Genomic DNA, 56,305 nt, shown 5'->3' on the forward strand with positions numbered 1-56,305 from the left:
CAGCGGCGGCGGAGCAAGAATCGTGGACAAATTTGTTGAGCGTAAAACCACGCTCAAAACTGGGGCAGCGCCGGTCAGCTGCGCGACCGGGCACCACCTTAAACTCGACGGTTTATTGTCTTGACTATAGGGTCCACTCAAGGGAGAGGCTACGAGGTTCTGACCAAACCGGAAAAGATTTTTCTGGAGAACAGCAACCTGATGTATGCCATTTCCGAAGAGGTAAATATAGGTTCACTCCGGGAACTGTTCTTCGTTAATCAGGTTCGCAATGCCACAACTGTTCATCCTCATCTGGTGGAGAGTGCCATCGAGGTGTCCGCACGAGGAGATTTCATAGTTAAGGGGCGTCATACCTTCGAGATCGGTGGCAGGATTCCGAGCAGATAAGCGGCATTGAAAACGGTTATGTGGTGGCTGACGATATCGAGGTAGGCTTCAAAAACAAGCTGCCGTTGTGGTTAATTGGATTCATTTATTGATGCGACATAACTATTGCGAAGTTATGAGCTTCTAACCCCCGTCCATTACAGGTGAAACTGGACCAAATGATCCAGGAGCGGGAGTTTTCTCACCCGAAAATCCTCGGAGTGCCTCTTGGTGAGAAGATGCGCTTGGGCGCCAGGCGGATTAAATCGGGCCAATCTTCTGTGCTCCGACAATATTGTCAAGAACGAACTGGTGGCCCGCTCTTGACAAGACCACAATATGTTACAATTGCGCACACTCGCTCTGTCTGTTCGGCAGCAGCGGTAACTCGGCCTGGTTGGTCATCGAAGGAGTGGATCGCATGGGTCACCTCGTTGGAAAAGACATCTTTCGCGAGCTTGGCAGGAAGATCGACGGAATGGAGATGCGGACACCGTGGAATGAGCGGCTCCACGCGATCCTGAAGAAACTGTATACTGGCGAGGAAGCCGATGTGGTCATCAGGATGCCCTACGGGCTATCCACCTTCGAGCAGCTGGAAAGGGCCACCGGATATGAAAAGGGCAGCTTGCAGCGGGTTCTCGATGGGTTGACGGGGAAAGGCCTGGTTGTGGATTTGTGGCTACACGGAGCATATCACTACGCCCCAGCTCCCCTCGTGGTTGGCATCTTCGAGTTCACCATGATGAGGATGGGGCCGAATGCCAGCAGTAAGGAATGGGCACGGCTCTTCCATGACTACATATCTGTGGATGATTCTTTCCTAGCGGCAAACTTCGGCCATGGCGAACAGATATCTTTCGTGCGGACCTTGCCGTACAGCGACGCGGTGAATGCCTCTGACTATGTGGAAATCCTCGACTATGAAAAGGCATCGTCACTGATTGCACAATCGGACAGATTCGCCATCGGAATCTGAAGCTGCCGTCACGAGAAGATGCATCTTGGTGAGAAGTCCTGCGATGTGCCCCTGGAAAGTTGCACCCAGTTCGGATATGCGGCAGATTTCATGATCAGGCACAACCTGGCCCGTGAAGTGAGCAGGTCCGAAATGGAAGATCATTTTGCACGGTCAAGGGAGTTGGGTCTGGTGATGGCCGCGGACAATGTCCAGAAGAACATGAAGTTCGTCTGCCACTGCTGCAGCTGCTGTTGCAACGTCCTGCGGGGGATCAGCGTGCACGGCTATCCGAATTCCCTGGTCACCTCCACCTACCTGGCCGAGATCGACGCTGAGAGCTGTGTCGGTTGCGGGAAATGCGCCAAGGCTTGCCCAATCGAGGCAATTTCAGTGGTTGCCCTGGAACATACTGAAGCGAGGAGAACAAGGGATGTACGAGTCGATTCGTCCATCTGCATTGGCTGCGGCGTCTGCGCCCTTGGATGTCCGATCAGGGCCTGCCGGCTCGGGAAACGCGGGTAAACACCGCCAGCCCATACAGAACAATGGACACCCCCAGCAGGATGGTGCCAAGCTTCAGGACGGCAAGGAGATACGCGGCGGTCTGCACTGCAAAGACCAGCGCCAAGCCCCCTTACCTGGCGGGCGGCAGTTTTGTGATAATCGGCCATCGGACATCAATATCCAGGTAAAGCCACACACATACTTACCTACTGCCAAAGACTAGCCGGAGAAACGCCGCCCCTTGGGACAGAATCCTCCGACAGGGATGCCGACCTCCATCGCCGCATCCAGACCGGCCCGGTCGACCCCATCTGCCCGCCTGAGATGATTTTGTCGAGAATGGGATGCATCTACTCGGCCCCGGTCAGTGCAATCTCCTGGCTGCATTCGCCAGTAGAAATAGTGATCCAGCCATGCAACAGCATATTCCCTCACGCGAAAAAAGCCTTGAGCGAATTCTTTCGGGAGGATTTGCCTTCCTCCGTGAGAAGCACTCAAGGCTTTCCCGAGCCTTGAACGGTCTAAGCGGTGATGTCCAGAATCCTGGAGTGACCGTTCAAAGCTCTTTTCAAGCCCTGCGTGGTTTCATCCTTTTTGACGTGTACTGACCAAAAAGGGAACCTCGCAGGGCTTGCCAGCCTTGTTCATTCATGGTCATAGAAGGTTTTTTACGCCTTTGATGAACTACGAATTTTTCAAGGCTGGAAAAGCTTCGCTGACTTTCTTATCGATGACTTTTATTGTCATCGGCAAGTGGTCATTGAGGCTTTGACTTAAGTGTACCCTCCAGTTTGGGGGTGTCAATCGGCTTCAGAAAAAAAATCCCCTTCCTCTTCAGCCGCCCGCCCCCGTCACTCGGGGAGGAAGCGGTCGCTCTCGTCCTTCAGATTGACCCCGGAGAAGCCGAGCTGGCGCGCCATCGTCAGGAGATAGGCGAGCCGGCGGGCCGCCTCGTCGTAGCTGAGCCCCCCGGGCCGCACGTTGGAGATGCAGTTGCGCTCGGCGTCGGTGCGTCCCACCCGTGGCGCGTGGGTGAGGTAGATGCCGAGGCTGTCCGGGGAGCTCAGGCCGGGGCGCTCGCCGATCAGCACCACCACTTGACCGGCGCCGAGGATCTCCCCCACTTCGTCGCCGAGGGCGACCCGCCCCTGTTCGGCGATGACGACGGGGGCCAGGCGCCACCCCGGCAGGTGGGGGATGACCGCCAGCAGGAGCGGCACCGCGTGGGATGCGACCGCGCACGAGGAGAGCCCGTCGGCCACGACAAAGACGAGGTCCGGGTCGGGGCCGGTCAGCCCCTGCAGGCGTTCGCGGCTCGCGTCGTCGAGTCTTCGCCCCAGGTCGGGGCGGCGGAGATAGGTCGAACGGTCCACGGCCGCGCTGTGGACGGTGACGTTTGCGATGCCGGCCACCGCAAGCCCCGCCGCCATCTCCCCGCAGGCGAGCGGCAGGTGGACGGCATCGCGGGCCTGGGCGTAGGCGAGCCCGAACTCCAGCGCCGCCCCGGTCGGGAGGCTCACCCCTGCCCGCCCGAGGGCGATGCGGGCCCGGGTGAAGCGGCGCAGTTGCAGCCACGGATCGTGCTCTATCACCGGTTTCATGCTCCCTCCGCCAGGGTCCGGACGTGGGCCAGGAGCGGCTGGCCGGGAGACGGCGCCCTGAGCCTTCCCCGCTCGTCGGCGATCTCCATCCGCTCCAGCCACGCCTCGAACTCGGGGGCCCGCCGGAGCCCGAGCACGGAGCTGACGTAGTGGAGGTCGTGGTACGAGGTGCTCTGGTAGTTGAGCATGATGTCGTCGGCCCCCGGGACCCCCATGACGAAGGCAACCCCGGCCACGCCGAGGAGGGTGAGGAGGGTGTCCATGTCGTCCTGGTCGGCCTCGGCGTGGTTGGTGTAGCAGACGTCGCACCCCATGGGGAGCCCAAGGAGCTTGCCGCAGAAATGGTCTTCCAGCCCGGCCCGGATGATCTGCTTGCCGTCGTAGAGGTACTCCGGGCCAATGAAGCCGACCACGGTGTTCACGAGGAGCGGTTCGAACCGGCGGGCGACGGCATAGGCGCGGGCCTCGCAGGTCTGCTGGTCCACGCCGTGGTGGGCGTCCGCCGACAGGGCGCTCCCCTGCCCGGTCTCGAAGTACATCACGTTGTCGCCCACCGTCCCGCGCCGGAGCGCCCGCCCCGCGTCCCACGCCTCCCGCAGGAGCGCCAGGTCGATGCCGAAGCCAGCGTTCGCCTTCTCCGTCCCGGCGATGGACTGGAAGACGAGATCGACCGGCGCCCCCTGTTCGATCGCCCTGATGGTGTTGGTGGCGTGGGTCAGCACGCACGACTGGGTGGGGATGTCGAAGCGGCGGCGCAGTTCGTCGACCATGGTGAGGAGGGTGATGATGGTGGGGAGGGAGTCGCCGGCCGGGTTGATCCCGATCACCGCGTCACCGCTGCCGTAGAAGAGGCCGTCGAGGATGGAGGCGGCGATCCCCTGCGGGTCGTCGGTGGGGTGGTTGGGCTGGAGCCGGGCCGAGAGGCGCCCGGGAAGGCCGATGGTGTTGCGGAAGCTGGTGACGACCCGGCACTTGCGCGCCGCCAGGATCAGGTCCTGGTTGCGCATGAGCTTGGAAACCGCCGCTGCCATCTCGGGGGTAACCCCCGGCGCGATCCGGGTAAGGGCCTCGCTGTCCGCCCCGTCGCCCAGGAGCCAGTCGCGGAAGCCCCCCACCGTCAGCGAGCCAATCTCCCGGAACGACCCGGCGTCGTGGCCGTCGACGATGAGCCGCGTCACCTCGTCCTCCTCGTAGGGGATCACCGGCTCTTCGAGAAAGCGGGCGAGCGGCACCTCGGCCAGGCAGAACCGGGCGGCCATCCGCTCCTCGTCGGTCGCTGCCGCAACGCCGGCGAGGAAGTCGCCCGACCGGCCCGGGGACGCCTTGGCGAGGAGGTCCCTCAGGTCGGAGAACGTGTACGTCCGTATCCCTATGGTCTGTGAATAGCGCATGGTTCCGGGCTCCGGCTCCTCTGCCGTCAGACCTTCTCCTCGATCCGCATCGTCGTGCACCCGGCATCCACCGTGGTTTCGAACTTCGAGTGGTGGGTCCCGCCGGGCTTGTCATAGGCCTGGACTGCGTCCAGCCACTTGTCCACGAATTTGCTGGCAGCCTCGGCATCCTTCTTCCCCACCTGCGTGAAGAGGTTGTCCACGCACTCTTTCTCGCTCTTTCCCGTGCTGGTGAGCCCGACGAGGAAATCATGGTACGGCTTGAGCTCGCTGTTGACAAGGTTCTTGAGATCGGTCACGTGTTCCTGCTCGTGGCTTCGCACTTTCTTGCACAGGGCGGCACTGTCGGGTTTTCCCTTCATTTCCACCGCGATGTCCTCTCTCTTCCCGGCGCAGACCGTGGGGGGACTTCCGAGGGTGGCCGGAGGGTACGAGCCGGCCCACTTGCCATGATCCGGTTCCGTGATCGCCCTCACCTCGGCGGAAACGGTGATCGTGAGGTTGTCCGGGGTGACCTTGCACGTCTTCCCGTCCTTGGTGTCGGAAAACGTGAAGGTCTGGGGCTGGAGCGCGTTGAAAACCGCCTCCTTGTAATCCTTCTTGATGGCGTGGCCGGGGAGGACCGTCCCGTTCAGGCTGGGAAGGGTGCTCCCCAGGATGCTCCTGCCCCCCAGGACCAGGGGGATGGGGTCGGCCAGGATCGGAGTCGGCTGGGTGAATTCGATCTTGCGCTGCAGCACGTTGTCTTCACGCTGCAGCGTATGGACCAGCTCGTGCGCCAAGAGGCGCCTCCCCTCCTCGGTGGCCGGACGGTACTGTCCCGCGCCGAAGACGATGTCGTTGCCGCTCGTGTAGGCGAGGGCGTTGATCGACCGCGCCGATTCGGCGGCCATTCCTCCGTCATGGACCCGGATCCGTCCGAAATCCTGCCCGAAGCGCTCCTCCATGGAAGCACGGACCGCCGGGTCGAGGGGGCGGCCGGGGGAGCGGAGCACCTCCCGGACGAGCGGCGTCACTCTGGCCTCTCCCTCGCCTCCGGCCCGGGAGCCCACGCGCCCGATGCCGACTCCGACGACTTCCGGCCGCCACGGAGCACACTCCTCCCCGCGGGCGTCCGCGGGCGGGAGCTGCGGCTCCGGCATCCGCATCACCTGTTCGGCGATCCGCTCCGCCTCCAGCTCGCACGGGTCTCCCGGAACGCTGACCGCCACTCCGCTCAGCCCGGGAGCGGCAGGCCCACCCCCGGCATCTCCCCTCAGGATCTCCTGCACGGCACGGTTCCCGGTCGTCCGCTGCAGGGTGAGGAGCGGGTTCGGATCGCGGCTCTGCCCGGCCCAGCTCGTGCGGGGCAACAATGACCGGATGGACTCTGGTTTCGGTACGAAGGTGCGCATGCCTTGCCCCTTTCGTTCGAGTGCCTCCTTCCCCTTTTTCAGGGAATGAGGGCGTTCACCTTGGCGGCGCAGATAAAGTCGTTCTCCGACAGGCCGCCGATGGCGTGGGTCGTGTAGCGGACCCGGCAGGAGCGGTACGACACCTCCAGGTTCGGGTGGTGGTTCTCGCAGTGGGCGACCCAGGCGACGGCGTTCACGAAGGCCATGGTCTGGCACCAGTTCTTGAACTCGAACCGCCTTGCGATAGAGCCGTCCGCGTGCTCCCATCCCGGCACCCCGGCCAGGAGCCGCCCGACCTCCTCGTCGCCGAGGGAGGGCGTTCCCTCTTCGCACGGCGTGCAGCGCTTTGCAGCCAGATCGATGACATTCCCGGCCATGGTCAACCTCCCGTTCGTGGTGGATGCTTAAAGTTTACCCGATCGGCAGGAGTCTGCCCGCACGAAAAAAGCCCATAGAGGAAAGCAGTTGACAACCCCCAGATTTTTTCGATTTTGATGTATGCTGTCTGCCATGAAGCTCATCACCATCCCCCTGCGCGACTTTGCACTCCCCTCTCCACGCACCGGAAGCATCGAAGCCCATTCAGGTTACGGACGCTCGGCCGCCGATGGGCAGGAGATTCACCGCCGCGTACAGAAGAAAAGGGCCAAGGCCGATCCCCTGTACCAGGCCGAAGTGCCGGTTAGCGCGTTGTTCGACCGGGAGGGGCCTTCGTGGTCGGCCCACCGCTCCCCAACTACGATCTCGAACGGGAGGAGATGAGAGAGTATTACCAGCGGCGGTACGGCGCCGGTTTCGCCTATGCCTACACGATTCCCTCCATGGCCAAGGCGGTACAGGCCGCCGGGAGAGTCATCCGCTCCGAGACCGACCGCGGACTTATCATCCTGATGGACAGCAGATTCACGGAATCGAGCTACAGTCAGTCGATGCCGACCGACTGGTTCGACTCCGATGTAACGGAACTGGTTTCAGAGAGCATCCTAAAGGAGGTTGCGGCGTTCTGGGAGCAATAAACAATAAAGGGTATGCAGCTAACCCTTTTGGCACTGGCATCGTCAGTCGCAGCAGGGTTGCCCTCTCCGTAAAGTGTTTGATGTATGAAGTGAGATCGGTCATTGCTTTACATTGATATCTGCCAGTCAGCTTGGCAACTTGGAAAGGCTGACCCGTTATCCGCCTGACCCTGCATCCGCCTCTTTTCGCTTAATTGATAAATTGAATTGTGAACCCGTCAATTGTCGGTCAATTCATTCGATAATTGACGGGGAATTGATGTAAAGCTGTCAATTCATGCAATGAATTCCAGCGAGCGCCAGCCCCCAGCTGCTCGTCGATCTCCTCCATGCTTTGGAAGACGATCTCAGGCGGGCGCTCCCGGTAGCGCTCCACCTTGGCGGCCGGGTTCCTGTCCCCGGGCATCCGGATCCCATACTGGTTCATTGCCCAGTTGTAGAGGCGGATCAGTAGCTCGCGATAGCGGTTGGCGGTCTTGGGCACGATCCCCGTATCGCGGACCTTGGCAGCGATGTAGTCGGCGATGTCGCGGGTTATGATCTGTTCGAAATGGAGCGTCTCGATGTGCTTCTCGGGACGGCTCGAGGGGCACTTGCGGGCCTTGGCGCTGATTCGCGCGTTTTATATGTGGAGTTCGGGGGCGATGGGACCGAAGATGGCCCGCAGGTACGAGACGATCTTGTCGGCGTTTTTCGGCTGCTTGGTGGCATATAGGTGATTGGTGAAGGCGGAGAGGACCGTCGGCAGCGGGTTCCTCGTGGGGAGGGGGATGTCGTCGCCGCGCAACAGGGACGATTCCAGCTGGCGCAGCTTCTCCTTGGCGATCTGGGGGATGGAGGTGTGGAGATTTACCCGTTTCTGCTTGCCCAAGTAGTACTGGGCGTAGTAGGTCTTGCCGCGCTTGATGAGACGTGCCATGGGATTGCGACCTCAGGCAGGCCCCTTCGGGGGTCAAAAAAAACCGTAGTGTACAAAATAGTGTACAAATGGCTCTTTTGGACACAAAAAAGGGACTTGCCGGTTACGCAAGTCCCTGAAATGATTTGGTTGCGGGGAGAGGATTTGAACCTCTGACCTTCGGGTTATGAGCCCGACGAGCTACCAGACTGCTCCACCCCGCGTCACAAGAGATTCTGTTTATACTACGACATACCACTTGAGTCAACAAAAAATTTTACTATTCAGGAATAATTATTGCTCCCTTGCCGATTTGGTTCACTAGGTTGCCGGCTGCGGCCTGATCCATCTGTTTTCCCACCCTTATGCGATACCATGTTCCTTTGCCAGCGACGGGAAACTCAACAACATAGGCGGCAAAACCCTTTTCCTGAAGCGCAGCCTTGATGGCCTCTGCCTCCTTGCGCTCCTTTGCTGAAGCAACCTGAACTGAAAATTTACCCTTGGCTGCGGTGGGATTTTTCGTCGAAACCACTTTAGCAGCATCTCCAGTCCCTTTTTGACGTTCAGCGGTATCCGAAACCATACTTCTGTTCTGGGATGAAACTGGCGATGCAGGACTCTCGGCCTTTTGTACGGGCCTGACATCTACCTTCTGTGGTTGTGCCTGATCCTTTCTGGACGGCGCATCAACTGGAGGTTTTGGCGGAGTGGCGCTGTGTATCTCCGGTCGTTTTGGATTAATGCCACTTCCGAGGATGCCTTTCCCCCCTTTGGGGAGCGTCTCGTAAAAAGTCAGGGATGGTTCCACCGGCAAAGGTGGCGCATTCTGCTGGGCAGGCACAGCATCCTTACCGTCCGCTGCCTGCGATGCAGGATTATTGGTTCCCTGGGCTGCCGACTGAGGCATTGGCGCGCTGTTCGATTTGAGGTTGCGAGGAGGGAGCAGAAAACGGTCTGTCAGTATCCCCAAGGCAAAGGAAAAACACGCAACAGCTCCAAAGGCGACCACAAAAAGGCCGACTGGTTTCGATTTTGGCCGGTTTTTGTTAACCGGTTTCCGTTCACGATAGTCAATAGCCATAATACGTATCCTGCTACATCTTCTCCGGAGCCGACACTCCAAGGAGCGCAAGGCCATTCTTTAGGACCTGAGCGACACATTTGAGGAGGAAGAGCCTCGCTGCACTGAGATCCTTTTCCTCGGTAATGACGCGGTTCCTGTTGTAGAAGGAGTGGAAAGCTCCCGCCAGTTCCTGAAGGCAGTAAGTGATCCGGTGGGGTTCAAAGGCGAGGGCGCTCCCCTCCACCACCTCGGGGAATGAGCCGAGCAGCTTGACCAGTGCAATCTCTTCAGGAGTGCCAAGCAATTCAACGTGGGCATCGGCATAGACGGGGACGGTGAATCCCCGCTCGGCAGCCGTGTCGAAGATGCTGCAGATCCGAGCGTGGGCGTACTGGACGTAATAGACCGGGTTTTCGAGGGATTGCTGTTTGGCAAGATCAATGTCGAAGACAAGTTGAGAATCGGGCTTGCGCATAAGGAAGAAGAATCTGGTGGCGTCACGCCCCACCTCATCAATCAGATCACGCAAGGTAACATAGCTGCCGGCTCGCTTGGATATTTTAACCTCTTCGCCGCCACGCATGACCGTAACCATCTGATGGAGCACATATTCCGGCCACCCCTGTGGAATGCCCGCATTAAGGGCCTGCAGGCCAGCCCGCACCCTGGTGATTGTACTGTGGTGATCGGCCCCCTGCTCGTTGATGACCCGGGTGAATCCCCGCTCCCACTTGGCCAGGTGGTAGGCGACATCGGGGACGAAATAGGTGTAACTCCCCTCCGACTTGCGCATGACCCGGTCCTTGTCGTCGCCAAAGTCGGTGGTTCGCAGCCAGAGGGCACCGTCCTGTTCGAAGGTATGGCCGTTCTCGATGAGGCGACGGACCACTTCTTCGACACGCCCCTCAGTATAAAGGCTCGATTCGAGCGAATAGACGTCAAAGTGGACATCAAAGGCCAAGAGATCCTGATCCTGTTCGCGTCGCAGATAGGCAACGGCGAAGCGGCGGATCGCATCGAGATCGTTGGGGTCGCCGGCGGCGGTAACGTGCTGGTCGCCGGAGTCGACGGTTTCACGATCGAGGTAGGAGCGGGCCACGTCCCTGATGTAGTCACCCTGGTAACCGTCGGTCGGCCATCGGGGATCCCCCGGCTCGATGCCAAGGCAACGGGCCTGAACCGAGAGAGCCAGACTGGCGATCTGGGCGCCGGCATCGTTGTAATAGAATTCGCGGGTTACATCCCAACCGGTGGCTGCCAGCAGACGACAGATGGTGTCGCCGATGGCCGCACCACGCCCGTGGCCAATATGGAGAGGACCCGTCGGGTTGGCGCTCACAAACTCCACCTGCACCTTCCGCCCTTCCCCAATGGTACTCAGACCGAAACTCTTCCCCTTCGCCTCGACGGCAGCGAGTGTCCGGCTCCAGGCGTCGTTTTTGATTCTGAAATTGATGAAACCGGGGCCCGCAATCTCGATTCCCCCGATGATCCCTTCAGCACTATCATTGATATGCGCGACGATCGTCTCCGCGATCACGCGCGGCGCCTTTCGCTCGGCCTTTGCCAGGGACATGGCGACGGTGCAGGCGAAATCGCCATGTTCGGCATGGGCCGGTTTTTCTATGACGATGGCCGGCATCTGGTGCGAGGTAAGGGAACCGTCGGCAAAGCACCGCTCGATACCCTCAGCCACCAGAGAACGAACCCTATCCTTCATTGATCCCTCCAGTTGGTTCATTGCTCGCTGTCAGTTTCTTCGTCCGGGACTTTGATGGAAACGTCACGGCTGAAATCGGGACAGCGCGCGCCACCATCGGTGACGCAGAATTTCTTGGCGCAGGTTTCGCGCCAGGCGCAGACGGCACATGCCTGTCTCTTGGAACTGCTCATGGTCACATCTCCTGAGTACAAAAACGGAAAGAGCGGATTCTCTCCGCTCCACCCTAGCGCTTCTTTTCGCCCGCCGATGAAACCGGCTGATGGGGTTTTGGTTGTGCCTTGTCCCCCGCAGGGAACTGATAGACAACCTCGTTGGGGCGGACGAGGCCGAAATCCTTACGGGCAATGCTTTCCAGGTACCTCCGGTCGGTCTTGAGCGCCTCGATCTCCCGCTTGAGATTCTCGTTCTCTCCCCTGGTCTGGGTCACCTTCTCCGCGATCTCTTCCTTTTCTCTGCTCAGATGATAGATGCGCAGAAGTCCCCGTTCACCGAAAACAGTGAAGAAGAGTATGAAAAGTATGCAGCCGGCGGGGACGAAGTACATCCGCTTCCGCATGCTTCCTCCAGGGGTTACGATGCGGCACCGAGGCCGGAAAAGTAGTCGACGGTCTTTTTTAGTCCCGCCTCCAGCGGCACCAGTGGCTCCCATCCGAGCGTAGTCCGCGCGAGGGTAATATCGGGCTGGCGCTGTTGAGGGTCATCGGAAGGGAGCGGCTTGTAAACAATCTGCGAATGGGATCCGGTGAGCGCGATAATTCGCCGGGCAAACTCGATAATGGTTGTTTCGACGGGGTTACCGAGGTTGACCGGCCCTATGAACCCGTTGCAAGACATCACCCGGACGAGCCCTTCAACCAGGTCGCTCACGTAGCAGAAGGAACGGGTCTGACTACCGTCGCCGTAGACCGTTATGTCTTCTCCCTTGAGCGCCTGAACGATGAAGTTCGATACCACCCGGCCGTCATGCTCCGCCATGCGGGGGCCGAAGGTATTGAATATCCGGACGATACGGATGTCGACTCCGTTCTGGCGATGATAGTCCATCATAAGGGTTTCAGCGACCCGCTTCCCCTCGTCGTAACAGCTCCGGATCCCGATGGGGTTCACGTTCCCCCAGTAGGTCTCGGGCTGCGGGTGTACCTGGGGATCGCCGTAGACCTCCGAAGTGGATGCCAAAAGAATCGGCGCCCGCACCCGCTTGGCAAGGCCAAGCATGTTGATGGTCCCCATGACGCTCGTCTTGATGGTCTTTACCGGATTGTACTGGTAGTGGACCGGCGAGGCAGGACAGGCGAGGTGATAGATCTGGTCCACCTCCAGGAGAATCGGTTCGGTTATGTCGTGACGAATCAGCTCGAAACGGGGGTTGCCCAAAAGCGCCAAGATGTTGTTCTTGCTCCCCGTAAAAAAGTTGTCGAGACAGAGAACCTCATGGCCATCGTTCATCAACCGTGCACAGAGATGGGAGCCGATAAATCCCGCACCGCCGGTTACCAGGACGCGCATTGCTCTCCCCTACTTACTGCTGAAGCCTGAACCGTTGCGACCGATGGAATGGTATGTGAAACCGATCTCCCGCATCCGCCGGGGATTGTAGAGGTTCCTGCCGTCAAAGATGACCGGCGCGGCAAGGCTCGCGCTGATACGCTCGAAGTCGGGATTGCGATACTCGTTCCACTCGGTGATGATGGCCAGGGCATCGGCATCCTTAAGAATCTCGTACTGGTTGGTGCTGCTGTAGGATATCCGGTCGCCGAAGATCTTCTTCGCTTCCTTGACCGCTTCGGGGTCGTGGGCGCGAACCGTGGCTCCCATTTCGAGGAGCCTGCTGATGATGACGATGGAGGGAGCCTCGCGCATGTCGTCGGTGCGGGGTTTGAAAGAGAGTCCCCAGACAGCGATGGTCTTCCCTTCGAGGGAAGTTGCTTCGTTCTCCCGAGAGAAATGAGCAATCATCTTGTCAATGAGAATCCCCTTCTGCCGCTCATTGACTTCCTCCACCGCCTTCAGTAGAACAAAGTCGTAGTCGCATTCATCGGCAGTCTTGATGAGGGCCTTTACGTCCTTGGGAAAGCACGAGCCCCCGTAACCGACGCCGGGGAAGAGGAAATCGTAGCCGATCCGGGAGTCCGAGCCGATCCCCTCGCGCACGGCCGCCACATCTGCACCCATCCGCTCGCAGAGGTTGGCCATCTGGTTCATGAACGAGATACGGGTGGCGAGCATGGCATTGGCGGCGTATTTGGTCATCTCGGCGCTCTGGACGTCCATAATGATCAAGCGATTGGTCTTCCTCATGAAGGGTGAGTAGAGTTCCTTCATGATCTCGGCGGTACGGACGTTGTCGGCACCAATGACGACCCGGTCAGGCTTCATGAAGTCGTCGATGGCGGCGCCTTCCTTGAGAAACTCCGGGTTCGAAACCACATCGAACTCGTAGGAAACGCCGCGACGGTCGAGCTCTTCCTGTGTCGCCTGCCTCACCTTGTCAGCGGTGCCGACCGGTACCGTCGACTTGTCGACGATGATCTTGAAGCCTTCCATGGTGCGGCCGATCTCCCGGGCAACGGCCAGGACGTGCTGGAGGTCGGCCGAGCCATCCTCGCCCGGCGGGGTGCCCACGGCAATAAAGCAGACAAGGGATTCTTTTACCGCTGAATCCAGGTTGGTGGTGAAGGAGAGGCGTCCATCGGCGCTGTTGCGGAGCACCAGCTCCTTGAGCCCCGGTTCGTAGATGGGAAGAATTCCCTGCTTGAGTCCTTCAATCTTCTCTTCGTTCACATCAACACAAATGACCCTATTGCCGCTTTCGGCGAAACAGGTCCCCGCCACAAGGCCAACGTAGCCAGTCCCGATGACACAAATTTTCACTAATACAGTCCTCCATTCAAGTTTCAGCTGCTAAATATAGCATGGAAAGAGTCGCAATTTCCAGAGTTTTTCCTCCACAAAACCCCTTGATTACATCACGTCTGACGCATGTTTGACTTTCCCTGGCCCGGAGATACTCTTTGTTTCAGGAAGTGGACCGGACACCAGACATCACATACAGTCAGAGCGGTTAGCCACAGTCAGCCAAGCCGGCCCCAAATACAGGTATCTGGCGGTGCTCCTAAGGAGGTGCTCCATGAAGAAACAGGGAATACTTGCCCTCATGGCATTACTTATGGCTCTTTCGGGCTGTACCCATGTCATCAGCGATCAATCACGCATACTGGTGGATCCCGCCGTTACCTACACCATGCTGAAGAATAACCCTGATTCACTTGTCGGGAAGTATGTTCTGCTGGGAGGCGTGATCGCCGGCGTCAAAAACACCAGTGAGGGAAGCCAGTTGGAAGTGATGCAGGTCGGTCTCGATGCAACCGGCATGCCTGAGGACACGTTTCGGACCGAGGGAAGGTTTCTCGCTATCACGGACTCCTTCCTCGACAGCATGATCTTCAAGCAGGACCGTCTCGTTACCCTGGTCGGAGAGGTGAAAGGGAAAAAGATCATGCCCCTCGACGATGTCGACTATACCTATCCGCTCGTAGCCATCAAGGAAATTCACGTCTGGAAAAGTTACGACTACGAGAAAGGCTACCCTTACCCTACTCCGCCACCCTACTACTATTATGATCCCTACTACTACGGCTACTGGCCAGGGCCTTACTGGTACCGCCCCCTGGGGCCCGTTTACCGACGCTGGTAAATCCGTCTTCCAAGCAAAACAGGACGGGTCCCACGACCCGCCCTGCTCTTTTCTCAACACCTACGTTCCTGCCGTCTCACTTTCCCAGCAGAAGCTCCATGAGCCTGAACCCTTCCTCCACCACGAAACCACAGGCCCTGGCCGTATCTTCGTCATACCCCGAAACCGCACCGTTTTCCGATTCCCCACCTTCGTAGAGGATGAAAGGGACCGGTGCGTCCGTATGGGTTTTGAGCCTGATGGGCGTGGGATGATCGGGGGTACAGAGGATGCGGTAGGAGCCGAAGCGCCTGATCCCGTCCATGATCGGTCCCACGACCCGGGCATCGAAGTCTTCGATGGCCTGGAGTTTGTGGGCAAGATTCCCCGAGTGTGAAGCCTCGTCGGGTGCCTCCACATGAAGGTAGACGTAGTCGTGGGTTTCCAGGGCCTCCAGGGCGGCCTGCACCTTCCCCTCATAGTTGGTGTCGATGTAGCCGGTGGCCCCGGTGACCCGGATCACGTCGAGCCCTGCGCCAATGCCGATTCCGTTGATGAGGTCCACCGCAGAGATGACCGCGCCGGTGAGGCCGAACTTTTCCCGGAACGACTCGATCCGGGGAGCTTTGCCGTGCCCCCACAGCCAGATGGAGTTTGCCGGCACCTTGTCTGCCTCCAGGCGCTTGCGGTACTGGGGGTGATTATTGAGGATCATCTGGGAAGAATTCATCAGGTTGATTAGTCGCTCGGCCCCCTCCCCCTTCGGGAGATAGTCGAGGATGCTCTGCCCGGAAATGTCGTGGGGGGGGGTGGCGGTGATATCGCACTTGCCATTGCGCCAGACCATGAGGTGCCGGTACCCCACACCGGGGTAGAACTGGAATTCGTCGCCGCCGATCTCCCGCTGGATTGCCTCAATGAGCTCCCGCCCCTCCTCTGTGGATATGTGGCCAGCCGAGTAGTCGCGCATCACGAGGGTACCCCGGGTCGGCTGCAGATTCACGAGATTAACCCGAAACGCCACGTCATCAGGGCCCAGGTGAACCCCCATGCTTGCCGCTTCGAGAGGTGAGCGCCCCGTGTAGCAGGTGCGCGGGTCATAGCCGAACACCGAGAGGTTGGCCACATCGCTTCCCGGGGGAAGCCCCTTCGGCACGGTATGGGCGAGCCCGATCCTTCCCCGCCGGGCCATGGCATCCATGTTCGGCGTCTTCGCAGCCTGCAGGGGTGTTTTTCCGTCCAGTTCCTTCACGGCCTCGTCCGACATCCCGTCGCCGAGCAGCACGATATACTTCATTACCCTGTCCTTTCGTGGTGAGTTATTCATGTATTCCTGTCCCAGCCTCTGCCCTATCCCCGCGGATGGAATTCCTCATGGACCCGCTTCAACCGCTCGCGGGTCACGTGGGTATATATCTGGGTCGTCGAGAGATCCGCATGGCCGAGCATGGTCTGCACGCTCCGGAGATCCGCACCGTTCTCCAGAAGATGGGTCGCAAACGAATGGCGGAGCGTGTGGGGGGAGATCGTTTTCCTGATTCCCGCCTCCAGAGCCCGTTTTTTGATTATATTCCAGAACGCCTGCCGCGTCATCCGGTCTCCGAGCCTGGTGAGGAAAAGATAGGAATTGCCTCCGCTCCGATCCATGGCGGGCCGCGCGTCGGACAGATACCGGGAAACTGCGGCACAGGCCGATTCTCCCATGGGAACGAGCCGCTCCTTCCCCCCCTTGCCGAAGGCCATGAGATACCCGGCGGTCACGTTCACGTCACGCATTCCGAGGCTCACAAGCTCGGACACCCGAAGCCCCGTTGCGTACAGAAGTTCCAGCATGGCCCGGTCCCGCACATCCTGGCTGCCGTCACTGCCGGGGGCGGCCAGAAGCGCCTCCACCTCCCGGCCGGTGAGAACCTGGGGAAGCTTCGCAACGCTCTTTGGCGCCTCGATGATGGTGGTGGGGTTAGCCTCGGCATATCCCTCCACGAGAAGAAACCGGTGGAACATCCGCACACAGGAAAGGGCACGGGCCCGGCTTCGGGGTGCGAGTCCCCGTTCCTTGAGAAGGGCCAGGAAGTCGGCCACGTCCACGGCGCGGACCGCCGCCGGTTCGCTGCTGCCGCGCTCCTCAAGGAAGTCCAGGTACCGGGCCATGTCACGGCCATAGGAATCGAGGGAGTTCTTCGCCAGTCCCTTCTCAACCAGAAGGTAGTTCAGAAAGAGATCAAGGAACTGGTTCACGTTCTCCTCACTCCACGGCCTTCACGAGGCGGTTCTTGATCTCTTCAAGACGCTCAGCGTTTGTGATCTTGTGGCCGAAGATATCCTTCACGTAGAAGACGTCGGCCACCTGATCCACCTTGGTGGATATCTTGGATACCCCGATGTAAAGGCCCAGTTCCGTCAGGGTGCTCGTGATCTGGTAGAGGACCCCCACCTTGTCGTGGGTATAGATGTCGATGACCGTATAGTCGGATGACACGTCGTTGTCGATCTCCACCCGGGAGGAGAAGCGGGGCTTCGCCCGCTCCGTGAGCAGCGTGGGCCGCTGCCGCTTGGCCACGAGATCCGCCACCTGGACCTTGCCCGCAAGGACCTGCCGCAGGTCCTCTTCGACCCGCTTCCAACGGCTCTCTTCGGTAATGACAAACCCCTGAGGGGAATTCACCTGGAGAATATCGAGGACCTTGCCATTGGTGTTTGTGTGGATCTGGGCCCCGAGGATGTTGATGCCGTTGGCGGCCATGACGCCGGTAATCATGGAAAAGAGCCCGGGAACGTCAAAGGTGCAGATGGTAAGGTTGGAGTATCCCCCCTCCGTTTCGTGAGCGACCCGCGTCACAATCTTGTTCTGGTCGAGTGCCAGCAGAATCTTCACATGTTCGGCAATCACCTGCGGAGGATTGGAGAGGAGATGGCGGGTGGTCATCGCCTTGAGCTCCTCCTTGACGGCGGCAACCGGATACTCTTCGCCGAGTATCTCAAGGGCCTTCCTTTTGACGCTTTTGACCCGCTCGCTGTGCGCTTCGAGCTTGAAGTCGCCCCGCTCCAGAACATTGAAGCTCTTTTCGTACAACTCCTGAAGGAGCATCGCCTTCCACTCGGTCCAGACATCGGTTCCCACCGCCCTGATGTCGGCGTAGCTGAGGAGATACAGCATCTTCAGGTTCTCGCTCTTCTCCATCTGCCGAACGAACTGGATGATCATCTTCTCGTCGTGGAGATCCCGCCGCTGGGCAATGTGGGCCATGAGGAGATGGTTTCTCACCAGGAATTCGAGCCGCTCGCCGTCCTCCCTGGAAAGTCCCATCCGCCTGGCGATGGTCGGAATCAAGTCCGCGCCCTTTTCGGCGTGGCTTCCTCCCTCACCCTTGCCGATGTCGTGGAAGAGGACTGCCAGAAGCAGCAACTCCCGCTTGTCCACTTCGCGGGCAAGCCTGGTGAGTAGCGGCAGTTCCTGTTCGCGCTCGCCCCGCAGGAGTTTCAGGGTCTCGTCGACGGCAAAGAGCGAATGGATGTCGACGGTGTAGATGTGGTAGAGGTCGTGCTGGACCTTGCAATGAATGTGGCTGAACTCGGGGATGAAACGGTTCAGGAATTCCAGGTGGTGCATAAGACGGAGAGTTTCGGATACATCCTTGTCGCTGCGGAGGATGGCGAAAAACGACTGATTCACATCTTTGTTTCGGCGAAACTTATCGTTCACCAGATGGAGACTTCTGCGGATGAGCGACTTGACGGCGACACTGATGACGACGCCATGCTTCTGGGCATACTCGAAGATCTTCATGAGCCGGGCCGGCTCCTTCTCGATCATCGACTCGTCGGGAATCACCAGCTCGCCCTTAATGATGTAGAACCCTTCCCCCACGTGGCGCCGGATGAAGTAGCCGAGGATCTTCAGTGCCCCCTCCTCGCGGCGGGTACATGCAGCGATGAGGGATGAGGAGATGTGTTCCACCTTTGTGGCATGGAGGTAGTAGTCCCGCATGAACTCCTCCACCGCCAGGGTCCGGCCGTTGTCCTGGTAGCCGAAGAATACTGCCAGCCTGGCTTGGGCCTCGAAAGTAAGTTGGTCGTTCTTGCGCCCGGATAGGAAGTGGAGCTCGTTGCGGATCCGCCAGAGATACGACAGTGCCTCATGGTAGGCGGCAAGTTCCTCCTCGGTCATCACCCCCTTGACGATCAGCTCCCGGGGATTGGCGACCTTATACTTGATCTTCGCCACCCAGAGGGCAGCATGGAGATCCCGCAGCCCCCCTTCACTCTCCTTCACGTTGGGCTCCAGAAGGTAGACTGACGAACCATACTTCTCACGCCGTTTCCGAAGCTCCGCCACCTTTTCCTTGATGAAGTTGTCGCTGCGCTTCGTCAGTATCTGGGTCAGCATGACCTTCTCGAAATCCCGGAAGAGGATCCTGCTCCCAGCCAGAACCCGGGCGTCGAGAAGCGCCGTCCGAACCGTGAGGTCGGCGGCCGCCATTTCCACACAATCCTGCAGGGTGCGGACCGAGTACCCCACGTCAAGCTTCATGTCCCAGAGAAAATAGAGGAGCTTCTGGGCAATGTCCTCCACCCGCGCCTGATCCTTGCCGCTATAGAGGAACATGAGGTCGATGTCCGAGTAGGGGTTGAGCTCACCCCGTCCGTAGCCGCCGATGGCTATCAGTGTCAGGCGCTCTCTCCCCCGTCCCGAGTGGACCACGTCCCTCACGATGCTCCGAAAGAGCTTCCGGATGAGGGTATCGACCATGGCAGTGAGATTTCGAACCACCGTCTCCCCGCTGGCTCCGGCCCGGTGAATCGCCTTGATCTCCTCCCGGTAATGGTTCAGAAAGTGCTTGCTGCCTGCCAGGTAGAGGGGACGCTTCTCCTCGAAGGAGGCCCGGCCGGCGTCGCCTGCCTCCTGGGAAGAATCGGGAAAGTAGCGGTCGATGTTGAATTCCATAAAACCCCTTGCCTATCGCCCAGTGCCTAACGTCTGGATATACACCCTGATCCCGTCCACGATTCCGTCCGCGGTCCGGTCCAGGAACGTCTGATCCCTCAGCCGCGCCTCCTCGGCTTCGTTGCTGATAAAGGCCACTTCCACAAGAATACTCGGCATGGTGGCGCCCACGAGAACGTAGAACGGCCCCTGCTTGACCCCCAGATTCCTCGTCCCGGAATAGTGGCCATGGATCTTTTTGTAGAGAGCCTTCTGGACTTCATCCGCCAAGTGAGCCGAGTCGTTGAGTTTGTAGTTTGCCATGAGGTCGAAGAGAATCGCCTGCAACAGGCTCACCTTCTCAAGGGACGTGCCATTCTCCCGGGCTGCGAGTTGTGCCGCTTTCTCGGTTTTGGCCAGATTGAGGTAGTAGGTTTCGATGCCCGAGGCGGCACGGTTCAGGGAGGCGTTGGCATGGACCGAAACAAAGAGGTCGGCATTCACCTTGTTGGCGATGGCGGTACGTTCCTCCAGCGGGATGAAGACGTCGGTCGAGCGGGTCATGACCACGTCAATGCCCAGCTCTTCCCTGATCTTCTCCGCCAGCTTGAGACCAATTGCAAGAACCACGTCCTTTTCCTGGGAACCACCAGCCCCCACCGCGCCGGGATCATGCCCACCGTGGCCAGGATCAACCACAATCCGTCGGATCTTTCCCGGCTTGAAGGTGCCTGCCGGTTTCGGTCGGGGTTTTTCTTCACGGGCCTCTGGCTTCTGTGTTTCCGCCGCGCTTGCCGGGGCCGGCTGGAGCTGTTCGGTAAGCTTCGAGAACTCGAGAGGGCGCTCGCCCTTGACATCTACGATGATCCGGAACGGGTCCGAGAGAGAGAATACCTTATACTCCTTGATTCTATCCACATCGAGAACCACCCTGACCACATCCGGCCGATACTGGCCAACCCGCGCAACCTTCAGCTGACCGTCGCCGATGGGCAGGTCATGCACGCCGGCGCCAAGACGAGCTCCGGTTATGTCGAGATAAATGCGTGACGGCAGGGTATCGCTTGGATGCTGCTTGATCTGGTGGGTCTCATAGCGCACTTCACGGTCGGCGGTAATGGCGATCCGGGTATAATCGGGGTTCGACCAGTGACGGACCTCCTTCACCACTGCCGGGGCCTCGCCCGGAGCAGAGGCCACGGCGGCCCTGACAGGAGCGGCGGTTGCCTTCTTTGCTGTGGTCTTGACCTTCGCCTTGGTCACCTTCGCTCGGTCAACCTCCGTGGCACCTGCAAGGGGACAGAAAAGAACCAAGGCCGCAAGGACGAAAAAAACAGGAAATAACTTTATCCACCGTTGTGTCATCACGTCAGGCCATCCTTTTCAACTCATCGAGAATATTGAGAGCCTCAAGGGGAGTGAGTGCCGCGATATTCAACCCGGCAAGCCGCTGCCGCAGGAGATCCTCCCCCTGCTCGAAGAGGGAAAGCTGGGGCGACGCCTTGGGCGCAGCGACCTTCTTTCCCTTGGCGATCCGGGGCACTCCCCCCTCCACATATTCCCCCTTCTCCAGGTTGTGGAGGATTTCCTTGGCCCGCTCGATCACCTCGGCGGGGAGTCCGGCAAGTCGCGCCACCTGGATGCCGTAAGAGTGGGATGCCCCCCCTTCGACGATCTTGCGGAGAAAGATCACCTGGTCGTTCCACTCCTTCACCGCCACGTTGCAGTTCTTGATCCTCCCCCGGGTCACGGCCAGCTCGGTCAGTTCGTGATAATGGGTGGCAAAGAGCGTCTTTGCGGCGCATCGGGCCGTGTCGTGGAGATACTCTGCCACGGCCCAGGCAATGGAAACACCGTCGAAGGTCGAGGTGCCTCGCCCTATCTCGTCCAGCACAACAAGGCTCCTGGGCGTTGCGTTGCGAAGAATCGCCGCCGTCTCCATCATCTCCACCATGAAGGTTGACTGCCCCCGGGCCAGGTTGTCGGAGGCACCCACACGGGTAAAGATCCGGTCCACCGCCCCTATCCGGGCCTCGGTGGCCGGAACGAAGCTCCCCAGCTGGGCCATGAGGACAATGAGGGCCACCTGTCGCATGAAGGTGGACTTTCCGGCCATGTTGGGGCCGGTGATGATGACGAGCTGATTCTCGCCGTTGTCGAGCAGGACATCGTTGGGAACGAACCGCTCGGAGACATTGAGGGCCTCCACAACCGGGTGTCGCCCCTCGGAGATGGAGAGCACGTCACTGTCATCGACAAGCGGTCGGCAGTAATTGCGCTCGTGGGCCACCTCGGCCAGGGAAGCGAGGACATCGAGGGTGGCGAGGCGGTCCGCCGTTCGGGCAAGCCGCTCCCCCTCCGCGGCAACCCGCTGCCTGATCTGCTGGAAGAGCGAATACTCCAGATCCACGATCCGCTCCTCGGCCCCGAGGACTTTCTCCTCATACTCTTTGAGCTCGGGGGTGATGAAGCGCTCGGCGTTGGCAAGGGTCTGACGCCGTATGTAGTCGTCGGGGATGGCCCCAAGATTCGACTTGGTGACTTCGATGTAGTAGCCAAATACCTTGTTGTAGCGGATCTTGAGGGAGGAGATGCCGGTGCGCGCCTTCTCCTTTGCCTCCAACCGGGCGATGAACCCCTTCCCTTCGCGGCTGATGGCGCGCAACTCGTCCAGTTCACCATGGTAGCCGTCGGCTATAATCCCCCCCTCACGGAGCACAAAGGGAGGGTCGTCAACGATGCCTCTGCCGATCAGTTCCGCCACCTCATCCAGCGGATCAATGCCCGCCAGCAGATCACGCAGAAGGCCTGCCTCGGCGTGTCCGAGCAGGCTCAACAGCGGCGGAATTTTCTGGAGTGATGCCTTGAGAGCCACCAAGTCCTTGGCTCCCGAGCTTGCGAGGCTGATGCGCCCGTTCAGGCGCTCCAGATCGTAGACCCCTTCGAGGGCCTCCCGAATGCCGGCCCGAAGGCCAGGGTCGCGGACAAGCTCATCGACACTATCCTGACGTTCCCTTATTTTATCGACTTTTACAAGTGGATAGTTAATCCACTGCCTGAGCTTGCGCCCCCCCATGGCGGTGGCGGTACGATCCAGCAGTCCCAGAAGCGACCCGCGCCGTTTCCCCTCGGAAAGGGTGGCGGTCAGCTCCAGGTTGCGGCGGGTGGTTTCGTCAAGGACCAGGAACTCCTGGGTCCGATAGGCCCGCAGTTCCCGGATATGGTCAACCCTGCCCTTTTGGGTCTCCTGCAGATAATACAGAACTGCAGCCGCTGCCTGGAGCCCCTCGGCAAGCCCACCACACCCCAGGGCATCGGGCGATGCCACGCCGAAATGGTTGCGGATGAGCCTCTCGCTGTAGTCCCGGTCGTAGACCCAGTCGTCCACATAGGTGAGCGTTCGGCCGGCAGCCAGATCGCCTCGGCCGTCCCCCTTCCCGTTCTCTCGAAAGGAAGCGGGCATGAGAATCTCCCGCGGATTGGCGCAGGCCACCTCTCCCCATACTCCATCACTACCATCCACCTCGGTTACCCGAAACTCGCCGGTGGAGATGTCCAGATACGCCACCCCCCAGCGATCGCTGCTGTCGCTGAAGATCGACACCAGAAAATTGTTTTCCTTGGGGGAGAGGCTATCGGCCTCCACTACGAGGCCGGGGGTAACGACTTTGACCACCTGGCGCTTCACGATTCCTTTGGTGGTCTTGGGGTCCTCCACCTGCTCACAGATGGCCACCTTCTCTCCTGCCTCGATCAGTTTAGCGATATACGGTGTAGCCGAGTGGTACGGTATGCCACACAGGGGAACATCGGAACCGTCTCCCCCCTTGCCGCGGGAAGTAAGAGTGATGTCGAGGATGCGCGAAGCCTTGACGGCATCGTCAAGGAACATCTCATAGAAATCGCCGAGCCTGAAGAAGAGAATCGAGTCAGGGTAATCGGCCTTGATTTCCAGATACTGGCGCATCATCGGGGTGAGTTCGGACATCGAGAAAGCCTTGGTGTTCAGGGAGTTGGGAAGGTATCGTAACAGAAACGGCCGCGCCATGCAAAACCAAAACCCGCGAAGATGGCAGACAGGCGGTGAATGGACAACAAAAAAGCCGACCGAATGGTCAGCTTTTTAATTTGGAGGCGGCGACCGGATTTGAACCGGTGAATAAAGGTTTTGCAGACCTTTGCCTTACCACTTGGCGACGCCGCCCTCTATTTATGCTCTGCAGAAGAGAATCTGTCTTATACCCGTTTTGCCTCCCTCTGTCAACGTGAAATTCATTTCAGACACGGTCCACGGGCGGCTTGACAGTCTGACAATTTTGCAGCGACAATGGGCTTGGCCTTAACACCGCCACATTCTACCATGCCCCTCAAGGAGACCACCCATGACTGAACAGAAGACTTGCAACTGCGGCGAAAAACACCAGGGACATCTCTGCGTCCTCAAGAGCAAGGGGATGATGAAGGAAGTTCGGCACCTTACCGCCAACCCGACGGTAGTCTGCTTCATCTGCGGGTCCGAGGCGAATTCCGCCGACAATGTCTGCGAACCTATGGCGCTGGATGGGAAATAGGAACAGGAAAGGTCAGCGGGTAATGACCTTCATGAACTTGGCGAGGTAGTCGACACCGGACCAGACAGTCATGATGGTGGCGATCCAGAGGTAGAACATCCCCGCATTGTGCATGTTGACCGTGAGATAGGGGTGAGGGATACCAAAAAACCAGTTGTAATCATAGTGGAGAAGAAGCCCGATAATTGCCACCATCTGGAAAATGGTTTTGAACTTGCCCAGGTCACTGGCCGAGATGACGATCCCCTCGCTGGAGGCTATCCCCCGCAGCCCGGTAATGATGATCTCGCGGCCAAGGATCACCAGCACCATCCAGGCCGGCACACGATTGAAGGGAAGAATCATGATGAGGGCCGCCATGACCATGAGCTTGTCAGCGATGGGATCGAGGAACTTGCCAAAGACCGTGACGATACCCATCCTGCGGGCAAGATAGCCGTCGAGCCAGTCGGTGATGGACGCGATGGCAAATACCGCCGCTGCCCAGAACCCCGCTTCCCGTGACGGCGAGAGGAGGAGCACCGCCAAAACTGGAATCAGGGCGATACGCAGGAGGGTGAGGATGTTCGGGATGTTCCAGATGGATTTGGCATAAGTTTCGGACATGTATGAACCGGTTCTCAGTTGGTGGACTGGTATGATTTCCTGTAATTGAGCACCCTGTCTACATAGGTGCGTGTTTCCTGGTACGGAGGAACTCCATTATACTGGGCTACCCGCGACAGGCCGGCATTATAGGCTGCGAGGGCCAGAGACTCGTCTCCCCTGAAGGTGTCGAGCAGAAAGCGGAGGTAGCGCACCCCCCCCCGAATGTTGTCCCGCGGGTCGAAGGCATTTGCTACTTTCAAGTCCTTGGCCGTCTTGGGCATGAGTTGCATGAGCCCGCTCGCCCCCTTAGGGGAGACGGCGTTGGGATTATAGCCGGACTCGGCATGGATGACGGCCTTAACCAACGACTTGTCGACGCCGAACTCCAGGGCGCACTGGTTTATGATCGGATCGAATTCACCCGAATTACGAGCGATGTTTCCAAGCTTGAAGGTGGTCCGGAGCTTGCGGTCCTTCTTGATATCCCTCATGAAAATCTTGAACCGCTTGTCGGTCGGAGCGTCGGTAAAATGAACGACCCCCTCGTCATCCTCGTAACGATAGATATCGGCCGTGGCGGACCCATAGCCTGCCATCCCCCAGAGAACCAGGGCAAGGGCCATAATTTTGACAACTTTCGGCACTTTTCCTCCCATGCAGCGCAGATCGGCGTCCATGCCGAAAGCCATACAAAATATAGACCAACTCCGAAAGCAATGCAACCCCACAGAGAACGGCCGGTATGACCTTGAAATGCCTTGACAAAGGGGCTAAGCGGGGGAATAATCGACTGTCTTCATAAATATTTACACATTATCCAAGGAGCACGCCCATGAAAATAGAGAGCGATTTTCTCGTCATCGGCAGCGGCATCGCCGGGCTGTCCTTTGCCCTCCAGGCTGCGCGTCACGGCACCGTTGTCCTCGTGACCAAGCGTGAAGTGACAGAATCCGCCACCAACTATGCCCAAGGGGGGATCGCCTCGGTCTTTTCCCAGGAGGACACCTTCGACGCCCACGTGGAGGACACCCTCGTAGCCGGTGCCGGAATCTGTCACGAAGACGTGGTGCGGATGGTGGTTGAAGAGGGTCCCAAAGTCATCCGCAACCTCATCGAGTGGGGGGTGCAGTTCACCCGAAGCGGAGAAGCCTTCGACCTGACCCGCGAGGGAGGGCACAGCCAGCGCCGCATTCTCCACGCCGACGACGTGACAGGACGCGAGATCGAGCGGGCCCTGGTGGCCGCCGCCCGCGAAAACCCTAACATCAGACTCTACGAGCACCACATCGGCATCGATCTCATAACCATGGCAAAGGTGGCCCGCAAGCGGGTCAAGCCCAACCGCTGCCTCGGCGCCCACGTTCTGGATATTGCCTCAAACCGCGTAAAAACCTTCAGAGCCAAGATCACCCTCCTGGCAACGGGCGGCGCAGGCAAGGTCTACCTCTACACCTGCAATCCCGACGTGGCAACCGGTGACGGCGTGGCCATGGCGTACCGTGCAGGCGCAACCATCGCCAACATGGAATTCATGCAGTTCCACCCCACTACCCTCTACCATCCCCACGCCAAGTCGTTTCTTATCTCCGAGGCGGTCCGCGGCGAGGGGGCCATCCTGCGACGCCGCGACGGCACGGCGTTCATGGAGAAATACCATAAACTCAAGGACCTTGCCCCCCGTGACATCGTGGCACGGGCCATCGACAATGAGATGAAAACCCACGGAGACGACTGCGTCTACCTGGATATAACCCACAAGGACCCAGAATACGTCCGGACCCGCTTCCCCAACATCTACCAGACCTGCCTGGATTACGGCCTCGACATGACGAAGGAACCGCTTCCGGTTGTTCCAGCTGCCCACTACCTGTGCGGCGGCGTAGCGGTGGATAAGAACGCCGAAACAGACGTGAGTCACCTCTACGCCATCGGCGAGGTGGCCTTCACCGGCCTCCACGGCGCCAACCGCTTGGCAAGCAACTCGCTGCTGGAGGCGGCGGTCTACGCGGGTCGGGCCTACAAGCGGGCAGTGGAGGAACTGGCAGAGAACCACTTCGAGTACCCGGACATCCCCGAATGGGACGCGAGCACAGCAACCGACAGCGACGAGATGGTGGTTGTCTCCCAGAACTGGGACGAGATCCGGCGCTTCATGTGGAACTACGTGGGTATCGTCCGTTCAGACAAGCGGCTCGAACGGGCGCTGCACCGCATCCGTCTGATCCAGGAAGAGATTGAGGACTATTACTGGGACTTCACCATCACCTCGGATCTCATCGAACTGCGGAACATCGCCACCGTGGCGGAACTGATCGTCAACTGCGCCCTTCAGCGTAAAGAGTCCCGCGGCCTCCACTACACCATCGGCTACCCCGAGCGTGACGACGTGCATTGGAAGAAGGACACCTACATCAAAAAGCAGTTCTGAGGAACCCATGACGATTGACGAACTGAGACAGGAAATCGATCGGATCGACAGCGAACTCCTACGGATTTTCAACCGGCGGGCAGGGCTCGCCCTGGAAATTGGCATGATCAAGAAGGAGCGCGGACTCCCGGTTTATGATCCCAAACGTGAAAAACTGATCTTCGAACGAATGAAGGCGGGCAACCCCGGCCCCCTGGATGACGGGGCCATCGTGCGTCTTTTCGAGCGGGTAATCGACGAATCGCGCCGGCTGGAGCGGATCATGACCCACCGGGAGGAAACTACGGGCAAGGAGGAGCAGTAATGCTCATCATCATGAAAAAGAGCGCCGGCGAAGAGGCGCTCGTGGAAATAAAGGAATACCTGATTACGAGGAACTTCGACATCCACCAGTCAACCGGCGCCAACCGGACCATCATCGGTGTCATCGGCGATACCGACACCCTCGACTCTGCCGAACTGGAACAGATGCCCGGCGTGCTGCAGGTGGTCAGGATAGCAAAAGAAGAGTAATCCCTTTACCGGCCGTCAATATACCGCAATCGCCGCGTAGGCAACCACCTGCCGGTTGTCCCCCGTCACATCACCGCTCGTAGCATAGCGGACCAGTTCCGCCTTCGTGGCGCCCAATGCTTTCGCAGCCACCAGCATGACCGTGGCGGGAATCACCCCGCACATGGTAATGTTCTTTTGCCCGCAAACACTCAACAGACCTTCCGGATTCAACGCAAGCACCTCGGCGATGGCCTGTTCATCTTTCGTGCGGGCGGCATCGGCTGACTCGTAGTGGGTCATGTCCGAGCTTGCCACGATCAGCACATCCTCGCCGAATTCCCTGATCGCCCACGCGAGCCCCTCCCCCAGCAACCGGCACCGCTCGTAGTCGCCGAAACCGAGACAGAGCGGCACTATTTTCACGTCCTCACGACAATACTTGAGAAACGGCACCTGCACTTCAAGGGAATGTTCAAACCGGTGCGCCGAGGTGTCAGACTCCACAACCGGGGCATGCTCCCGCACAAGATCTGCGAGTTTGGCATCGATCGGCACTGAACCAAGAGGAGTGAGCCATTCACCATCGGGATAAAGGGCGGCGGCAGCTCCGAAGCCATGGTGGTTGGGGCCGAGAATGACAACGGTTCGCGGCAATTCAACAATGCCATAGATGGCTCCGGCAACGTTTCCGGAATACACGTACCCGGCGTGGGGGGCCACAATACCCGTCACTCGCCGCTTCGCGGCGCCAACGGGCACCATCCGCTGAAGCTCCCCCCGTAACCGTTTCGGTTCATCGGAGTAGAACTGACCAGCAACCGCAGGCTGACGTACCATCGCCCCCTCCCCCTGAAACGCGAGCGTTTTTTCTGCAAACACGCTCAACTATACCAGAGAATCGGTTCGACAACAGCCAACATACTGTTTTCTTTCAGAGCTGATCCCCTTCCCCCTCGGACTGTCCCAGGGGTAGTTCTTCCTGCTGCTCATAGGGGGCGGTTTCAGACAGGTCGCGAATCTCCTTGAGGGTAGGCAGACTCCTGAGATCCTTCAGGCTGAAGAGTTCCAGAAATTCCCGGGTGGTGCCATAGATAAGCGGTTTGCCCGGTATGTCCTTCTTGCCCAGAATCTTGATGAGCTTCTTTTCCAGGATAGTCTTCAGGACGCCGCCGGAGTCGACGCCGCGCAGGTACTCGATTTCGGCGCGGGTCACCGGCTGGCGGTAGGCGATGATGGCGAGGGTTTCAAGGGCGGATTGGCTGAACTTGACGGGGCGGGTCTTTGTGAGACGGCGAAGATAGTCGGCGTTCTCGGCCGGAGTGCGGAACTGGAAACCGGTGGCCACTTCGGCAAGAACAACTCCCCTCCCCTCGCGGCCGTATTCATCCTGAAGCGCGTTCAGGGCCTCCTTTACCTCTCCCCGGTCAAACTCCTCCAGGAAGGTGCAGAGCCGGTCAAAAGTCACCGGGGCATCGGCAACGAACAGAAGACTTTCCACAATGGACTTAAGATTCGGCATCGGCGACGGCGTCCTCCCCCTCCATGACCGCCGGCTGGATCCAGATGGAGCCGTAGCGGTTTGCCTGAACCACCTTGACCATCTTGAGCTTGCAGAGCTCAAGCACGGCGAGGAAAGTGGCGATAAGAAAGTCCCGGTTGAAGTTCTCGGGAAAGAGCTCATCGAACAGAAGCGACTCTTTCCCCTCCAGTAGCGAGAGGATCTCGTTAATCCGCTCGGCGATGGTGATCGACTCGGCCCCCACCTCGTGAAAGCTCTCCTCGGAAACCCGGTCGAGAACCTTCCTGAATGCCTCTATCAGCTCGAACAGCTCCACCTCGACCGGTTCCTCCTCGGGCTGCATCCCCGCAAGTTCCGGGGACAAAAAAGTGCGGGCGTAGGTCTCCCGGCCGAGCATATCCCGCTCCGCCAGGGAGATCGAAGCCTCCTTGTATTTCTGGTATTCCAGGAGCCGCCTGACCAACTCGGCCCGAGGGTCTTCCTCCTCCTCTTCCGTCGACTCCTCGTCGGCCGGCATGGGAAGAAGGGTCTTCGACTTGATCTGGATGAGGGTCGAGGCCATGACGAGGAACTCGCCGGCGATCTCCAGGTTGAGCTCCTTCATCATCTTGATGTAGTCGAGGTATTCCCGCGTGATGATGGAGAGCGGAATATCGTAGATGTCCACCTCGTTCTTCCTGATGAGATGAAGGAGTAGGTCGAGGGGTCCCTCGAAGACCTCGAGCTTAACCGTGTAGGAGGCAGCCTCCTCGTCACGGTAGAGATCGAGATTTCCGTCGCCGCTCATAGCTTGATGGCGTCCCGCACCTCGGCCATGGTCCGTGCGGCCTCTGTTGCGGCACGGGCCTCTCCTTCGGCGAGGATCTCGGCCACCAACCCCGGCTTTTCGGTGAGCTCGTCGCGGCGGGCCCGGTAGGGGGCGAGGGTTTCAACCAGGTACTCGGCCTGGAGCTTCTTGCACTCAACGCAACCGATGGCGGCGCTGCGGCACCCTGCGAAGATGTCGGCCTTTTTCTCCTCGGGAAGGTAGAGGCTGTTGAGAGAAAAGGCGACGCAACGGTCGGGCTCACCCGGATCGCTCCGCCGAACCCGCTGGGTGTCGGTCACCATCGACATGACCTTTTTGCGGGTTTCGTCGGCGCTTTCCGAAAGGAAGATGGCATTGCCGTAGGACTTGCTCATCTTGCGGCCGTCGAGCCCCAGGACCTTGGGAGTTTCAGTGAGTAGTGCCGCCGGCTCGGGGAATACCTCGGTGTTGTAGAGGTAGTTGAAGCGGCGGGCAATCTCCCGGGTGATCTCCAGGTGGGGGAGCTGGTCGTGACCCACCGGCACCTTGGCGGCCTTGTAGACGATGATGTCCGACGCCATGAGGACCGGATAGCCAAGAAAGCCGAAGGTGGAGAGATCTTTGGTGGAAAGATTCTCCTGCATCTCCTTGTAGGTGGGATTCCGTTCGAGCCACGAAACCGGCGTAATCATGGAGAGGATCAGGTTCAACTCCGCATGCTGGGGTACGCGGCTCTGCCGAAAGATGACGCATTTGGCGGGATCGACCCCGAAGGCAAGCCAGTCGAGGATCATCTCGTCGGTGTTCTGGCGGATGGCTTCGGTATTGTCATACTCGGTGGTAAGGGAGTGCCAGTCCGCGGCAAAAAAGAAACACTCGTACTCCTCCTGGAGTTCCCGCCAGTTGGCGAGCACCCCGTGGAAGTGGCCCAGGTGCAGTTTTCCGGTCGGCCTCATGCCGCTGACTATCCGCTTGTTGCTCATCGTCTGCTCCTTTTTCGGCGCATCGGCGCTCCGATTATCTCATGAGAAAATGCGTGACACTGTACACCAGCTTGCTCTGGGGACCGGCGAGGATGCTGATCCCCACATCGAGCATGGGTGAGATGACCGTGCTGAAGATATTGGTGAAGAATACCAGAATGATAATAATGATCATGCCGTAAGGCTCCACCCGGGCCAGCATCTCCGCCTGACGGTAGGGCAACAAGCCCACCGCCACCCGCCCGCCGTCGAGGGGGGGGAGCGGTATCAGGTTGAAGATGCAGAGAAGCAGGTTGATGTAGACCGAAAAGGCCGACATCAGGATCAGCGGATCGAGAAACGTCTGGACCGGCGAACCGTCGGGAAACCCTTCGCCTAGAGCAGCGAGTCCCCGCATGACGATGGCCGAGACAAGGGCCAGGAGAAAGTTGGTCACGGGACCGGCGCCGGCGACCCAGATCATGTCGCGCTTGGGATTCCTCAGGTTGTGGAAATTCACCGGCACCGGCTTTGCCCAGCCGATGCCGACAATGAAGACCATGAGAGTTCCGAAGATGTCCAGGTGCTTGAGGGGATTGAGGGTAAGCCGACCCATGTAGCGCGCAGTCCGGTCGCCCAGGCGATCAGCCACGAAGCCGTGGGAGACCTCGTGGCAGGTGATGGCCATGAGAGCGGGGACGAGCATGATCGAAAGCTTGAGGAAAAACTGTTCCATAGGAGGGATCTCCGAGTATGTAAAAACCGTTCATTTTTAGCAGACTGGCCAGTGAAAGTCAATTACGGGGGAGATCGCCGGAGTAAGCCCCAGCCCGACCGAATGGAGATGTGGCTGCAGAAAAGTCTAAAGTTTCAGCCAAGAGAACCCGATATATTAACTAGGCGCATTCTTTGAAACAATAATCCTTATAAATCTCCCTGGGCAATTTCCCGTCCTTCAGCAAACATTCACGGATTCAGCATGACTCAAATCATGAGGTTAAACCCGGTGAAGTATTGTCATCATTTATTGCTGCTGATCATGATATTGCTACCAAGCGCGGTCTGGGGAGAGACCCATCCTTTAAGTGTGGCTTTTTATTATGGCAAACAGCACCCGGTCAACGAGCTGCACGCCTTTGATATTGTGGTCATTGATCCGGACAGCGGCCTTACTCCGTCCGATTATGGCCGGGGACAGAGTGAACTGTTTGCCTATGTAAGCGTCGGCGAGGCAGACCCGGCCCGCTCCTACACAAAACAGATGCCGGACAGGTGGATAATCGGCGAGAATCAGGCATGGAAGTCGAAAATCGTGGATGTTTCCAGCGAAGAGTGGCGACGATTCTTCTTAGATCATGTAGTGGAACCGCTTTGGCGGGCCGGTTATCGCGGTTTTTTCCTGGACACTCTTGACTCCTACCGGATGGCGGCCCCCGCTGAGGCTTTTCCGCGCATGGAGGCCGGACTTGTGGCGGCCGTCCATGACATCCGGAAACGCCACCCCGAAGCGCGTCTTATTCTGAATCGCGGTTTCGAAATTTTTGATCGTGTCAAAGATCTGGCCTATGCCGTGGCGGCCGAATCCCTGTACCAGAATTTCAATCCAGCCACCGGTAAGTACGGAACAGTTGACGCCAATGATCGTTCATGGCTGACAAGCCGCTTAAGAGACATCAGGGGAGCTGGTGTGCCAGTGATTGTCATTGACTATGTCGACCCTGCAAACCGTCCCCTGATGAGGGAGACTGCCGATAAAATAAAGTCCCTCGGCTTTACCCCCTGGGTAACAGACAAGGATTTGGCAGGTCTGGGGATAGGGAGCGTAGAAGTCATGCCGCGCACGGTACTCGGCCTATACGATGGCGGCGAAGGGGCCGGTGGCGATATGTTTTTCACCAACTTGCAGCGCTATGTAGTCATGCCGCTCAACTACCTCGGCTACACCGTCGAGATGCATGACATGAGAGAGCCGCTGCCGGCGGGCATTCTGAGGGGACGTTACGCAGGGGGTGTCATATGGCCCTATTCCACCAGTTCGGGCGAAAAACAGGGGTTAAAGCAGTGGATCCTGAATTGCGTTGAACAAGGTCTCCCGCTGGTCTTTCTGGAACGTTTCGGCATCAGCCTCGACAGCGACCTGACCAGCTCTCTCGGGCTCGCAATGGAACAATTCACGCAACTTGCACCGCCGGCCAAGGTTATTGCAAAAGATGACATGGTTGGTTTCGAGCAGCAACCGCTGCCGCGCATCGATGCATATCTGCCGGTCAGAGCAAAAAATGGTCGGGTACTGTTGCAGCTTTCAACGGCCAATGGCGTCACCAGCGATGCCGTGGCCATCACCCCCTGGGGCGGGTATGTCTCAGGCCCCTATGTGGTTACCCAGTTGATGGAAAGTCAGGCAGCCTGGGTTATTGACCCCTTCCGTTTTTTCAGCGAGGCGCTGAAGCTTCCAATCATGCCGGTACCGGACACAACCACTGAAAATGGGGTGCGACTGCTGTTGGCCCATGTGGACGGCGACGGCTTCGAAAGCCGGGCCGAATGGCCTGGAGGAAAACTTGCCTCCGAGGAACTACTCAGCAACATCCTGAAGCGCTACCGCATCCCAACAGCGGTTTCGTTCATCACGAGCACTCTGGCTCCCGACGGCCTCTACCCTCAGAAATCGGCCCGGTATGAAGAGGTCGCTCGCGACATACTGGCACTGCCATGGGTAGAGGGTGCCAGTCACTCCTTTTCGCACCCGTTCCGCTGGAAACCGGACCAGGAAGACACAGGGGTCGAAGCGGAAATATGGCATACAGTGGATGTCCCCGGTTACAAGTTCGATCTTGAATCAGAAATCAGCGACTCCATAAACTACATCAACAATCGGCTGATGCCCGCCGGCAAGAAGGCGCGCCTTTTCCTTTGGACAGGCAACTGTCTTCCTGCTGGAGATGCCGTACGACTGACCTATGAAAACGGGTTGCTTAACATAAACGGCGGCAGCACCATCATTACCAACTCAAACCGTACCCTCACGGCAGTTGCCCCTCTGGGGATAAGCCGCGGCAAATGGTTCCAGGTTTTTGCCCCCAACCAGAACGAGAATGTTTACACCAATCTCTGGAGCAGAAATTTTTATGGGTACAGTCGTATCATCGAGACATTCAGTCTGACCGAATCACCGCGTCGGCTCAAGCCTGTCAACATCTACTACCACTTTTATTCGGCCAGCAAGGAAGCCTCTCTGTCCGCCCTGCGCAAAGCTTACGACTGGGCCATGGGCCAGCGTCTGTTCGGAATCTTCACCTCCGAATACATCGAAAAGGTGCTCGACTTCAACCGCACCGTAATTGCCCGAAATAGCGACGAGTGGCTGGTGCGTAACGGCGGCAGCCTTCGCCAGATGCGCATTCCCACCCATGCCGGCTTTCCCCAGCTGGAGGAGGGCACCAACCTGGCGGGGTACAGTGATCTCGGTGACAACCGCTACCTGCACCTGGGCCCCGGCGGAGAGGCCAGAGTAAGGCTGGCAGTTACGCCGCCAACAGCAGTATCTCTGGAATACGCTGCAGCCAGGGTGACTGACTTCACCCGCAGCGGCAAAAACATGCGGATATCCTTCACAGGACACACTCCGTTTACTGTCAATCTGACCGGAACCAGCGGTTGCACCATAAATACAGATGACACCACTCTTAACTCAGTCAAGGGCGACACAATTGTAACCCTTACGGAAGGAAACCATGACCTGGCGGTCACGTGTAAATAGCCCACCTTCTCGGGATCGTGCACGTTTTTCAAATCCGCTGACGGTGCTGGGGATATTCTGTGCCTTTGTGGCTGTGCTGGCGCTGCTTTTTCCGGAGCGGGGGCTGCTGAAGAGCCTTGATGGCAAGGAAGATGCGGCGACCATGCGTTACCGCGAGGCAATTTTGAGGGTGCGTCCGAATGACGCCAGCTTACGCATCAAGGTAGCAGAATCACTGCTCAGGTCAGGCAATGACCAACGGGCCCTAGAAACCCTCAAACAGCTCCCCCCTGATCTTTCCGCCGACCAGAAACGCACTGTGGCAGAACTGCGCTACAGCGCCCTGCAAAACCTGTTCCTTGATGCTGACAGCGGCTCCCCACAATGGCAGAGCCTGAAACCGCACGTGCGGTCTGCTGCCATGGAACTGACTGGTTCCGATCCTGCGCTCTGGCGTCTGCAGCAGCTGGCAGCTGATGCCCGTGCAGCTGGCGACCTTGATGCCTGGGGCAGATACCAGAAAAACATAGCAGCACTGGAAAATGCTGCCAGAGCAGCCGGCCAACCGCAACAGGATCCATTCTCCTTGGCCCTCGCCCAACGAGATTACCGCGCGGCAGCAGCACTCTGCTTTAGCGGCATGCACAAGGCCGCCACAGTGAAGCAGCGCAGGGAGCTGTTCATGAAGGGCGTGCGCACTCTCCAGGCCGGCAACCTTCCCCTTGAGGCTCTCAGGGCCGGAGAACAGCATCTGGATGGCCTGTCAGGAGACAGGTCCACCCTCATATTCCTGACCAGAGTCAGTCTGGCAGCCGACCAGCCGGCGCGGGCCCAGTATTTTATCAGAAAGGCCCTCGGAATGGCGCAGGATCACAACCCGGCGGATCCATCATGAAGAAAATTATCGTCATGATAGCATCCATTATGATGACAGTCGCCCAATCGGGTGCGATGAACCTTTGCCGTGCCGACCAGGGCATGCCACCGGTGGGTCCCTCCGCCCCCTTCAATACCGAGCTTTACAGTCTCGGCTATGATGTCTTTCTGGCGAACAGCAATCCGCGCGAAGCCTTTCTCCTGGCGGAAAGAGCCGTCGTCGCACGCTCCGATGACATCGAATGGCGTCGCAGAGCTGCACAGAGCGGCGAATGGTCGGGCAACGCGTTGGCAGCTCTGGAGCACTGGATGTATCTGAACTCGAAGGGGCAGGAGGACGCCGCCGGGAATGCTCTGCGTCTGGCGAGAGCCACGGGTCACCACCGTTATCTGAAGCAGTTGCTTGAACAACGCAGCCCTGGGGAAAACCGGGACACTCTTGTCGAGTATGTTTCCGTATGTGAAGCGCTGGGAGTGCCGGAGGCCGCCATAGATTTGCTCGAACGTCACCGCGGCGGTCCGTACCGGAAAGAGGTGTTGGAGCAGCTTGCCAGGCTGCACGAAGCTACCGGTCATCCGCAGCAGGCCGTCGATGCCCTGATGGAGCAAATGAAAACCTTCGGTCTTACCGAAGAAGGAATCCTCAGGGCTGCCGCCCTCACCTTCGGGACCGGCAACACCAAGCGCGCGTATGCTATTCTTGAGCTCGGGAAACAGGTCATCCCAGCCTCGGCAAAGACCTACTGGCAAAGCTTCGACGATCTTGCCTGGGCGTTTCAGGACATGCCGGCTGTCGAGCTGGCTTTAGGGAAACTGCTGGAGAGCGGCAAGGCACGGGAAGAAGACTACCAGCGCCTGATCCTGCTCAGCAGGGATAAAGACCCTGAAGCCGCCTACCGCCTCTCAATGGATGGCTGGCAGCACTTCAGGCTGCCCGACTTTCTCAAATCAGCCCTGGAGTTGGGCATTGCCATGAAGAACTACAGGGCCATGGCCGACGTGCTGGCCCAGCAGGAACGTGAAGGGAAGCTGAAACCGCAGGAGCAGGATGCCTATTTCTGGAGCCTGGTTTCCCAGGTCCATCACGGAACAGGCGCACCAGGTGAGAGCATTCGCTGCTACCGTGAAGCTCTCAGGCGGGCACCCGCCGACGGTGATCTGGCAGCCGGATATGTCTGGCTACTCTTGGACCTTGACCGCAGAAAGGAGCTGAGGGAACTGCTCGTAGCCTGGAAAGGCCGCGAGGGAAAGATGCCATCTCTCCATGAACCGTTCGGAGCTGCGCTGGCCTATCTCGGTGAGTACCAGAAGGCTCTCCCCTACTTCCAGGTAAAATACATCCAAAAGCGCGATGATCCCACCTGGCTCGCGGCATATGCAGACATCATGGAACAGACCGGCTGGCAAGAGGCTGCCTACTATGAGCGCCTGAACGCTCTCCGCCTTTCCCGCAAAAGGATGAAATCGGCACCGGCCGGCAATGGCGACGTTCGACAGGCATTGCTCAGGGAATTTGCTCGAGTAGCGATGCCGCTGAATCCGGGAGACGCGGTCGATGGCCTGATGAAGGAGATTGCAACCGGTCGCCAGGACGATGTCAGCCGCGAACTGGTGGCAGCATGGACGTTATCCAGCCAGCGCACGGAACTGGCCAGGCTGTGGTTCTGGCGCGAGTATGCCCGAATGACCAGGCGGCCGCGCTGGGTTGAACTTGCACTGGCCCTGGAAAACAATGATCGGCAGGCCATGGCCCGTCTGCTTCAAAAAGATTTGGAGCGCCTCCCTTACCGTGATGCGATTGAGGCAGCTGTGCGGACCGGGCAGACTCCGCTGGCCGAAACCATCGCCTTTGATCGGTTTCAGGTCAATGACCGCGACTATCTACTGGACAACCAGGTCCGTGACTTGTATGGAAGCCGAAACGGTGGCCTCCGCTATCGCCTCTCGCTTATTGATCGGGAGGGGATAGGCTTCCTGGACCAGATGCTCTCAGTAACAACCGCCATGACGCCCAGGTTTTCACTGAAACTTGAGGCGGGCAACAGTAACATCCGCCACCAGGAGATGGATGTGGTCGGTATCTACCCTGCCAGCATCCGGACAGCGCGCATGGGTGCCATCATGCGCCACACCGGGGGGAGCGCCGAACTCTACGCCGGGTTCCGCGATGCCCTTTACACCCATCCCCAGGCCGGCCTGCTGGGGAACTGGAAACTGACCAGCAGCGTAACACTGGAAATGGCCCTGCTGAGCGGTGCGGAAAGCGACGAGAGCATTGGCCTCAAAATCGGCGGCATGAAAGACGAACTCCGTCTGGGACTGCAGCATGGGCTCACGCCTCGCGACACTCTTCTGCTGCGCCTCAGCGGAAGCATCCTGCGCGACCAGCAGTGGTACCGACTGGGTGACGGCGGTTCCTTCGAGGCAGAACTGACCCACCGCATCATCTATACCGGGCCCGACACAACGCTGCGTCTCTTCGGCGGCTATCACAACTTCAATCGCGGTCCCAATCCCGTTGGCAGAACCGCCCTGCTGATCCCGGCACAGCAGAGAGCGACCAGCGGTTCGGCCTATTTTGTGCCGGAATCATTTGCCCAAGCTGGTATAGGAATCCTGGTGGGGGAAGAGGCTCGAGACAACTATACCCGCAACTGGCGTCCGTTCGGGGCTCTTGACGTCAGCTGGAACAGCAACAGCGGCACCGGGTTTTACTATAGAGTCGGCATGGTGGGGCCGATAGTGGGACTGGACAAACTTGAAGGGGCTTTTACCCAGGAAAGTGGATCATTTGGCACAAGCGATGTCAACAGCCGCTTTGACCTGAGCTACCGTTACTATTTCAGATAGGACAGAGACATGGCAAACCAGTATTCCAACAGCAGAAGGGTAGCAGGAGGACAGCCGGGGACATGGGTCCGTCTGGCCCTGGTCTTGGTGCTGGCGTTCGCCGCCGGATGCAGCGGTGGGACCAAGGACGGCTCCTCGCCTGTCAACAGCGGCAACCAGAGCGGTGGCAGCACCCAGATCCTGCCATTCACGGGTCCAGACCCCAACCTGCTCCTGAACGTGCGTGACAAGGCGGCCAAGGCCGATTCCTACGCCATCACCTACGGCGCCCTCACCAAGGCGGATATCGATACGCTCAAGACCTATCCCCTGGTCATCGTCCATCCGTACAACGGCAACCTCACCAGGGACCATATTATGTGGATCAAGCAGGGGGTTAACCCCAATGACCCCAGCGACAACCCGGTGGTGCTCTGCTATGTGTCCATCGGTGAAGACACCCGCACCTTCCAGCTCACCGACACCCAGATGCGGACTGATTCGCGTTTCACCGGCGATGGAAGCGGTCCGTCGATCGATCCGCGGGGCCCCGGTCCCAGCGGCCGATCACTGGTAGGCCTGGATCCGAAGGGGACACCGACCAACGGCGGGTTCGCATCGTACTACGTCAACGACAATGCACAACGCTGTCCCGGGGACCCGGTCAACGTACCCGACCAGAACGGGAACTTTCTGACCCGCTTCGTCAATGCCGGAGACCCGCTCTGGTATAGCACCGTCAAAGATATGCTGATGGATGTGAACAGCCACACCCCTCCGGGACTGCGTGAAGTTCTGACCGAAAGCTACGGGCGCGGACTGGGATGCGACGGCGTCTTCCTGGACACCATAGATACGGCTGCGCCCAACAAATACACCAACTGCTCAGACACCAATCATTCCAGCTCGGAGTGGACCGCAAAGGGATTCTCAGATTTCATTCGAAAGCTGAGAGCCGATTTCCCCAACAAGATCATCCTTCAGAACCGCGGCCTGTTCTTCTTCGATCCGCGCGAGCCGCATTACCAGGTCTCGGCACGGGGGGTCATCGATATAGGCTTTTTTGAAAGCTATTATCTCGACAACGATTCACAGACTGCCGTTTCCCCCTATTTCCCGGACAACAAATACAACTCGATGCCCAAGATCATGGCCGAGGCCAATCGGTCGGACGGTTTCAAGATGCTGTCCCTGGGCTATGCCAACGGATTCGGAGGAGCGAAACCGGGCATGGATGTGCAGACCCTGCTGGGGAACTCAAACACTGGATTCAATATTCTGATGCAGGATATTCAGGAGTCCCATTCCGTCGGTTTCAGGCATTACATCACCAATGCCACCGTCGATCTCGTGAACTCGTTCGTCAAGAACAATGAAAACCTGAACGACACAACGGCGCCGGACTGGTCCAGCGTGTTCAATATTCACTATAACGATTACCCGACCAGTGCGCCCGATGTGCGCCCCGGAATCCAGAAAATCGAGCTGAACGGCAACACGGTCACCATCTCCTGGGATGTGGCCCTGGACATGAACCGCGTAAGCTACGCGCTCTATTACCAGACCACCCCTTTCAACTTCGCGCTGCCCCAACCTCTGGCCAATGCAACCAGGACGGTCCTCACACCTTCAGTCGGAACGGGATACGATATGGTCTGGCAGGCCCCTGACCCTGGCCTGGCACTGCAGAACGTTTACCCCTACGAGAGTTCCCTGACTCTTCCCGGCCTGCAGGGCGGAAACACCTACTATCTTCTCTTGCGGGCCTTCGACAGCAAGGGGAATGAAGAAGCAAACGACGTCGCATGGACGTGCTCAAACATAACCTGTTCAAAACTGTAAAGGAGGCATTATGAAAAGAATATCCGTGGTTTTACTGGTCGGTCTGCTGCTGTCCGGCTGTGTTACCTTGAGACAGGGTGGCGGCACAGTCTCCTTCACTGACAGCTGGGCACTTCTACCGTTCATCAACAACACTGAAACGCCCTACGCCGCCGAGCGGGCCGAAGCAATTACTGCTGCGCTGCTCTACACCCACGGAGTGCAAAAGCTTGAGCGCACGGTGACGGAAACAGCCAAGGGAGACGACCACCTCGGGCTCGACCGGGGTGAACTTAAGCAGAAAGCAGCCCTGGAAGCGGCCAAACTGAAGAAAGTCCGCTACGCCATTGCCGGCACGGTCAATGAGTGGCGTTACAAGGTCGGCCTTGACGGCGAACCGGTGGCGGGGTTCACCCTGCAGGTTATTGAACTGCCCGAGGAGAAGGTGGTCTGGAGTGGCGTGGCCGGGAAAAGCGGTTGGAGCCGTGATGCAGTCAGTGCCGTTGCCCAGCAAGTTCTCGACAGTCTCATCGGAGATCTTAAAAAGGCAGCCGAAACCAACACCAAGTAATAACGAGTAAAGACCATGGCATTCAAAAAAGACATCACCATGAAGCTGAACAGGTGGCTGGAAACCTTTGCCATCACCGCCATCGTGATAACTGGCGGGTTTCTCCTCAACAGCAGCGACCCCTTATTCGTACATGCCCAGTTCCCCTGGGTCTGGTTCGGACCTCTGCTTGTTGCCCTGCGCTATGGCATCGCCCCGGGACTCGTCTCGACAGGGGGGATCTGTCTGACGCTCTTGGTTATGCCCCGCCTCGGTCTTCCGATTGGTGAGTTTCCTACCAACTACGTGCTGGGTGGCCTGCTGATCGTCCTGTTAACAGGCCAGTTCAGCGAGGTTTGGAACAAGCGTCTCAGACACGCCGACCATCTGAGCAGACATACGAGTGACCGCTTCGAGCAACTGTCGCGCGCTTACTTCATGGTCCGTCTTTCCCATGACAGGCTGGAGCAGAACCTGATCAGCCGGCCGGTCACACTGCGGGATGCCATGATCAACCTTCGCAATCTTCTGCTAAAACATGGCGGCAGAATGGACAGCGAAACCGGCGCAGCCCTCCTCTCGATCCTGATGCACTACTGCAGTCTGCAAAGCGCTGCCCTCTATCTGGCAAATGATGACAACGAGATAGCGGATCATCCCCTTGCCCAGTGCGGCAAGGGCGCAACGCTGAAGAAAGACGACCTTCTGCTCCGCTCGGCCATCGAGTCAGGCCAAGCCGCCTACCAATCCATCAACAGTCGTATTATTGAGGGGCAGACTTCATCATCTCCAGCAGCGCTTTCGTCGGCGGTCTGGAGCGTTGACACATCGCGCCTCGACCAGAAGGAGCAGACTTCATATCTCGTGGTCGCGCCGATGCGCACCAGTTCGGGCAAACTGCTCGGTTTGTTGCTTGTCACTGAAATGCCTTTCCTTAACCTGCACCGCGAAACACTGCAGATAATGGGCGTTCTGCTGGCCTATGCCTCCGATCAGGCAGAATCCGTCGAGCGAGCCAGCGACTTGCTGAACCACTTTCCGGACTGCCCCCCCAATTTTGCAGCTGAACTGATCAAGACTGTTCGACTGAAGCGTGACCTTGATGTAAGCAGCGCCCTGGTGATGCTGAAAGTCGTTACTGCCTCCCGCCTGGATGAAATATCCAGAACCATGGAGCGACAGCAACGTGGCCTGGACCACTCATGGCAGCGCACGGTGCAAGGGGGAGCACAGTTTGTTACCTTGATGCCCTTTTCAGGGCCGGCCTCCATCGAAGGGTATCAGTCGCGCCTAGACGAAATACTGCGGCGCCAGTTTGGCAGAAGTATCGGTCAGGAGGGCATCACCATGCGCTCTGCGATTGTGGCCGCCGATGATCCCCTTGTCCAGTTGGTTGATCTGCTGGAGGAACGACAATGATTCGGATCATTCTGCTGCTCTTGGGGGTTCTATGTGAGAATGCCGCCCTTCAGGCGCTTTTCAGCCAGCAACCGGTCTGGACACGCCTTTTTCTGTTTCTTGCTTCTCACCTGATCGCAGCAGTATCCCTTGCGTTTTTGCTCAGACTGTCCCTGCCGCGTCAAGGTGACACCCAAAAATGGGACACTCTGGCATTATTCTTCAGCTTCGCCTTTTTCATTCCTGTTTTCGGATGCATAGGAATGCTGTGTACCCTTATCTATTTCCGCTTTTTTCTCCGATTTGATACTAGGCCCGAATTTTTCAGCGTTCCGATGACCCCATTCATGCAGGAATCAGGGGGACCGTCTCCGGGGATGGGAGAAGGAGGTGCCTGGTCGCGACTGCGGACAGAATCCCTGCCCCGCCCCATGCGCCTGAAGGCCCTGCTGGCCGTCGGCTCCGGCAGCGGTCGGAATGTCAGCAGGTTGTTGCACTTTGCTACCAGCGACAATGATGACGAAATCCGCCTCCTAGCCTTCAACATTACAGACCAGCACGAGAAGGTCATCAACAAGGCAATATCAGAGTCGCTGGCCAAACTGAAGAAGGCGGAGATCCGTGACGAACGGTTTCCGCACTGCCGCAAGCTGGCCTTTTCGTACTGGGAACTTATTTTCAATGATCTTGCCCAACAAGACCTTGCAGAGTTCTATATCTCGCAGTCTCTCTCTTATGCTACCCAGGCGCTGGATATAGTCGCCAATGACCCCAACCTGCTGATACTGCTGGGACGCCTGCACCTGTGGAGGGGGAATCTGGAGGCAGCTGAGAAGGCGATCTACGCTGCCATGAACAACGGCGCACACCGTGACCGTGTGGTCCCGTATCTGGCTGAACTGGCTTTCCTCCGCAGGGATTTCGTCACGATGAGAAACTATTTCGAACTGAATCCTCTACTGCGCCACAAACCCGGGATAGGGCCAGTGGTGCAATTCTGGATGGGATAACCTTATGGACAGTTTCCCGAAATCAGAGAGCGTTGATATCATGCTGCTTCTGGAAGGGACCTTCCCCTACGTCAGAGGCGGAGTATCCAACTGGGTCAACCAGATCATCATCGCGTTCCCGGAATACCGTTTCGGCGCACTATTCATAGGCAGCGCCCGCAATGATTATGGCGGATTAAAGTATGATCTTCCGCCAAACCTGGTCCACGTGGAGTGTCATTACCTTCATGACGAATTGGCTATGCCAGCCATTGGCTCCATGACGGGCAACCACGGCGTATTCGAAACCGTACGACGTATCCATGACTGGTTTCTGAATCCCGACCCGAGTACACTTGACAGCGCCCTGAAAACGCCAGACTTTTACCTTGACTCTGACAACGGTGCGAACTTCGATCAGTTCCTCTACTCGAAAAAGTCCTGGGAACTGATCTGTGATCTCTACCAGGAACGCTGTAATGATCCATCCTTCGTCGATTATTTCTGGACAGTCCGTAACATGCATACGCCCATCTGGATGTTGGCCTCCATCGCAAAGCAACTTATACCGGCTCGGGTGTATCATACGGTGTCAACCGGCTATGCCGGTTTCCTGGGTGCACTTCTTCACTACAGCAGCGGGCGGCCGCTGATCCTGAGCGAACACGGCATCTACACGAAGGAGCGACGCATCGATATCTTCAGCAGCGACTGGATTCAGGACAACCGCAACGCCCTGCAGAAAGACCCCACGGAAGTAAGCTATTACCGCGACCTGTGGATACGATTTTTTGAAACCATCGGCCGTTTCTGCTATGGAGCGGCAGACAACATCGTGTCACTCTACGAAGAGGCCAGGGAACGCGAAATAGGTGACGGCGCCCCCCGTGAACGCACCATGGTGGTACCCAATGGGATCAATATCGCCCAATTTGCGACGTTGCGGGAAAGACGACCTGACACCCCACCGGTACTGACCTTGCTGGGGCGCGTAGTGCCGATTAAGGACATCAAAACTTTCATCCGGGCTCTACGTCTGGTTGCCAACAGCCTGCCGGAGGTACAGGGATGGATCATCGGACCTGAAGACGAGGACCCTGAATATGCCGCAGAGTGCCGGGCTCTTGCAGAAAGTCTCCAGATCGCCTCGAACCTCAGTTTCATGGGGTTCAGAAATCCAATGGAAATTTTCCCGGATACTGGCGTCATGATACTCAGCTCGGTCAGCGAGGGGTTGCCTCTGGCCATTCTGGAGGCGTTTGCCGCCGGTATACCGGTCGTGGCAACCGATGTCGGCGCCTGTCGTCAGCTGATAATGGGTCACGGCCAAGAGGATGAAGCCATCGGACCGGCCGGAGGGGTGGTATCCATCAACAACCCCCATGATCTTGCAAGGGAGACACTGCGACTCCTGGAAGACCCCGCTCGATGGAAACGTGCCAGCCAGGCGGCCATTACGAGGGTCGAGCGGTTCTATACCGAGCAACAGATGTTCGACAGGTACCGACAATTGTACCAGCAAGGAATAGACTGATGGCAGGCATCGGCTTCGAACTGCGCAAGCTGCTCAAACGCGGCACCTTTTTTTCGTTGCTGCAGACCTACGGGTATGCCGGGATTATCAGCTCCGGCCCCTGGGTGCTCTCCATCTTTGCAGTGATGTTGATCGGCTTCATCTCGCTGCCGGTCGTCATTCCGCCAGTTCTGGTGTCGCAGTTCCAGACATCAATTACCTACCTGATCGCCCTCTCCCTGATCTATACGGGCTTGTTCCAGTTGGCCTTCACCCGCTATTCGGCCGACAGAATCTTCGAGAAGGAACATTTCAGACTGCTTCCCAATCTGAACGGCCTGCTCCTCCTGGTGACCACGGTGGGAGGTCTGATTTCCTTCCCCCTGACCATCGTTCTGTTCCCCGAAACATCGCTAATCTACCGCCTTCTCTTCGCCACCACCTTCGTCACTGTCTCCTGCGTATGGCTGGCTGCCATTCTTCTCTCAGGCCTGAAAGACTACAAGGCAATACTGTACAATTTTGCCATTGGTTATGGCACCGCGCTGTTTCTTGCTTTTTTCCTGCGGGCCTGGAAATTGGAAGGACTGTTGCTGGCATTTCTGACCGGTCAGTTCGTGCTTCTCAAAGGGATGCTGTTTGTTATTTTCCGCAACTACCCGTCACGCACCTTCTTGGAATTCGATTTTCTGCGCAAGCGGCGTGTGCATTACTCCCTGATGCTTACTGGCTTCTTCTACAACTTGGCGATATGGACTGATAAATTCGTTTTTTGGTTTCATCCGTATACCGGCAGCAAGGTGATCGGTCCCTTGAACGCTTCAGAAATATATGATTTTCCGATATTCCTCGCCTATCTCTCAATTCTGCCCGGTATGGCCGTGTTCCTGGTGCGGATGGAAACCGATTTCGTCGAGTATTATGACCGTTTCTATGATTCGGTTCGCGAAGGAGGATCACTGACTACCATAAAGTCAATGAAGAACGAAATGGTGCACATAGCACGGGAAGGAATCTACGACATCATCAAGATTCAGTCCATCGCCACCATTGTCATATTTCTTTTCGGGCCAACCATGCTCTCCATGGCAGGAATCTCACTGGCCTATGTGCCGCTGCTCAATATCGACGTAGTTTCAGCCGGGCTGCAGGTGGTTCTGCTTGGGCTTATCAACATCTATTTCTATCTTGACCGGCGAGGACGCGCCCTGTTCCTGACAGCACTGTTCGCCACCCTGAATCTTATTCTGTCAATCATATCCATCAACCTCAGTCCCTACTTCTACGGCTATGGTTTTGCAGGTTCGCTGTGCATTACGATCATGTGCGGCATGTTCCTGCTGGACCGGGACCTGGATACGCTGGAGTACAAGACCTTCATGCTTCAGTAGCTTGTACTCCTGCATGCATGAACATTGAACTGCGGCTTGATGTCCATCAGGATGAAAACAACAACTCATATGTTTAGCCACCGGAACATAAAGTTTCTTGACAGGAAAGTGCAACTCATCGTTAATAGGGAAATGGCCACCAAAAACAAGCACTCTGACGACAAAAGAAAAGATCCGAACAACTCTGATCAGCGAATGTTACGCACCGGACAGATCGTATCGCTCAAAATATCCGGTTTAGATGATGAAGGGTTCGGAACAGCATCCCACGAAGGGAAAAAGGTTCTCGTGACTGGGGCTCTTCCGGGCGAAACGGTTAGTTTCAGGGTAACCCACAGCGGAGCACGGACCGTATTCGGGGAGACCGTCAAGATACTTTCTCCTTCCCCATCCCGCACGGCATCATCTCCCTGCAAAACCCCCGCCTGCATAAACTGTCCGCTTATTCCCATGGACTACCGGGCCCAGCTTGCCCTGAAGCTCAACTTCGTCGAAAATGAGATCCGTTCTTTCTCATCGCTCCGCACCGTCCCGGTACACGACGTGATCCCTTCGCCACGCCCCCTTGAGTACCGAAACTCTGCAAAGCTCGTGGTGGCGGGCACTTTCAGGGCGCCGATCATCGGCATCTACCGCCGCAACAGCCATGACGTGGTCAATATCGGTTCCTGCCCGCTCCATCACCCCCTCATCAACCGGGTCGTTGCTGCCGTCAAGGAAGGTATCACCAAGGGAAAGGTTCCGGTCTACAATCCCCGGACAGGCACCGGCATTCTCCGCTACCTGGTGGTACGGGTTTCCGAGCACTCCGGTCGTGCCATGGTTGTCTTTGTCACGGCCAGAAGGAGTTACAACGAAATTCATCACTTGGCGAAGTTCGTTCAGAAAGAGGTGCCCGAGCTGGACGTGGCAGTTCAGAACGTGAACAGTTCGGAAGGGAATGTCATCCTCGGCCAGCAGGACCATTTTCTGACCAAAGATCACGTCCTCATCGAAGAGCTTGGGGGGGTCCGCTTTTCCATCTCCCCCCGCTCCTTTTTCCAGGTGAACAGCGGCAGTGCCCGCATCATCTACGAAAAGGTCCGTGAGTGGAGCGCCCTGACCGGCACGGAGAAGGTGGTCGATTTATACTGCGGCATCGGCGGGATATCGCTTTTTCTTGCGGCTCAGGCGAAGGAGGTTCACGGCATCGAGTACGTGGATGCCGCCGTGGCCGACGCAGAGCGCAATGCCCGCCTGAACCGGGTCCGCAACTGCACCTTCGAGGCCGGCGATGCGGCCGAACTGCTGGAAGAACTGGTTGAGGAGGGAACGAAGCCCGACCTCGTCGTCTTCAATCCCCCCCGCAAAGGGTGCGACCGCAGGGTGCTTGAGGCCGCAGCCGCGTCAGGCCCGAGCACGATGATCTATGTATCCTGCTCCCCCGTCACCCTTGCCCGCGACCTGGACATCCTGGCACGGCTCGGCTACCGTACCCGGGAAATTCAGCCCGTAGACATGTTTCCCCAGACCCCTCACATTGAGAACGTGGCCCTTCTCGTCAAATCCGATGGCGACAAAAGCGCCATCAAGGGGCAGACCGAAGCACCCCCACGGAACCATCCCCATTCACCACGCAAAAAAAGAGGGGCGTCCGCCTGAGCGGACACCCCTCTTCACCACGTCTATCCGGTCTTGACTGTTACTTTCGCAACACCTTGACGACCGCCGAGAAGTCCTCTTCCCCGCGCCCGTCTTTGACCCCCTGTTCGTAGTTTTTGCATGCCACCGATGCAGCGGGGAGATCAAGACCCAGTTTCTGGGCCTTCTCAAGCACCAGTTCCAGCTGCTCATGAACATACTTGAGGGCAAGGTTGCGGGTAAAGTCTCCCCTGGCAATAATGCGCCCCTTGGAATGAAAAAGAGGTGAGGCGACCCCTCCCGAGTCGAGCACCTCGAGAATCTTGTCGACGTTGAACCCCATTTTCTCGCCAAAGACAATGGCTTCGGCCAGGGTCTCCATCAGCTCGGCCTGGACCAGGTTTACCACGAATTTCATGCGGGTGGCATCGCCAATAGCTCCCACATGGATGATGTTGAGACCGAAGAAGGAGAAGAGCTCACGACACCGCCCGATAAGCGACGGGTCCCCTCCGGCAAGGATGGTGACGAGCCCGTTGGCGGCGTGTTCCTTTGTACCCCAGACCGGCGCATCAAGGAACATGACCCGGTGCTTGGCGGCCTCCTCGGCCATTTCCTTGGTGCTTTCGAGGGAATGGGTCCCCATGTCGACAAGGATCGTACCGGGATCGATGCCGGCAAAAATGCCGTCCGGACCATAGATGTCGGGCTTCAGCCGTTCTTTCTCTGGGCGGATATAGATAACCAGGTCCTTCCCCTTGGCAGCCTCCCGCGGAGTACCTGCGCCGGTGGCCCCCTGTTTCACGAGCTCAGCAACAACTTCAGGGTCCGAATCATAAACCGTGAGATTGTAGCTTCCCTTGAGAAGATTCGCGGCCATATGCCTGCCGACCGTACCCAGTCCCAAGAAACCAATATTTCTCAACATTGCACGCCTCCTGAGTCACTTTAAGTAAATATATTCCTGAACGCTGATAATAGTACAATGTGTTTAACGCTTGTACAATAGAAGAGTTTAAAAAAATAACGCTGTTTTCTTTATCGGGACTTCGTCACGCCCACCCTATTGCAGAATGAGGTTAGGGTACAGGTGGAACACCGGGGCGAAACCGGTGTGCAGTGGTTCTGGCCGAATGTGACGAGGTAATCGTTGATGACGGACCAGTATTCTCCGGGAAGCTTCTCCCGGAGGGCGAACTCGGTCTCTTCCGGCGTCTTGGTACAGGTGTATCCCCATCGGTTACAGATACGGTGCACATGGGTATCGACACAGATTGCCGGCTTGCCGAATCCGAGGGTCACCACGAGATTCGCCGTTTTCCGACCCACTCCCTTGAAGGTTAGGAGTTCGTCAATCCCATCGGGAACCACTCCGTCGTATTTCTCCACCAGGGTCCGGCAGATGGCAAGGATCTGGGCCGCTTTGTTCCGGTAAAACCCCACGGGATAGATAGCACGTTCAATTTCATCCCGGGAGAGGGAGAGCATCTTTTCCGGCGTATCGGCCTGGGAAAAGAGACGCTCCGATGCCGGACCGGTTGTCCTGTCCTGGGTGCGGAGCGAAAGAATACAGGATACTAGAACCTTGAAGGGGTTTCCCTCACGCTGGGATAGGATGGTGACAGCAGGAGACGGCCACGACTTCACGGCCTCGGCGAGGAGAGCCATGACCGGGTGAATGTCTCCATCCCTCACGAAAAGCCCCGATTCCTGAAGATTCGCATGAAGAGAACCCCAATGACGGAGAGACCAAGCCCCGCACAGAAGAAGAGATAGCCGAGACTCCGCCCTTCACCCCACCCCATGACGTCGTTGCCGTGCATGAAAACGATCAGATAGAGTCCGACGAAGGTAAGAATGCCGCCGAATATGTAGAGCCCCAGTGCAACCACTGCCAGGGCAGCCCCTTGTTTTTTCGCCATTGTCTTCATCTCCTTGACTGAATGTTCCACAAACCAACTGCCGTAAAAGACTTTCGCCCGGCTGCCCGTGACGGGAAATAGTACCGAAAGCGTGGGATACTGGCAACCGCTATCTATCAATCATCGCTTCAGATGCGTCGCTTGTGCTTGCAATGGATCATGGAGCGTGGTTAAGTTTATCTGTCAGTCAGCGCCACAGCAGAACAGGAATAATTCCACCATGAAAACGGTCGATCTCCACGTCCATTCAAACCACTCCGACGGTCTCCATCCCCCTGCCGACCTCGTCAGAATGGCGGCCCAGCAGGGCCTCGCCGCCATTGCCATCGCCGACCACGATTCGGTGAACGGAATCGACGAGGCACTGGCCGCCGGCGCACGCCTGGGGATTGAAGTGGTACCCGCCGTCGAGCTTTCGGTGGAACTCGGACGCCACCACGACATGCATATCCTTGGCTACCACATAAATCACCGGGACACCAATCTGGCACAGATGCTCGCCGAATTCCGCACCAACCGAGACAACAGGGGGAGAGCCATCGTAGAGAAGATTAACCGACGACTTGTGGACGGACGAAGGTCTCCCCTCTCCTACGACGAGGTGATCGACATCGCCGGTGGTGCGGTAGGGAGACCCCACATCGGCAGGGTGCTCGTGGAGCGTGGTTATGCCCGGGACATGGAGGACGCCTTCCGGCGGTACCTCATCCCGTGCAATGTACCCAAGCGCTACCTCCCTGCTGGCGAAGCAATTGCGGAAATCAGGAGAACCGGCGGCGTAGCGGTTCTGGCCCACCCCATTACTGTCAGCGACAACCGCCGTGAGCTCCGCAGGGTCATCACTGAGCTTGCCGCACTGGGGTTGGACGGCCTTGAAGTGTTCAACAACATGTGCTACAAGGACGACATGCTTTTTCTCGAATTCCTGAGTGGAGAACTCGGTCTCCTCATGACCGGCGGCTCCGACTTCCACGGGTTTGAGGATGATGTGGAGATTGGCATCGGTCGGGGTGGACTCGCGGTATCACACCGGCTTGCCGAAGCAGTCAAAAACCTGGCGGAATCACGGAGGATCACTTCACCCGGAAGCCGCCCCTGAAAGAACCTGCCATGGCCGACGCCCGGGAAGTCCTGGAGATGATGAGAGAGGTGGCACGGACCAGAATTTCCATGCTGCGCGACGGGGTAACCTTCTACGAAAGCGACCGCCGAAGCTACTACCTCCAGCAGTACGAAGACAAACTGAGGCAGATTGAAGGACTCATCCGCCGTATCAGTATCAGGCTCGTCGACCCGCCCAGTGACGACGCCAACCAATAGCAATCCCCTCCCCTGCAACGAAAAAGGACCCACGGCATGTGCGGGTCCTTTTTTCTATTTCTGGCTGCAACGTCACTGGGGCGACGCTGCGGATAGGGCATGATGCGCCAATCGTGGCATCACTCCTTGTAGGGTCTGTAGTTCACCACCTGCAGGTCATCCTCTATCCTCTCCACACCCTCCACACCCTCAGCGATCCGAAGCGCCTCCTGCTTCTCGGCATCGGAATGGGCGTGGCCTGAGAGACAGGCAACGCCATTCTTTGTACTGATTTTAAAATGGAGATTCTCGATGGCGTTCGAGCGGAAGAGCTCTGTCTCTATCTTCTTACAGAGGATGATCTCGTCGACTATCTCACGGGTATTTTCCTCGTCGTTTTTAAGGCGGGGATCCTTGGCGGCGGCAACGATGCTCTCGATGATGGCACCCTGAGACATGCGAGAGGTATTGAACACCTGATCGTAGCCAAGGGGATCATTCCAGTCGCGATTGAAGTAGAAATGAATGAACCCACCCCGCTGGTGATCGCTCTTGCGGATAAGCTCGCGAGCCAGGTCAGGATCGATCCACTCCCGCTCGGAAAGGCTTTCCACCCGGTCTTCGAAGGGTGCAACAAAACGGAGCCGAAGGATGTTTTCCACCTCTGAGAGAAGGTCCTGAGAACCCCGTCCATAGAGGATCACATCACCTTTCCGGGCGCAGTCGAGCAGGATAATCTCGATAGTGTTCAGGTGTGCGGCATGGAGCCGGTCCTCAGCGGTGATGTAGACCGGCGGCTTCTCATCCACCCGTTTGAGAACCTCCCGGTCAAGACCGTACTGGGGAGCAAGCTCCGCAATCTTTGAACCGTCGACGAGCGTATGTTTCAGTCGTTTCGCCAACTCGCGGGCAATCTGGTAGGCGCCAGTCCCCATCTCTCTGGAAATCGTAATAATCGCCATAAACCCCTCCGAAGCTCGCAAAAAGTGCTCGATATTATCATGACGAGGAGACGTATACAAGGGGGTAATTTGTATGGTACCATGCCCCACAACGACGCTGTTTCACGGAATTTTTCCGGGAGCCACATGGTTGATTTCATTACCCGCTTGCTCGTTTTCGCCGTCATCCACTCGCTGTTGGCGCTTCCCAACCTCCAGAGGCGCATCGGGAAGATATTTCCCCGAGCCGGGCGTTTCTACCGGCTCATCTACAACTTCATCGCCCTCGTGACCTTCTTCTGGGCAATGGCCGCTTGGCACCTGTCACCGGTTCTCTATATTGTCCCCGGAGCCGGCAGCCTCCTGTTTCACCTCGTGCAGTTGGTGTGCCTCGTTTCCCTTGTCCGATGCGCAGCCCAGACCGGCATCGGCGACTTCCTGGGGCTGAGGCAGCTGCGTGGCAATCCCGGAGACCGTCGCCTTGTCACCACCGGCTGCTACAACCGGGTGCGCCATCCACTCTACTCCCTGGCGCTCATCTTCCTGGTACTCAACCCCGTAATGACCCTCAAATGGTTGATCCTCACCATGTTCTCGACGGTCTACTTCGTGGTAGGAGCGCGAATCGAGGAGCGGAGACTGGTTGCTGAATTCGGCGATTCCTACCGGCGCTATCAGGAACGGGTACCGATGTTCCTGCCGCACCGAAGAACGCCTCCAGACGCTTCGTAGCTTTTCACTGCCCATGGGGCGCTGATTATACTGATGAGTCTGCCTCGGGGCTTCCTCCGCCATCGATGGCAGATGACGACAGTGCGAAGGGAAGTGAGACCCGGAAGACTGACCCCTCCCCGGCTCGCTGTCGGCATCGACTCCCTTTCCCGCGGCCCGGGAAACATAGAGGGTTGCGATTCGCTCAACATCCTCGATAAGGGTATCGACCCACTCCCAGGCGATGCCATTCATCATAGAACCATAGACGGTGCAACCGTCAATGAGCACCAGAAGCTTGCTGAAGTAGCGGCTGTTCAGACCGCGAACACTCACAGCCCATTCGTTGTTGTCGTGTCGGGCACCCTGGACGCCGGGCACCTCAGTACACCGGGGAAAATTTCGATGGTGCAGGGAGCAGAGCGTAGGGAACGCGTCCTGGGGAACACGCGGGGTGATACGGGCTTCCGGTATTCAATCGAGGCGCACTTTACGTACGCCGTCAACGGAGACGAGGGCATCGACGACTTCGACTTTCTTGCCACGCATGCTGTATTTGACTTGGAATTTAAAAAAAATGCGCGCGGCATCGATATCCTTCTCCACGTTAAAATCGATTATTTCTAACTCGCCATCTTTCAGTATCCGCTCAATCCTGCCAAGCTGTCCCGCCACATCGTCGCTCCAGATCTTGACGGAGTTGTAGGTATCACGCTTCAACAAGCCTTCAACCCTCTTCAGGAGAAGAAGGGTTGCCAGCGAAATCACTGTGACGACCAACGATACAATGAAAAGGCCGGCTCCACACGCAAGCCCGATGGCTGCGGCAATCCAGAGACAGGCAGCAGTAGTGAGTCCACGAATGGACGCCCCCTCGCGGATGATTGCCCCCGCGCCAAGAAAGCCGATGCCGGTAACAACCTGGGCAGCAATCCGGCCAGGATCGACACCGATGGGGCCGACGCCGCTAAAATTGCCGTAAAGCCGATAGAATTCCAGGGACGTGGCAACAAAGAGGCACGAACCCAGGGACACGAGTAGATGCGTCCTGAACCCGGCCGGCCGGCCGTGAATCTCCCGTTCCAGGCCGATCAGACCTCCCAGGAGGGAGGCCAGGAGAAGCCGGCCGATCATGTCGAGATTGAATTCCATTACAGGTCACCGCTGCGCATGCCTTAGAGTTGGCGCGGACGAAGCCGCACGCCCTACCTTGACTGTTATGCCACCGAAGGTGTCTCCGGTGCCAAGGAGATCGACAGTACAAACCCTTTTTCAACCCCGCCACACCTGGCGGTAAGGGGAACCCGGAGGGATCCGTCGGGAGTCACCGCGACCCTACCACCCAAGGCAAGGGTCGGTAAAGCGTCGGAAAGAGCTTCAGCTGCCCCTTCAATGGTTTCAGCGTCGGTCGTGACCTTTTCTCCCTCCCGCCCCACCGGTTCAGACTCATCATCGGACGGCATCACGGGAACAGCCTGAGCAGGAAACGCAGCAAACATGCCGTCCCGTTCACCATCATGCCCCTGTTCCCGAAGTTCCTTCATGATCCGTTTCACAACTGTGGAAAGTACCTGAAGAACCCCCTCCCCTGTTCGGGAAGAAGCCTTCACCGCAGGAAACCCGGCAGAGGCAATAACTCTCGCCACCTCCTCAGGGGAAAGGGCATCGGGCAGATCGCTCTTGTTGCACTGGATCACGCAGGGGAGCTTCTCCAGCTCCTGACCGTAGCTCTGGAGGTAGCCACGCAGACTCTCCATACTGTCCCGGGTAACGGTGCGGGATTCCGGCGACGCGTCTGCAATAAAGACAACACCGTCAGCCCCCTTGAGAACGGTTTTCCAAGTGGAGGGATTCGTTACCTCTCCCTGAACGGTATAGAGATGGAAGCGGACACGGTGGTCGTTCACCTCCCCCAGCTCGGGGGGCATGAAATCAAAGAAGAGCATGCGGTCCATCTGCCCCCCCATCGTTTTCATGGCGCCACGGTACTCCGGCTTCAGCTTCCGGTGGATGAAGTGAAGGGTCGTGGCCTTGCCGGCGAGGGGCGGTCCGAAGTAGACGATCTTTGCGTTAATCTCGCGCTTCGTTCTGTTGAACAGGGCCATCGTTGCCGTCCTCCTATCCTATCGGTCCTTTTTCTTGCTGAGGAGCAGCTTCCTCGCCTGGGTCGAAAGAACCGACGAGATGCTCTTGCTCTTGGCCAGGTGGGCCAAGTCCTTTTCGCCCAAAGTCGCCAGGAAGCGGAGTGCCGTGGGGAGCGGCGTCTTGTTGTTCTCCACGAGAGCCTTGCGTATCTGGTAGTTCTTGATCCATTCCTTGTTGGCACAGATGACGCGAAGAATCTCGTCATTCTGAATGGACGACTTGGCGATCACCAGAACCTCCTGTTCAGTGATCCGGGGATTCTTGATGACAGTCCCCGACACAAGCTTGTTGGAATCCCGGATAAGGATCATCCGCCATTCCTTGTCGCCGGTCTGGGCTATCTTGATCTTGTCGGACACCCCCATGACCTGGGCAAGCTGGTATTTTCCCCGGAACGCCTCGCTTTCCTCGTCGACCGGCTCCTCACCCTCCTCGGTAAGTTCCTCATCCGTCCCCGGCTCCTCGTTCCTGTGGGGCTGTGTCGCGGCATGGTGAGGCCGAGGCGCGCCCTCTATGCCATGCTCTGCGAGGAATATCCGTGTCTCCTCACTGCAGTTGATGTGGGAGACTATCAGTACGGCCATCTCTCCATTGCGGTAGTGAAGGCGGGCAAGCCCGTCCAGAATTCTCGGATGGAGAGAGGGGGTGGAAACAGCTTCGCGGAGCATACCTTCCGGCAGCTCCGCGAGACGCATCCGTGCCCCATCCCTGACAGCGCCATCCTGGTCATGGGCCAGGAAAAAGAGAACCGTTACCAAATCGGGAGGGGAAAGATCCGCCTCCCCCCCGACCACTTTCAGTTTTTCCTCGCTCGGCACCCCCTTGGCAAGAAACCTCGCGGCCCGGGGAGATATTTTCAGGGTTACTTTCAGGGAAGTTGCTCCGCTACTTGTCGTTTGGGATAACGGACGGAGCAAGCCCTTTTTTCTTCAGTCGCGCCGCATCCTTGAGGGCCTCATCCCGGCTCCCGTACTTGCCTGCCGTCAGGAGGACAGTCGGCACGGCAACGTTCACCTTCCTGAGGGTAAGCCTGTACCCAAGCCCCGCCAGACGCTCCTGCTCCTTGGTGGCTCGCTCCTGCGCGAAGTAGGATCCGGCATAGACCTGATACGCACCTCCCTCTTTGAGAACGAACCCCTCCACGGTGGCATCTTGCAGTCTCTGGAGTTCTTTGCGGGCCGTTTCCTGATCGGCATACTCGCCGAAGAACAACCGGATCATCGGCTCTTTCTTCCTGACTCCCTGCTTCACGACAGGCGTGAGACCGGCCTCGCGGACTTTCACCTTATCCTTCTCCATTGCCGTAGGCACAACATACTCGCCGATCCGTAGCGTGTATTCTCCCGCCCTTTTCGCGGCAGCAGGCTTAGGGGCAGCAGAAGCCTTGGCCGTGATTCGCGTTTTGGCAACGGCAACGCCGGTTGCCTCTTTCTTTGCCGCAGACTTTTTGCCCTCCTCACCCTTGGCAGTCTTGGGTTTCTCCGAAGTTGAAACAGGCTTCTTCACCCCCTTCGTCGGGGTCTGAGGAGGTGCGGCCTTCTGTTTGTCATCCGCTTGAGTCTGGGCAGCCCTCTGTTTTGCGTCTACCTGAGCCTTTGCCGGTTCAGCAGCTTTGGGCTGATCTTTCTTCGCTGCAGGGACCTCCGGCTTGGCTGCTTTCGCTGCTTCGGGCTTCGGCGGTTCTGTCTTGG

Annotated in this window: 54 protein-coding genes, 2 tRNA genes and 1 pseudogene (1 of these 57 cut by a window edge); 22 read left to right on the forward strand and 35 right to left on the reverse strand. The window is 58.0% G+C overall.

Features of this window, described 5'->3' with window-relative positions; all coding sequences use genetic code 11:
* The first annotated feature begins 790 nt into the window (after positions 1–790).
* Together RCH91_RS06465 and RCH91_RS06470 are read left to right on the forward strand one after the other, a co-directional pair.
* On the forward strand, positions 791–1,348 hold the full coding sequence (locus tag RCH91_RS06465) for a hypothetical protein (protein WP_306533793.1): 558 nt from the start codon (positions 791–793) through the stop codon (positions 1,346–1,348).
* A gap of 90 nt (positions 1,349–1,438) precedes the next feature.
* The gene (locus tag RCH91_RS06470) at positions 1,439–1,852 is read left to right on the forward strand and encodes a 4Fe-4S dicluster domain-containing protein (protein WP_306533794.1); all 414 of its coding nucleotides are present in this window, start codon (positions 1,439–1,441) and stop codon (positions 1,850–1,852) included.
* A gap of 213 nt (positions 1,853–2,065) precedes the next feature.
* On the opposite strand, the pseudogene RCH91_RS06475 reads toward RCH91_RS06470, so the two are convergent.
* The 5 genes and pseudogenes from RCH91_RS06475 to RCH91_RS06495 all read right to left on the reverse strand — a co-directional run.
* Positions 2,066–2,184: pseudogene (locus RCH91_RS06475) on the reverse strand (YpsA SLOG family protein); the annotation flags it as partial.
* A gap of 501 nt (positions 2,185–2,685) precedes the next feature.
* On the reverse strand, positions 2,686–3,435 hold the full coding sequence (gene eutC / locus RCH91_RS06480; RefSeq protein WP_306533796.1) for an ethanolamine ammonia-lyase subunit EutC: 750 nt from the start codon (positions 3,433–3,435) through the stop codon (positions 2,686–2,688).
* Entirely contained in the window at positions 3,432–4,826 is a 1,395-nt protein-coding gene (locus RCH91_RS06485; protein ID WP_306533797.1) for an ethanolamine ammonia-lyase subunit EutB, read from the reverse strand. Before RCH91_RS06485 ends, eutC begins: the two co-directional genes overlap by 4 nt.
* Before the next feature lie 26 nt (positions 4,827–4,852).
* On the reverse strand, positions 4,853–6,220 hold the full coding sequence (locus tag RCH91_RS06490; protein ID WP_306533798.1) for a DUF4157 domain-containing protein: 1,368 nt from the start codon (positions 6,218–6,220) through the stop codon (positions 4,853–4,855).
* 38 nt (positions 6,221–6,258) lie between these two features.
* Complete coding sequence (locus RCH91_RS06495; RefSeq protein ID WP_306533799.1) at positions 6,259–6,597, reverse strand: 4a-hydroxytetrahydrobiopterin dehydratase; 339 nt, start codon at positions 6,595–6,597, stop codon at positions 6,259–6,261.
* A 133-nt stretch (positions 6,598–6,730) separates the two neighbouring features.
* Between RCH91_RS06495 and RCH91_RS06500 the strand changes: the two genes are divergently transcribed.
* Together RCH91_RS06500 and RCH91_RS06505 are read left to right on the forward strand one after the other, a co-directional pair.
* On the forward strand, positions 6,731–6,982 hold the full coding sequence (locus RCH91_RS06500) for a hypothetical protein (protein WP_306533800.1): 252 nt from the start codon (positions 6,731–6,733) through the stop codon (positions 6,980–6,982).
* Positions 6,934–7,236: a helicase C-terminal domain-containing protein gene (locus RCH91_RS06505; protein WP_306533801.1), complete on the forward strand. Its 303-nt coding sequence runs from the start codon at positions 6,934–6,936 to the stop codon at positions 7,234–7,236. The genes RCH91_RS06500 and RCH91_RS06505 overlap by 49 nt, the downstream gene beginning before the upstream one ends.
* Positions 7,237–7,465: 229 nt before the next feature.
* On the opposite strand, the gene RCH91_RS06510 is transcribed toward RCH91_RS06505, so the two are convergent.
* The 9 genes from RCH91_RS06510 to RCH91_RS06550 all read right to left on the reverse strand — a co-directional run bounded on the left by RCH91_RS06510 (position 7,466) and on the right by RCH91_RS06550 (position 13,794).
* Complete coding sequence (locus tag RCH91_RS06510) at positions 7,466–7,720, reverse strand: hypothetical protein (protein WP_306533802.1); 255 nt, start codon at positions 7,718–7,720, stop codon at positions 7,466–7,468.
* Positions 7,721–7,858: 138 nt separating this feature from the next.
* Positions 7,859–8,155 (reverse strand): hypothetical protein, encoded by a 297-nt coding sequence (locus RCH91_RS06515; RefSeq protein ID WP_306533803.1) that lies wholly within the window; start codon positions 8,153–8,155, stop codon positions 7,859–7,861.
* A gap of 126 nt (positions 8,156–8,281) precedes the next feature.
* Positions 8,282–8,358 (reverse strand) — tRNA-Met (locus RCH91_RS06520).
* Between the two features lie 56 nt (positions 8,359–8,414).
* Positions 8,415–9,218, reverse strand: coding sequence for an SPOR domain-containing protein (locus RCH91_RS06525; protein WP_306533804.1), 804 nt, complete (start codon positions 9,216–9,218; stop codon positions 8,415–8,417).
* Positions 9,219–9,231: 13 nt separating this feature from the next.
* Positions 9,232–10,920 carry an arginine--tRNA ligase gene (argS, locus tag RCH91_RS06530; RefSeq protein ID WP_306533805.1) on the reverse strand — a complete coding sequence of 563 codons (1,689 nt, stop codon included), beginning with the start codon at positions 10,918–10,920 and terminating at the stop codon, positions 9,232–9,234.
* A 17-nt stretch (positions 10,921–10,937) separates the two neighbouring features.
* On the reverse strand, positions 10,938–11,093 hold the full coding sequence (locus RCH91_RS06535; protein WP_306533806.1) for a hypothetical protein: 156 nt from the start codon (positions 11,091–11,093) through the stop codon (positions 10,938–10,940).
* 53 nt (positions 11,094–11,146) lie between these two features.
* Positions 11,147–11,479: a septum formation initiator family protein gene (locus tag RCH91_RS06540; protein ID WP_306533807.1), complete on the reverse strand. Its 333-nt coding sequence runs from the start codon at positions 11,477–11,479 to the stop codon at positions 11,147–11,149.
* A gap of 14 nt (positions 11,480–11,493) precedes the next feature.
* Entirely contained in the window at positions 11,494–12,429 is a 936-nt protein-coding gene (locus RCH91_RS06545; RefSeq protein WP_306533808.1) for a UDP-glucuronic acid decarboxylase family protein, read from the reverse strand.
* Positions 12,430–12,438: 9 nt separating this feature from the next.
* Entirely contained in the window at positions 12,439–13,794 is a 1,356-nt protein-coding gene (locus tag RCH91_RS06550) for a UDP-glucose/GDP-mannose dehydrogenase family protein (protein WP_306533809.1), read from the reverse strand.
* A gap of 256 nt (positions 13,795–14,050) precedes the next feature.
* On the opposite strand from RCH91_RS06550, the gene RCH91_RS06555 reads away from it, so the two are divergent.
* The gene (locus RCH91_RS06555) at positions 14,051–14,617 is read left to right on the forward strand and encodes a Slp family lipoprotein (protein WP_306533810.1); all 567 of its coding nucleotides are present in this window, start codon (positions 14,051–14,053) and stop codon (positions 14,615–14,617) included.
* Between the two features lie 76 nt (positions 14,618–14,693).
* On the opposite strand, the gene RCH91_RS06560 is transcribed toward RCH91_RS06555, so the two are convergent.
* The 6 genes from RCH91_RS06560 to RCH91_RS06585 form a co-directional block, all read right to left on the reverse strand.
* Entirely contained in the window at positions 14,694–15,893 is a 1,200-nt protein-coding gene (locus RCH91_RS06560; RefSeq protein WP_306533811.1) for a cofactor-independent phosphoglycerate mutase, read from the reverse strand.
* A 53-nt stretch (positions 15,894–15,946) separates the two neighbouring features.
* Entirely contained in the window at positions 15,947–16,834 is an 888-nt protein-coding gene (xerD, locus tag RCH91_RS06565; protein ID WP_306533812.1) for a site-specific tyrosine recombinase XerD, read from the reverse strand.
* Positions 16,835–16,841: 7 nt separating this feature from the next.
* Positions 16,842–19,541, reverse strand: a complete 2,700-nt coding sequence (glnD, locus tag RCH91_RS06570; protein ID WP_306533813.1) for a [protein-PII] uridylyltransferase — start codon at positions 19,539–19,541, stop codon at positions 16,842–16,844.
* Between the two features lie 12 nt (positions 19,542–19,553).
* Positions 19,554–20,885, reverse strand: a complete 1,332-nt coding sequence (locus RCH91_RS06575; RefSeq protein ID WP_373694371.1) for an N-acetylmuramoyl-L-alanine amidase — start codon at positions 20,883–20,885, stop codon at positions 19,554–19,556.
* Positions 20,886–20,889: 4 nt separating this feature from the next.
* Positions 20,890–23,508: a DNA mismatch repair protein MutS gene (gene mutS, locus RCH91_RS06580; RefSeq protein ID WP_306533815.1), complete on the reverse strand. Its 2,619-nt coding sequence runs from the start codon at positions 23,506–23,508 to the stop codon at positions 20,890–20,892.
* 141 nt (positions 23,509–23,649) lie between these two features.
* A tRNA-Cys gene (locus RCH91_RS06585) sits at positions 23,650–23,724 on the reverse strand.
* 178 nt (positions 23,725–23,902) lie between these two features.
* On the opposite strand from RCH91_RS06585, the gene RCH91_RS06590 reads away from it, so the two are divergent.
* Positions 23,903–24,091 carry a hypothetical protein gene (locus RCH91_RS06590; RefSeq protein ID WP_306533816.1) on the forward strand — a complete coding sequence of 63 codons (189 nt, stop codon included), beginning with the start codon at positions 23,903–23,905 and terminating at the stop codon, positions 24,089–24,091.
* Between the two features lie 12 nt (positions 24,092–24,103).
* On the opposite strand, the gene pgsA is transcribed toward RCH91_RS06590, so the two are convergent.
* Both pgsA and RCH91_RS06600 read right to left on the reverse strand, forming a co-directional pair.
* Positions 24,104–24,697, reverse strand: a complete 594-nt coding sequence (gene pgsA, locus RCH91_RS06595; RefSeq protein ID WP_306533817.1) for a CDP-diacylglycerol--glycerol-3-phosphate 3-phosphatidyltransferase — start codon at positions 24,695–24,697, stop codon at positions 24,104–24,106.
* Positions 24,698–24,711: 14 nt separating this feature from the next.
* Positions 24,712–25,302, reverse strand: a complete 591-nt coding sequence (locus RCH91_RS06600) for a lytic transglycosylase domain-containing protein (RefSeq protein WP_306533880.1) — start codon at positions 25,300–25,302, stop codon at positions 24,712–24,714.
* Between the two features lie 209 nt (positions 25,303–25,511).
* On the opposite strand from RCH91_RS06600, the gene nadB reads away from it, so the two are divergent.
* The 3 genes from nadB to RCH91_RS06615 are packed head-to-tail and all read left to right on the forward strand — an operon-like array spanning position 25,512 to position 27,620.
* Positions 25,512–27,107 (forward strand): L-aspartate oxidase, encoded by a 1,596-nt coding sequence (nadB, locus tag RCH91_RS06605; RefSeq protein ID WP_306533819.1) that lies wholly within the window; start codon positions 25,512–25,514, stop codon positions 27,105–27,107.
* Positions 27,108–27,114: 7 nt separating this feature from the next.
* Positions 27,115–27,411 (forward strand): chorismate mutase, encoded by a 297-nt coding sequence (locus tag RCH91_RS06610; RefSeq protein ID WP_306533820.1) that lies wholly within the window; start codon positions 27,115–27,117, stop codon positions 27,409–27,411.
* Complete coding sequence (locus RCH91_RS06615) at positions 27,411–27,620, forward strand: hypothetical protein (RefSeq protein WP_306533821.1); 210 nt, start codon at positions 27,411–27,413, stop codon at positions 27,618–27,620. The genes RCH91_RS06610 and RCH91_RS06615 overlap by 1 nt, the downstream gene beginning before the upstream one ends.
* Positions 27,621–27,635: 15 nt before the next feature.
* On the opposite strand, the gene amrB is transcribed toward RCH91_RS06615, so the two are convergent.
* The 5 genes from amrB to RCH91_RS06640 form a co-directional block, all read right to left on the reverse strand.
* Positions 27,636–28,439, reverse strand: a complete 804-nt coding sequence (gene amrB / locus RCH91_RS06620) for an AmmeMemoRadiSam system protein B (protein ID WP_306533822.1) — start codon at positions 28,437–28,439, stop codon at positions 27,636–27,638.
* Positions 28,440–28,533: 94 nt separating this feature from the next.
* Positions 28,534–29,121 carry an SMC-Scp complex subunit ScpB gene (scpB, locus tag RCH91_RS06625; protein ID WP_306533823.1) on the reverse strand — a complete coding sequence of 196 codons (588 nt, stop codon included), beginning with the start codon at positions 29,119–29,121 and terminating at the stop codon, positions 28,534–28,536.
* On the reverse strand, positions 29,108–29,908 hold the full coding sequence (locus tag RCH91_RS06630) for a ScpA family protein (protein ID WP_306533824.1): 801 nt from the start codon (positions 29,906–29,908) through the stop codon (positions 29,108–29,110). Before RCH91_RS06630 ends, scpB begins: the two co-directional genes overlap by 14 nt.
* A complete protein-coding gene (trpS, locus tag RCH91_RS06635; RefSeq protein WP_306533825.1) occupies positions 29,905–30,891 on the reverse strand; it encodes a tryptophan--tRNA ligase in 987 nt (328 codons plus the stop codon). Before trpS ends, RCH91_RS06630 begins: the two co-directional genes overlap by 4 nt.
* A gap of 34 nt (positions 30,892–30,925) precedes the next feature.
* Positions 30,926–31,606 (reverse strand): site-2 protease family protein, encoded by a 681-nt coding sequence (locus tag RCH91_RS06640; RefSeq protein WP_306533826.1) that lies wholly within the window; start codon positions 31,604–31,606, stop codon positions 30,926–30,928.
* 243 nt (positions 31,607–31,849) lie between these two features.
* Here RCH91_RS06640 and RCH91_RS06645 point away from each other — a divergent pair, with 243 nt between their 5' ends.
* The 10 genes from RCH91_RS06645 to rlmD all read left to right on the forward strand — a co-directional run bounded on the left by RCH91_RS06645 (position 31,850) and on the right by rlmD (position 47,617).
* Positions 31,850–34,630 carry a bifunctional glycoside hydrolase 114/ polysaccharide deacetylase family protein gene (locus tag RCH91_RS06645; RefSeq protein WP_306533827.1) on the forward strand — a complete coding sequence of 927 codons (2,781 nt, stop codon included), beginning with the start codon at positions 31,850–31,852 and terminating at the stop codon, positions 34,628–34,630.
* Positions 34,605–35,504: a hypothetical protein gene (locus RCH91_RS06650; protein ID WP_306533828.1), complete on the forward strand. Its 900-nt coding sequence runs from the start codon at positions 34,605–34,607 to the stop codon at positions 35,502–35,504. Before RCH91_RS06645 ends, RCH91_RS06650 begins: the two co-directional genes overlap by 26 nt.
* The gene (locus RCH91_RS06655; protein ID WP_306533829.1) at positions 35,501–38,335 is read left to right on the forward strand and encodes a tetratricopeptide repeat protein; all 2,835 of its coding nucleotides are present in this window, start codon (positions 35,501–35,503) and stop codon (positions 38,333–38,335) included. The genes RCH91_RS06650 and RCH91_RS06655 overlap by 4 nt, the downstream gene beginning before the upstream one ends.
* Positions 38,336–38,344: 9 nt before the next feature.
* Positions 38,345–40,156: a hypothetical protein gene (locus RCH91_RS06660; protein WP_306533830.1), complete on the forward strand. Its 1,812-nt coding sequence runs from the start codon at positions 38,345–38,347 to the stop codon at positions 40,154–40,156.
* Between the two features lie 10 nt (positions 40,157–40,166).
* Positions 40,167–40,706 carry a penicillin-binding protein activator LpoB gene (locus RCH91_RS06665; RefSeq protein WP_306533831.1) on the forward strand — a complete coding sequence of 180 codons (540 nt, stop codon included), beginning with the start codon at positions 40,167–40,169 and terminating at the stop codon, positions 40,704–40,706.
* Between the two features lie 15 nt (positions 40,707–40,721).
* Entirely contained in the window at positions 40,722–42,104 is a 1,383-nt protein-coding gene (locus tag RCH91_RS06670; protein ID WP_306533832.1) for a PelD GGDEF domain-containing protein, read from the forward strand.
* Positions 42,101–43,093 carry a hypothetical protein gene (locus tag RCH91_RS06675; RefSeq protein ID WP_306533833.1) on the forward strand — a complete coding sequence of 331 codons (993 nt, stop codon included), beginning with the start codon at positions 42,101–42,103 and terminating at the stop codon, positions 43,091–43,093. The genes RCH91_RS06670 and RCH91_RS06675 overlap by 4 nt, the downstream gene beginning before the upstream one ends.
* A gap of 4 nt (positions 43,094–43,097) precedes the next feature.
* Positions 43,098–44,606 carry a GT4 family glycosyltransferase PelF gene (gene pelF / locus RCH91_RS06680; RefSeq protein WP_306533834.1) on the forward strand — a complete coding sequence of 503 codons (1,509 nt, stop codon included), beginning with the start codon at positions 43,098–43,100 and terminating at the stop codon, positions 44,604–44,606.
* The gene (pelG, locus tag RCH91_RS06685; protein ID WP_306533835.1) at positions 44,606–45,976 is read left to right on the forward strand and encodes an exopolysaccharide Pel transporter PelG; all 1,371 of its coding nucleotides are present in this window, start codon (positions 44,606–44,608) and stop codon (positions 45,974–45,976) included. Before pelF ends, pelG begins: the two co-directional genes overlap by 1 nt.
* A 195-nt stretch (positions 45,977–46,171) precedes the next feature.
* Complete coding sequence (gene rlmD / locus RCH91_RS06690; RefSeq protein ID WP_306533836.1) at positions 46,172–47,617, forward strand: 23S rRNA (uracil(1939)-C(5))-methyltransferase RlmD; 1,446 nt, start codon at positions 46,172–46,174, stop codon at positions 47,615–47,617.
* Between the two features lie 40 nt (positions 47,618–47,657).
* Here the strand turns inward: rlmD and RCH91_RS06695 are convergent, their stop codons facing one another.
* The 3 genes from RCH91_RS06695 to RCH91_RS06705 form a co-directional block, all read right to left on the reverse strand.
* Entirely contained in the window at positions 47,658–48,524 is an 867-nt protein-coding gene (locus RCH91_RS06695) for an NAD(P)-dependent oxidoreductase (protein WP_306533837.1), read from the reverse strand.
* A 110-nt stretch (positions 48,525–48,634) separates the two neighbouring features.
* Positions 48,635–49,291: an endonuclease III gene (gene nth, locus RCH91_RS06700; protein ID WP_306533838.1), complete on the reverse strand. Its 657-nt coding sequence runs from the start codon at positions 49,289–49,291 to the stop codon at positions 48,635–48,637.
* Positions 49,288–49,518: a hypothetical protein gene (locus RCH91_RS06705; RefSeq protein WP_306533839.1), complete on the reverse strand. Its 231-nt coding sequence runs from the start codon at positions 49,516–49,518 to the stop codon at positions 49,288–49,290. Before RCH91_RS06705 ends, nth begins: the two co-directional genes overlap by 4 nt.
* Positions 49,519–49,738: 220 nt before the next feature.
* On the opposite strand from RCH91_RS06705, the gene RCH91_RS06710 reads away from it, so the two are divergent.
* Together RCH91_RS06710 and RCH91_RS06715 are read left to right on the forward strand one after the other, a co-directional pair.
* Positions 49,739–50,617: a PHP domain-containing protein gene (locus tag RCH91_RS06710; protein ID WP_306533840.1), complete on the forward strand. Its 879-nt coding sequence runs from the start codon at positions 49,739–49,741 to the stop codon at positions 50,615–50,617.
* Between the two features lie 11 nt (positions 50,618–50,628).
* Positions 50,629–50,838, forward strand: coding sequence for a hypothetical protein (locus RCH91_RS06715; RefSeq protein WP_306533841.1), 210 nt, complete (start codon positions 50,629–50,631; stop codon positions 50,836–50,838).
* A 119-nt stretch (positions 50,839–50,957) separates the two neighbouring features.
* On the opposite strand, the gene RCH91_RS06720 is transcribed toward RCH91_RS06715, so the two are convergent.
* Positions 50,958–51,779 (reverse strand): cytidylate kinase family protein, encoded by an 822-nt coding sequence (locus tag RCH91_RS06720; protein WP_306533842.1) that lies wholly within the window; start codon positions 51,777–51,779, stop codon positions 50,958–50,960.
* 126 nt (positions 51,780–51,905) lie between these two features.
* On the opposite strand from RCH91_RS06720, the gene RCH91_RS06725 reads away from it, so the two are divergent.
* Positions 51,906–52,490, forward strand: coding sequence for an isoprenylcysteine carboxylmethyltransferase family protein (locus RCH91_RS06725; RefSeq protein ID WP_306533843.1), 585 nt, complete (start codon positions 51,906–51,908; stop codon positions 52,488–52,490).
* 453 nt (positions 52,491–52,943) lie between these two features.
* On the opposite strand, the gene RCH91_RS06730 is transcribed toward RCH91_RS06725, so the two are convergent.
* From RCH91_RS06730 to RCH91_RS06745, 4 genes are all read right to left on the reverse strand, one after another.
* Positions 52,944–53,621, reverse strand: coding sequence for an MgtC/SapB family protein (locus RCH91_RS06730; RefSeq protein WP_306533845.1), 678 nt, complete (start codon positions 53,619–53,621; stop codon positions 52,944–52,946).
* Between the two features lie 65 nt (positions 53,622–53,686).
* On the reverse strand, positions 53,687–54,574 hold the full coding sequence (locus RCH91_RS06735) for an ATP/GTP-binding protein (RefSeq protein WP_306533846.1): 888 nt from the start codon (positions 54,572–54,574) through the stop codon (positions 53,687–53,689).
* Positions 54,575–54,592: 18 nt separating this feature from the next.
* Positions 54,593–55,408 (reverse strand): hypothetical protein, encoded by an 816-nt coding sequence (locus RCH91_RS06740; RefSeq protein ID WP_306533847.1) that lies wholly within the window; start codon positions 55,406–55,408, stop codon positions 54,593–54,595.
* A 91-nt stretch (positions 55,409–55,499) separates the two neighbouring features.
* Positions 55,500–56,305: the 3' portion of an SPOR domain-containing protein gene (locus RCH91_RS06745; RefSeq protein ID WP_306533848.1), read on the reverse strand. It continues 331 nt past the right edge of the window; the window shows 806 of its 1,137 coding nt (coding positions 332–1,137); its start codon lies beyond the right edge, outside the window; the stop codon is at positions 55,500–55,502.

The sequence above is a fragment of the Geobacter sp. genome (assembly GCF_030834625.1).
Taxonomy (GTDB): domain Bacteria; phylum Desulfobacterota; class Desulfuromonadia; order Geobacterales; family Geobacteraceae; genus Geobacter.

What these genes read in the sequence shown, in the direction of transcription:
- RCH91_RS06465 (WP_306533793.1), top strand. Translation starts at nt 791, where the DNA reads ATGGGTCACCTCGTTGGAAAAGACATCTTTCGCGAGCTTGGCAGGAAG.
- RCH91_RS06470 (WP_306533794.1), top strand. Translation starts at nt 1,439, where the DNA reads ATGATCAGGCACAACCTGGCCCGTGAAGTGAGCAGGTCCGAAATGGAA.
- eutC (WP_306533796.1), bottom strand. Translation starts at nt 3,435, where the DNA reads ATGAAACCGGTGATAGAGCACGATCCGTGGCTGCAACTGCGCCGCTTC.
- RCH91_RS06485 (WP_306533797.1), bottom strand. Translation starts at nt 4,826, where the DNA reads ATGCGCTATTCACAGACCATAGGGATACGGACGTACACGTTCTCCGAC.
- RCH91_RS06490 (WP_306533798.1), bottom strand. Translation starts at nt 6,220, where the DNA reads ATGCGCACCTTCGTACCGAAACCAGAGTCCATCCGGTCATTGTTGCCC.
- RCH91_RS06495 (WP_306533799.1), bottom strand. Translation starts at nt 6,597, where the DNA reads ATGGCCGGGAATGTCATCGATCTGGCTGCAAAGCGCTGCACGCCGTGC.
- RCH91_RS06500 (WP_306533800.1), top strand. Translation starts at nt 6,731, where the DNA reads ATGAAGCTCATCACCATCCCCCTGCGCGACTTTGCACTCCCCTCTCCA.
- RCH91_RS06515 (WP_306533803.1), bottom strand. Translation starts at nt 8,155, where the DNA reads ATGGCACGTCTCATCAAGCGCGGCAAGACCTACTACGCCCAGTACTAC.
- RCH91_RS06525 (WP_306533804.1), bottom strand. Translation starts at nt 9,218, where the DNA reads ATGGCTATTGACTATCGTGAACGGAAACCGGTTAACAAAAACCGGCCA.
- argS (WP_306533805.1), bottom strand. Translation starts at nt 10,920, where the DNA reads ATGAAGGATAGGGTTCGTTCTCTGGTGGCTGAGGGTATCGAGCGGTGC.
- RCH91_RS06535 (WP_306533806.1), bottom strand. Translation starts at nt 11,093, where the DNA reads ATGAGCAGTTCCAAGAGACAGGCATGTGCCGTCTGCGCCTGGCGCGAA.
- RCH91_RS06540 (WP_306533807.1), bottom strand. Translation starts at nt 11,479, where the DNA reads ATGCGGAAGCGGATGTACTTCGTCCCCGCCGGCTGCATACTTTTCATA.
- RCH91_RS06545 (WP_306533808.1), bottom strand. Translation starts at nt 12,429, where the DNA reads ATGCGCGTCCTGGTAACCGGCGGTGCGGGATTTATCGGCTCCCATCTC.
- RCH91_RS06555 (WP_306533810.1), top strand. Translation starts at nt 14,051, where the DNA reads ATGAAGAAACAGGGAATACTTGCCCTCATGGCATTACTTATGGCTCTT.
- RCH91_RS06560 (WP_306533811.1), bottom strand. Translation starts at nt 15,893, where the DNA reads ATGAAGTATATCGTGCTGCTCGGCGACGGGATGTCGGACGAGGCCGTG.
- glnD (WP_306533813.1), bottom strand. Translation starts at nt 19,541, where the DNA reads ATGGAATTCAACATCGACCGCTACTTTCCCGATTCTTCCCAGGAGGCA.
- RCH91_RS06575 (WP_373694371.1), bottom strand. Translation starts at nt 20,885, where the DNA reads ATGACACAACGGTGGATAAAGTTATTTCCTGTTTTTTTCGTCCTTGCG.
- mutS (WP_306533815.1), bottom strand. Translation starts at nt 23,508, where the DNA reads ATGTCCGAACTCACCCCGATGATGCGCCAGTATCTGGAAATCAAGGCC.
- RCH91_RS06590 (WP_306533816.1), top strand. Translation starts at nt 23,903, where the DNA reads ATGACTGAACAGAAGACTTGCAACTGCGGCGAAAAACACCAGGGACAT.
- pgsA (WP_306533817.1), bottom strand. Translation starts at nt 24,697, where the DNA reads ATGTCCGAAACTTATGCCAAATCCATCTGGAACATCCCGAACATCCTC.
- RCH91_RS06600 (WP_306533880.1), bottom strand. Translation starts at nt 25,302, where the DNA reads ATGGCCCTTGCCCTGGTTCTCTGGGGGATGGCAGGCTATGGGTCCGCC.
- nadB (WP_306533819.1), top strand. Translation starts at nt 25,512, where the DNA reads ATGAAAATAGAGAGCGATTTTCTCGTCATCGGCAGCGGCATCGCCGGG.
- RCH91_RS06610 (WP_306533820.1), top strand. Translation starts at nt 27,115, where the DNA reads ATGACGATTGACGAACTGAGACAGGAAATCGATCGGATCGACAGCGAA.
- RCH91_RS06615 (WP_306533821.1), top strand. Translation starts at nt 27,411, where the DNA reads ATGCTCATCATCATGAAAAAGAGCGCCGGCGAAGAGGCGCTCGTGGAA.
- amrB (WP_306533822.1), bottom strand. Translation starts at nt 28,439, where the DNA reads ATGGTACGTCAGCCTGCGGTTGCTGGTCAGTTCTACTCCGATGAACCG.
- scpB (WP_306533823.1), bottom strand. Translation starts at nt 29,121, where the DNA reads ATGCCGAATCTTAAGTCCATTGTGGAAAGTCTTCTGTTCGTTGCCGAT.
- RCH91_RS06630 (WP_306533824.1), bottom strand. Translation starts at nt 29,908, where the DNA reads ATGAGCGGCGACGGAAATCTCGATCTCTACCGTGACGAGGAGGCTGCC.
- trpS (WP_306533825.1), bottom strand. Translation starts at nt 30,891, where the DNA reads ATGAGCAACAAGCGGATAGTCAGCGGCATGAGGCCGACCGGAAAACTG.
- RCH91_RS06640 (WP_306533826.1), bottom strand. Translation starts at nt 31,606, where the DNA reads ATGGAACAGTTTTTCCTCAAGCTTTCGATCATGCTCGTCCCCGCTCTC.
- RCH91_RS06645 (WP_306533827.1), top strand. Translation starts at nt 31,850, where the DNA reads ATGACTCAAATCATGAGGTTAAACCCGGTGAAGTATTGTCATCATTTA.
- RCH91_RS06650 (WP_306533828.1), top strand. Translation starts at nt 34,605, where the DNA reads ATGACCTGGCGGTCACGTGTAAATAGCCCACCTTCTCGGGATCGTGCA.
- RCH91_RS06655 (WP_306533829.1), top strand. Translation starts at nt 35,501, where the DNA reads ATGAAGAAAATTATCGTCATGATAGCATCCATTATGATGACAGTCGCC.
- RCH91_RS06660 (WP_306533830.1), top strand. Translation starts at nt 38,345, where the DNA reads ATGGCAAACCAGTATTCCAACAGCAGAAGGGTAGCAGGAGGACAGCCG.
- RCH91_RS06665 (WP_306533831.1), top strand. Translation starts at nt 40,167, where the DNA reads ATGAAAAGAATATCCGTGGTTTTACTGGTCGGTCTGCTGCTGTCCGGC.
- RCH91_RS06670 (WP_306533832.1), top strand. Translation starts at nt 40,722, where the DNA reads ATGGCATTCAAAAAAGACATCACCATGAAGCTGAACAGGTGGCTGGAA.
- RCH91_RS06675 (WP_306533833.1), top strand. Translation starts at nt 42,101, where the DNA reads ATGATTCGGATCATTCTGCTGCTCTTGGGGGTTCTATGTGAGAATGCC.
- pelF (WP_306533834.1), top strand. Translation starts at nt 43,098, where the DNA reads ATGGACAGTTTCCCGAAATCAGAGAGCGTTGATATCATGCTGCTTCTG.
- pelG (WP_306533835.1), top strand. Translation starts at nt 44,606, where the DNA reads ATGGCAGGCATCGGCTTCGAACTGCGCAAGCTGCTCAAACGCGGCACC.
- rlmD (WP_306533836.1), top strand. Translation starts at nt 46,172, where the DNA reads ATGTTACGCACCGGACAGATCGTATCGCTCAAAATATCCGGTTTAGAT.
- RCH91_RS06695 (WP_306533837.1), bottom strand. Translation starts at nt 48,524, where the DNA reads ATGTTGAGAAATATTGGTTTCTTGGGACTGGGTACGGTCGGCAGGCAT.
- RCH91_RS06705 (WP_306533839.1), bottom strand. Translation starts at nt 49,518, where the DNA reads ATGGCGAAAAAACAAGGGGCTGCCCTGGCAGTGGTTGCACTGGGGCTC.
- RCH91_RS06710 (WP_306533840.1), top strand. Translation starts at nt 49,739, where the DNA reads ATGAAAACGGTCGATCTCCACGTCCATTCAAACCACTCCGACGGTCTC.
- RCH91_RS06715 (WP_306533841.1), top strand. Translation starts at nt 50,629, where the DNA reads ATGGCCGACGCCCGGGAAGTCCTGGAGATGATGAGAGAGGTGGCACGG.
- RCH91_RS06720 (WP_306533842.1), bottom strand. Translation starts at nt 51,779, where the DNA reads ATGGCGATTATTACGATTTCCAGAGAGATGGGGACTGGCGCCTACCAG.
- RCH91_RS06725 (WP_306533843.1), top strand. Translation starts at nt 51,906, where the DNA reads ATGGTTGATTTCATTACCCGCTTGCTCGTTTTCGCCGTCATCCACTCG.
- RCH91_RS06730 (WP_306533845.1), bottom strand. Translation starts at nt 53,621, where the DNA reads ATGGAATTCAATCTCGACATGATCGGCCGGCTTCTCCTGGCCTCCCTC.
- RCH91_RS06735 (WP_306533846.1), bottom strand. Translation starts at nt 54,574, where the DNA reads ATGGCCCTGTTCAACAGAACGAAGCGCGAGATTAACGCAAAGATCGTC.